Source organism: Streptococcus parasanguinis CC87K, from assembly GCF_000507765.1.
Classification (GTDB): Bacteria; Bacillota; Bacilli; order Lactobacillales; family Streptococcaceae; genus Streptococcus; species Streptococcus parasanguinis_J.
In genome coordinates this window covers 1-57671 of record NZ_KI669405.1, presented here as the reverse complement: position 1 = coordinate 57671, position 57671 = coordinate 1, and the positions used below count along the sequence as shown (strand labels likewise).

Below are 57671 nucleotides of genomic sequence, written 5' to 3'. Positions count from 1 at the left end.
ATGATATCAATTAAGAGGATATCATACAAATGCGCTTGTCGTTGCTTGGCTGTTTTATCTTTCTTCTTAAGGGCACGGTAGCCAATCCAAATACAAGAAGCGATCCCAACTAAAATCGTTGTCGTCACTAAACTTTGTAAATATAAGGACAATAATTTATTTAACATCACGACTCCAAATATTTTTACATTTTCAGAAAACAAACCCAGCTAGCACCGCCAGCTGAGTCTTACCTCTTTTCTATTATATCAAACATAAGTCCGTTTGTAACTAGCAAAGAATTCTTTTGTCCGTTCTTCTTTTGGATGCTGCATGATTTCCTCTGGTGTTCCAGATTCAATAATCCGTCCTTTATCCAAAAACAAGACCTTATCTGCCACTTGTGCTACAAAAGACATATCATGGCTGACCAGTACCATAGTTTGTCCCGTTTTTGCGGCATTGGCAATGGATTTTTCAACTTCTCCAACCAATTCTGGATCCAAGGCTGAAGTCGGTTCATCCAGCAAAAGAACTTCTGGTTTCATGGCCAAGGCACGAGCCAAAGCCACGCGTTGCTTTTGTCCGCCTGAGAGATGACGAGGATAGTGATTTTCACGATCCGATAAGCCAACTTTTGCCAGTTCTTCTCGTGCAATTTTCGTTGCTTCTTGATCGGATAAGCCCTTTACAACAACGAGCCCTTCTTTCACATTTTCAAGAGCTGTTTTCCTTCCAAACAAATTAAACTGTTGGAAAACCATGGCCAACTTTCTCCGCAAAGTTAAGATTTGATCTTGACTAATATGTTCAAAGTCAACCTCGAAATCATCAATCTTAATTCTACCACTGTCTGGAGCTTCCAAATAGTTTAAACTGCGTAAAAAGGTCGATTTACCCGCTCCAGAAGACCCAATCAAGGCTACTACTTCCCCTTTTTGAATTTCCAAACTTAGATTATTTAAAACCTTTTGACCTGAAAATGTCTTTGATAATTCTGAAATATAAATCATTAGATCCGGACCTCCTGATCTGGTAAATCAATTGCTACGGGAGTCTCAATATCCAGTCGTCGTTCAATGTGACGGCCTAGCATTTCTATGAGGATATTCACAATCCAGTAAACAATCGATACCGTGATAAAGCGTTCAAAATACTTCAAATCGCTCCCCCCAATAATCCGTGCTTGGGCAAAAATTTCAACCACACTGGCACTAAAGGCTAGCGATGTCCCCTTAGTTAAACCAATGAGAGAGTTGATTAAGGTTGGAGTTGCAACGACTGCTGCATTGGGAATAATAATCCGGCGATAAACTTGACGGTTGGTCATTCCAAGACTACGTGCTGCCTCTATCTCACCAGGATCCACCGATAAAATCGCTGCCCGGATGGTCTCGCTCGCATACGCCGCCTCATTAAAGGCAAGGGCCACAATCGCAAATAGCTCAGCTGGAATGGCATTAATATTAAAAGCTGTTCCATAAGACTGATTGATCGCTTTTAAAATAAGAGGAATCCCATAATAGGTCAACATCAACTGAACCAACAAAGGAGTCCCACGTAAAAAGCTGACAAAAACAGCTTGAATCGGGTAGAGGATTCGTACACGATTAATTTTGACCAGAGCAAAAATCATGGCAAAAATAATCCCAACAAATGCGCCTCCCAGGGCTAGTAAAATCGTCACAGGCAGTTTCCCTATGACAGCTGGGAATGCATCCAATACAGCTCTCAAACTAAACAGCTTGCTATCTGGAACGTGTTTTAAAAAGTCGGCATACCAGTTGGCTGTTAATAGATTAGTTGTAAACATTCTTGTTACTTCCTTTCTCGAACATAAACATTCTATCACATTCACTATCGGAATTCCAAAAATTGCTACAGAAATAGAAAAATGATAGACTACTCAAATTTAGTCTATCATAATTTTAGACAAGTTCCTAATAGTTTTTCTTTATGGAGTTCATAAAGAAAATTTATGTTTTGTTCTGAACATTTGAAAGAAGGGGTTAGAAAGTTTGGCGTTTGGCCTTTCGTTCCGCCCGGCCACGCGCACGGTTTTCAGCTCGCTTAGCTTTTCTCCGCTTTTCATCAACTGCCCATTTGATTTTTTTCTTGTAGCCTGGTTTGATTTTTTTCTTTTTCTTCTTCACCAGACCAATCATTTCGATGTCGAGTTTCTCTTGCTTTTTCTCACGATTGGCCCGTCTGTCCCGATCATAGGTATCTTCAATAACCCCATTTTTCAACACTTTCGGTACGAAACGAATGCCCATTTTTTCTAGTTCACGGATATCTGAATCATCACTCGGTTGATAAAGAGTAATAGCGACACCTGGTAGACCATTGCGCCCTGTCCGGCCAACACGGTGAACAAAGAAGGAAAGGTCTTGTGGAATAGCATCGTTGATGACATGGCTCACTCCTTCGATATCAATTCCACGAGCCGCTAAATCAGTGGCCACAATATACTCAAAATCAAGATTTTTAACCTGATTCATGATCCGTTTCCGTTCACGTGGTGGGATATCTCCGTGAATCTTCGCCACTTTTAATCCTTGAGCCACTAAATAGGCATGGAGATCATCTGCTCTCGTTTTGGTATTAACGAAAATCATAGCCAAATAAGGTTGCAAGGTCTTGGTCAATTGGTAAATTTGCTCATTTTTATCCCGACCCTTGGTCGAAACCAGCCAATTATCGATGGTATCTGAAATCACCGTCTTGGTCTTAATCTGCTCCATGACTGGGTTTGAGAGATATTTTTTCAAGAAAGGTTGTAATTTCTGCGGAATGGTGGCTGAAAAAACTAAAAATTGCAGTTGTTGCGGAAGTCTTGAAGCAATCTTATCCACGGTTGACAAGAATCCCATGTCCAGTGTCATATCCGCCTCATCTACCACAAAAGTATGGGCCTTATGAATAGCCAGATCACCAGATGCAACTAGATCGTAGATCCGGCCTGGAGTTCCAATCACGATATGTGGTTGTTTGACCTGGAGTTTTTCAATCTGACGGCTTTTATCCGTTCCTCCAACATAATTCACAATCCGAATCTCTTTTTCAGAATGACTAGCGATTTGACGAGCAGCTTGGTAAATTTGCGTCGCCAACTCCCGACTAGGAGCCGTGATGACCGCTTCAACTTGTTGGCTGTCTTCGTTTAACGTTTGAAAAATCGGTAAGAGGAAAGTATGGGTTTTCCCAGAACCAGTCTTTGACTCTCCTACCAAATCATTTCCAGCTAGGACAATCGGAATTAGTTTTTCCTGTACTTCGGTTGCTTCTCTAAAATTGATTTCTTTCAGTGCCTCTTGAATATAGGGCTTAAAATTAAACTCTGTAAATTTCATTTTCTCAGTTCCTTTCATGATCTCTATTATTATATCAGAAAAGCTGTCTTCTTGCTTCTCTTATGAGTCATTTTTCCTAACCAGCGAAGTCTCTCTCAGTCAGCAAAAAACGATGGGCAAGCCCACCGTCGTTTTATAGGTAGAGAAGGACTAGAGTCACGACACTTGTTACAAAGGCGATGGTCCACATAAAGGCATCCACTTTCCATTCTGACCAGTTTTGCCCATTACCAGAAAGGCCGCCCAGTTCTAAATGATGGTGGAAAGGAGTCATTCGGAAAATCCGACGTCCTTCCCCGTACCGTTTCTTGGTCCATTTGAAATAGGTCACTTGTAGCATCACTGAACCTGTTTCAATGACATAGACCAGACCAATCAAGAGCAACGTCCACTCGACATGCAAAGCCATTGACAAGGCTGCAAGCATCCCTCCAAGAGCTAGACTACCGACATCGCCCATAAAGATTTTAGCCGGCTTGTGGTTGAAGACAAAGAATCCAAGCAAGGCCCCAATCATACTCAAAGTCACAAAGAGAATGTCCCATTTTCCTTGCATATAGGCAATAAAGGAATAGGCACTCAGGCTAATGGCAACGGAGATGCTGGCTAATCCATCAATCCCATCTGTCAAATTGACCGCATTTGAAAAACCAACCAACCAAAATAAAGCAAAGAGAATGTAGAAATAGCCCAAGTAAAGTTCATATCCGAAAACATTCAAAAGGCTTCCTGCACCGTGGCGTTCAGAAAAAATATAGAAGATGATTCCACCAACAAGTTGAAGGGCCAATTTTTGTTTTGGGTTAAGACCTTCATTAATCTTACGAAAAACTTTTAAAAAGTCATCCAAAAATCCAACAATTCCATAAAGAATCAAGATAAATAGAATCAGTTGAACAGGGCGCGTGAAATTTCCAGTCAATACGGTAACGACAAAACTAACTAGAACGGCTGTAATGAGAAATACAACTCCACCCATTGTCGGAGTGCCAGCTTTCGCTTTGTGTTGTTTCACATCTTCGTGCATTTGTTGCCCGGAAATATGAGCACGATGGTAAAATCGAATAAAGGCTGGAATAGCAGCCACTGTTAATAGAAACGATACAAGGATCGTAGCAATATACATCTTAGTCTCCTAATGTTAAGGTAATCTTTTTAGTTTTATTGAGTGAGGTGTTCATTTTGACACTTTGTTTGGTTACTTTCTTTCCACTACCTTTATAGGTAATCTCAATTCCAGTCCATTCTCCAAAGATATCAGCATTTTTCTTTGTCCAACCATACATATCTGGAACCGCATCAAAGTCTTCTGTTAATAACAATACTTGCTGATTGGCTTTGACTTTAGAGCCTACATCCACAGACATCTTGCGGATATTTTTCCCGGTTCCTAGGACAATTGGCTGCACCAAATTGCGACGCAATTCCTCTGAATAAGCACCTGGGCTCAGATTTTGTTTCAGATTCAACTCCTTAGAGAGAGTTTCTACTGAAGGGATTTTGTAGGTCGTTTCTTTGGTCACACCATCCAAAGTTGGTGCCTCTGATGTCAAATGCAATTCGTCTTTTAAAGCAACTGCATCTTCCAAAATAGGATTGACCAACTCTTCCCAGCTGGTGGCTGAGAATTTCACTTCTGGTTGTTGGACCGTCACATACATAATGAATTCAGGATCTTCTGCAGGTGTCATGGCTACAACCGAGTTGATATTATCATTTTCGCCTTCCAGGTAGCCATTAGCCGTTGCAATTTGGGCAGTCCCTGATTTCACCGCAACGTTTTGACCGGGTACCTGAATGATGGGTCCATCACTGTACAAGGTTCCATACTCTGGATCTGTTCCGACGGTGATCATATAGTTCCGTGTCTGTTGTGCAGCTGATCCTGAAACTGGTTTTCCAACAACTTCTTTTTTTGATTTGCGGGCTGTGTCTGATTTTTTATCGTAAATAGCACTAATAAACTTCGGCTCCAACATTTGCCCATCATTAGCGATGGCACTAAAGGCCCGTAACATTTGGGTTTGACTGACGGAAATCCCTTGACCGAAGGAAGACATGGCTTGAGTGACATAGTTATCACCTGGTAGGCCTCCAAAACTTTCGTCCCCCATTCCAAAACGTGTAGGAAGTCCGAACTTAAAGAGTGTGAGGTAATTCATCCAGACATTATTGCCCATCTTCTGTTCAAGCTTGGTCATCCCAATGTTACTTGAATAGGCAAAACCTTGGGCAATATTCATATAGCGACCTTCTGACAGTCCCATATTGACATCCCAGTCACGGATCGTCGCATCTTTTACTTGTAGTTCGTTATTGTAGTATCCTTCATTATAGGCTGGGAAGGTTCCATGATCAATCGCCGAAGCTAATAACATGACCTTCATCGTTGAACCCGGTTCATATTGATCTTGATAAAGGATGGTATTCCAGGTTTTCAAGTTTTTCAGATCCAACCCTTGTTTGGTATCCGCATTATAGGATGGACGTTGCGTTGTCGCCAGGATTTCTCCAGTTTTTGCACTCACAAGAGTCGCACTAACATACTTTCCTTTTACTTTTTCTTGGAAAACATCCATTCGCGTCTCAAGGTAGGTTTGTAATTCTGCTGAAATGGTCGTATAGACATCTTTTCCATCTTCTGTTTTGACAGAAACCTTATCTGAACCAGGAACGATATTCCCGTTTCGGTCTTTGTCATAGGTGATAACCCCATTTTGACCAGCGAGAATACGATCGAGGGATTTCTCCATCCCTGATTGCCCCTTCAAGGTTTTATTTCCCTCTTTATCTTCTTGAAGAGAGGCCTGCCCTATAAATTGAGAGGCGAAAACTCCATTTTTATAGCTTCGATTTGGACTAGTTGTAAAGGAAACCCCTTCAATCTTCGCTGCTTCCATGGCCTCACGGATAGCTGTCATATTACTATAAGTAATACCATTTCCGTTCGAGCCAAAAGAAACCTGTTTCAATTTCTTTTGCGACAATTGTTGAATGACGTAATCTTCATCCATTCCTAAGTACTGCTTAAAGATTTCTGCTACTTTTTTAAATTGGCTCTCTTCTACATAGAGGATTTTTCCAGTTGCTGATTTGTACTTTTTATCAATAACGGCATAAACGTTATAGGTCGTAGCATCTTCAGCAATTACTGCTCCATTTCGGTCATAGATCGTCCCACGTTTTGCAGGAACAATAACCGTCTGTTCATGGACTTTTTTTGCCTGATCCGATAAGGTCACACCGAATTTTTTGTCAGTCCCAATAATCATTGCAAAATTAATCAGAAAGAGAAAAAAGAGGAAAATCGCCAGTACACTGAGATTTTTCCCAACTTGTTTTCGATTCTGATCCGGCAAGCGACGTTTCTTTATCGAATACCCGATTAAAAATTTCTTAAATTTATTCATCACTACTTGCACTCACTGTTTTTCGATTTTCTTTTTGCAGCTTCATTCCTTGGGAGCTAGCCAACTTTGATAAACGGTCATAACGTGTTAATTCATTGACCTCTTGACGAACATCTGCCAATTCCGTCTTTTTGGCTTCTAGTTCCGTATTCAAATCAGTCAATTCACTTTGAACTTGTAAAATCCGTGTCTGCATAAAGACGATACTAATGGCTAAAATAACAGCTGTTAGGACAATCGACCCATAAAAAGCCTTTTCTACTCTAGAGAAACGGCGAAAGCGGTCTTGCAGTAGCTGTGTTCTTGTTCTCTCATCTCTTGCTGCCATATCAATTCCTCTTACTTGTGTATTTTTCGAGCAACCCGTAATTTTGCTGAATGGGATCGATTATTGCCCTCAAGCTCCTCTTCACTTGGCAAAATAGGTTTCCGGTTGACTAACTCCATCTTTGGTTTCAAATCATCTGGAATAAAGGGAAGCCCCTTTGGCACCTCAACCGTCGAAGCTTCTTTAAACAATTGTTTGGTCAATCGATCCTCTAACGAATGAAAGGTAATCACAGAAATACGACCATCGAGGGCCAACAAATCCATGGCTTGTTGAATCGATTCATCCGCTGCTCCCAGCTCATCATTGACTTCGATACGAATGGCTTGGAAAATCTGTTTAGCAGGATGGCCCTTTTTCTTGAGCTCCTTAGCTGGTTTAGCAGATTTAATAAGCTCTGCTAATTCAGTCGTTGTTTCAATCGGTTTAATTGCTCGTGCTTGCTCAATTTTCCGCGCAATTTGCTTGGAAAATTTGTCCTCTCCATATTTGAAAAAAATACGGACTAGATCATGGTAATCGTAGCTATTTACGACCTCATAGGCTGTCAAGGAAGCTTCTTGATTCATCCGCATGTCTAACGGCGCATCTTTCTTGTAAGAAAATCCGCGTTCCCGTTCGTCTAACTGAGGACTAGAGACACCTAGGTCATAACAGATTCCATCAATTTCAGTCACACCCAATTCGTTTAGACGTTCCTTCAAATGACGAAAGTTATCCTTAATGAAGGTTACCATGCCTTTCTCAATGAAAGGTGCCAATCGAATCTTAGCATTCTCAATTGCATGCTGATCTTGGTCAAAGGCATAAAGATGGCCCGATTCATTTAATTTTGTTAACAAATATTCGCTGTGGCCTGCCCCACCCAATGTGGCGTCTACATAGATCCCATCTGGCTTAACATCCAGCATATCGATCGTTTCATGAAGCAAAACCGTTACATGATGAAATTCTTTACTCATATCTTTACTATTTTACCACAAATAGGACCAAGATGCACTCCTGAAAGAAAATTCACTAACTAATCCTATCGGACCTTTTCGGATCCTACAAAATACCTAGAAAGGCTTGATTTCACTTGTTTCCTCTAGGATTTATGATACAATATTCTTATGAAAATAAGAAAACAGATTCTCATCCCACTTTTATTGGTCGATGCTATCGCTCTCTACTTTTTTCTAACCACTATTGAGGCTTGGATTTTTTGGCTTGCTGCCCTGATCCTAGCCGGCTCACTTTGGTGGCTCAAAAAAGCCATTCAAGGACAAAAAACAGAGATGGAAGAAAAATAATTTCTTCCATCTCTGTTTTTCTTTTATTCCCTCCAAGTAATTCCTTAAAAGAAAGCAAACTAGCTCTGAAATAATAAAGAGGCTGGGACAAAAGTCCTAGCCTCTCAATTATTTTTGGATTGTCGAGCAAGACGCAGTGGTTGAGTGGGCTCTACTACGCTGATTTCATCAGCTTTTACAGCCCTACTCAACTGTGCGGAGGTGGGACGACGAAATCGAATTCTAACGAATTACCGATTTCTGTCCCACTCTCTTGCGGTTTATTTACTATGTTTCCAATTGCTGTAAATCCCAAAAAGAATGATCCAGATGGTTGCTCCAATCGCTCCAATGTATGTTGATTCTTGCAAGAAGAGACAAACGAATACAAAGAGGAAGAAAACGATGGTCAATGGATTCAACACTTTATAGGCTGGCATGATAAAACCATCTGGCATAAATTCTTTCGATTTACGGTACTTAAGATGGGCAAGCATGGTCAAAATGTAAATAGCAATGTAGACACCAGAAGAAGATGCCGTAATCAAGGCAAAAGCATCTGAGACACCTGGCAAGACATTGATAAAGGCTGAAACAGCAACCACAATCGCAGAAAAAATAATCGCGCGACTTGGAATCCCCATACGAGATAAGCTATTCAGTTTCAAACGATTCATCACTTTACTGTTTGGTGTTTCCTTTGCAATCTGGTACAAGTGACGCCCTGTTGAATAGAGGGTAGAATTCAAGGAAGATGCAGCAGCTGTCAGTACGACAAAATTAATCAATCCTGCTGCCCACTTGATTCCTACCATCTGAAAGACCGTTACAAACGGTGACTTATTGACAGGAAGCTGTTGCCAAGGGAAAATAGCCATAATCGCTAACAAAGCCCCTACATAAAAAATTACAATTCGGATTGGAATTTCTTTAATAGCTTTTGGCAATACTTGGCGAGGATTAGCTGTTTCAGAAGTGGTAATCCCAACAAACTCAATCGCTTGATAAGCAAAGAAGACCATTTGGAAGGCCATGACGAACTTGACCCAACCATTTGGAAACATTTGAAAACCACTAGTAATATTAGTTAAACTAGCGTGTCCAGCTGGTGTTTCAAAGTTCGTCGTCACCATAAAGATCCCTGTTGCGATCAGGGCTAAAATCGTGACAATCTTGATCATTCCAAACCAGAATTCAACCTCTCCAAAAACCTTCACAGCGATCAAGTTTACACAACTTAAAAGCGCTAAAAAGATAATTTGAATCTGCCAGGCTGGCCAATTTGGAAACCAAAGCTGGACATAGTTGGAAACAGCCGTGATCTCTGCCATTCCCAAAAATACCAAGGAGACCCAATAGGACCATCCTGAAAAATAACCCCAACCTTTTCCTAGATACTTGGTGATAAAGTTGATAAAGGTGTGTTGATCAGGGTCCATATAAAGCATCTCTCCGATCGCCCGCATCATCAAGTACATGAAGGCGCCAGTCAGCATATAGACTAAAATAATAGAGGGACCTGTCAAAGAAAGGGAACGACCGGCTCCAAGAAAGAGTCCTGTCCCGATGGTTCCTGCAATAGCGATCAGCTGAACATGCCGATTTTGCAGACCACGAACCATCCCATTTTCGTTTTCTTCACCAGGATGATGTTTTTTTGACATATGATTACTCCAATTCTTTTTCTGTACATTTTCAGAAAAGTATACTTCAAATTTTCACACAATCTACTATACCATGTTTTTAAAAATTGGTCAATCTGGTCCAGAATATTCTGAATTTTAAAGATACAAAAGAGTGCTGGAGTCTATTCCAGCACTCTTTTGATTATGAATTAGGATCATCGAGACTACGGCCATGCAAACCTTTTTCCCGTTGCACTTGGCGTAGTTTTTCAGGTGTCACATCGTTACCTTCTTCGTCAACCACTTTAATTCCTTCGATATGGTGACGAACTGAGCGACGATAGCCCTCAATGTATTCTTCACGAAGTTTTGCTTGCTCCACTTCTTCTTCTGGAGTCAAACCTTCTGTTTTTTTCTTTTTAGCAAGCTCATTGATACGAGCAATTTTTTCAGGTGTCATAATAAAACCTACTTTCTACCTGTTACTAGGTCATTATTTTGTGTTCAATTGGTTGAAAGCTGCAACAGCGTTGGCTTTAGCTACAAGACCTGCAAGAAGGGCCAAACGGTTGTTTTTAACTGCCTCATCTTCTGCCATAACCATAGTATTGTCAAAGAAAGCATCGATGACTGGGCTAAGAGCAAAGAGTTGAGCCAATTTGTCACTAGCTGAACCAGTCAATTCTAGCTCTTCAATCGCTTTAGCAAGAGCTTTTTCTTGATCATTTTCAAAGAGACTAGCATCGACCGCTACTGAAGCATCTGCTTTTTCTGCCAAGTTGAAAGCACGTGAGAGGGATTCAACAGCTGCCTTATAACCATCGGTCTTCGCAGCTTCTGAAAGAGCTTCAGCTGCTTCCAGCATATCAGCCACGACAAAGTTTGAACCAGTAAGAACAGCGTCTTTGATATCTTTTGGTGTGCGTCCCATCATCTTGTCCACACGCGCCTTGATGAAGTTGAGCACTTCTGCTTGATTGTCATAGGAAAGGCTATCAAATGAAAGTCCGTAAAGGCTATCAATCAACTCATCCATCGGAATATGCCAGCCAAAGGCATCCAAGATTCGAACAATCCCTTGTGTTGCACGACGAAGCGCATAAGGGTCATTGGAACCTGATGGAATCAAGCCAACTGAGAAGAAGGAAAGGAGGGTATCCAATTTATCTGCAAGGGCAAGGATAGCACCAACCTTAGTCTCTGGAAGGGCTCCGTCTGCTGAATCAGGAAGGTAGTGCTCACGGATAGCTATCGCTACCGCAGCATCTTCACCAGCGAGGAGGGCGTATTTTTCACCCATGATTCCTTGCAATTCATCGAACTCTCCGACCATACCCGTCAAGAGGTCAAATTTGTAAATTTCAGCTGCACGAGCGACAGCTGCCGTTTCTTCAGCAGTCAAACCAGCTTGCTCAGCCAATGACGCTGCAATAACACCCGCACGGGCCATGTGTTCTGAAAGAGAACCGATTTTTTCATGGAAGGTTACATTCGCCAATTTAGCAACCAGATCTTCAATCTTGAGTTTTTGGTCTTCACGCCAGAAGAATTCACCGTCTTCAAGACGTGCCACCAATACTTTTTCATTTCCTCGAACGACATTTTCCAAGTGCTCAGCGTTCCCATTACGAACTGAGATGAAGTTTGGTTTCAGCTGACCATCAAGGTCACGTACAACAAAGTAACGTTGGTGCGTTTCCATTGAGGTCACCAAAACTTCTTCTGGAACATCCAAATATTTAGTGTCAAAACTTCCCATAAAGGCAGTTGGGTATTCGACCAAGTTCAAGACTTCGTTCAAAAGTCCTTCTTCGATTTGAACTTGAACACCTTGTTCTGCTTCGATGGCCTTGATTTGCTCACGGATCATGTTTTCACGTTCTTTGCTATCCGCAATCACGTAAACCGTGCGAAGGTCTTCTTCATAAGAATCCGCATTGGTAATTTCCACTTCATGTCCAAGGAAACGGTGGCCACGACTAACACGACCTGACTGGATATCCAAGAAATCAAGGACAAGCGCTTCGTCGCCCAAAAGAACGATCAAGGTGTGAACTGGGCGAATGTATTCAAATGTGTTGTTAGCCCAGTGCATGCTAACAGGGAAGGTCAATGAAGCAAGCACTTCTGGAACGCCAGCCAAGACTTCTTTGGCAGGTTTTCCAGCTTCGTGTTTCGTGACATAAACGTACTCTTCACCCTTGACTTCACGAAATTCGATATCATCAACGGTCAAGCCTTTTCCACGAACGAATCCTTGAGCCGCTTTTGAGAAGTTTCCGTCTGCATCCAAGGCGATTTTCTTAGAAGGTCCTTTAAAATCTTCGGTCAAATCCGATTGTTGATCCGCCAAACCAATCACACGTACAGCCAAACGGCGTGGCGTTGAGAAGGTTTGAATGCTTTCGTATGAAAGACGGTTGTCATCCAAGAAGGCTGCCATTTTCTCACCGAGTTGTTTTTCACTTGGTGTGACAACGTAGGCTGGCAACTCTTCAAGTCCAAGTTCTACTAATAAGTTTTTTGTCATGTTTTTTCCTTTACAAAATTCTTCTTTTTGATAGGCACCTTAGGTACTGGGGACGTCGCTAACTAACTTTGTGAGACTGTTGGAAATCTTCTGTCTCCTTGACATCGATTTCCAACAGTCTCATCAAAGTGGATTTAGCCAACTGATTTTTGAACCTAACGTTTCAAAAATCCCCATATAGCAGTACAGCGGTGCCTATCCCTTTAGCAAGTCTCCGACTTGCCTCTGGGTAGCCGTACGGGCTCACTTTGTTTGCCCATTTTCCATTCTTGTAACTCTTTTTATTCTTCCTCTTCTGCTAGGAGTTTTGCGCGTGTGGCTTCGTCGAGAAGTGGGTAACCGAGTTTCTTGCGTTCTGCGACGAAAGTTTTGGCTACGACACGGGCCAAGTTACGGATGCGGGCAATATAGCCGGCACGTTCTGTAACGGATACAGCACCACGAGCGTCAAGCAAGTTGAAGGTATGCGAACATTTCAAAACGTAGTCATAGGCTGGGTGAACAAGGCCCAATTCCAAAGCACGTCCTGCTTCTTTTTCAAATTTTTCGAAGTTTTCAAGAAGCATATCTTGGTCAGAAACTTCAAAGCTGTATTTTGAGTGTTCATATTCTGGTTGAAGGAAGATTTCTCCGTACTTAACGCCGGGAGCCCACTCAATATCATAAACAGAATCTACTTCTTGGATGTAAGAAGCCAAACGTTCCAAACCATAAGTAACCTCAGAAGTTACCGGACCAGTTGTCAAGCCACCAACTTGTTGGAAGTAGGTGAACTGAGTGATTTCCATACCGTCCAACCAAACTTCCCAACCAAGACCAGCTGAACCAGTTGATGGGTTTTCCCAGTTATCTTCAACGAAACGGATATCGTGCTCCAAAGGATTAATCCCCAATTTTTCCAATGACTCAAGGTAGAGTTCTTGGATGTTTGATGGAGAAGGTTTCATAACCACTTGGAATTGGTGGTGTTGGTAAAGACGGTTTGGGTTTTCCCCATAACGACCATCAGCTGGACGACGAGATGGCTCTACATAGGCTGCGTTCCATGGTTCAGGACCAATGGCACGAAGGAAAGTGTAAGGACTCATAGTTCCCGCACCCTTTTCGTTATCATAAGCCTGCATCAGCATACAACCCTGATCATTCCAGTATTGTTGCAAAGTAAGGATGATTTCCTGGAAGGTTAGTTTTTTAGACATTATTTACTCCTTTAATTTATATTATCTTTTTAGGTTTATTTATCAAGCAACCAAGAAAAAGCTGGATCCTGAAAAATATGACGTTTGGGAATAGTTTGTAAATTCTGATCGCATTCATCTATTGTACCTAATTTCAAAGCACAGACTTCTGGTATATTTTCTTGAACAGTGAAAATTTGACTATGACAGTTCTGGCAGTAGTAGCGTTGTTTTCCTGGAGATGAACTATAGGTAACCAACTGTTCTTTTCCATGCAATACTAGGTTTTTACTGCTAACTTTAGCATTAACTGTATAGGCAGACGCAGTTGCTTTCCGACAAAATGAGCAATGACAAAAAACTAATTCCGATAATTCCTCATCTAGAGTGTAAGTCACTGCTTTACATAAACAAGATCCTTTAAGCATTGTACTCCTTTCTACTTAGGCATTAGACGAATTCAAAAAGAACCGAATTTCAACACCCAAGCCTTGCGACTAGGGGCGTCAGAAACGCGGTTCCACCCTAATTTATTACTTCATTTTATCTGTTTGTCTTCAGCTCTTTGCTGAGAGAAAGCGCCACTTGCCTACTTTGCTCTACTTGGCTTTCACTATCCCAAGCTCGCTAGAAAAACGCCATAAGCCCTTCTTTCTTGACTAGTATTATAGCAAATTTTTAGGTACTTGTAAATAAAAATCCATCTGAAACAAATGTTTCAGATGGATTCTAGGCTAACAAACTATTTTATTTTTCTTATGGACGTCTTGCAGCTTTTGGTTTTTTACCATGAAGTTTTTTCTTGGCATTTTTCAAGGCTGTCAAAGCATCTTTTACATCTTGTTGGCTTGCTCCTGGATTTGAAAGGATGGTTTGTGCATCCTTGAAGGCTACTAGGTAAGCTTCTTTTTCTTCATTTCCAGCATAGATGAATTTCGCATTCTTTTCTTGGAACTTCAATTCTTCCTTGATGTATTTTTCAAGACTTGAAAAATCAGTTGCTTTCCCGTTTAATTTTCCTTCTGCACGGCTAAGCTCAGCAAGTGCTTGATTGATTTGTTCTTGTTTCACAGTTGGATCAACTGCAAGCAAGGCTACTGTTTGGAAAGCACGATCGTAGTCGCGACGTACTTTTTCTTTGGCATTGGCATAACGACCAGTTTTTGTCGTAGCATCGTAAGCCTGCATAGCTTCTTTCAAGGCCGCAACGTTTGAATCTTTCCCATCCAAAGCTTGGCTGGCAGCTTCAAGACTAGCTAGAGCTTGGTTGACTTGCTCTTGACTAACCTTGTTGGTCAAGGCTGCTTGGGCCGCTTGCAAGGCTTGATCATAGGCTTCCTTCTTATCCGCACTGGCATTGAAGTATTGCGCTGTCTTTGTAACATCTGCTTGGTTGTTCAAAGCAGCTAAGAGATCCACTTTTGAGATCACTCCAATACGGTAATTGTTGTTGCGCCCTGCGACAACTGAAATCACTGGTGCTTCCTCAGCTAGTTCATAGCCTGTAGGAAGAGTTGCAACCAAGGTATATTGACCAGTTGCTACAGATTTACCAAAGCCATTTTTACCATATTTTTCAGCAGGCAAGACAAAGTTTTCACCATCTGCCCCTTTTAATACGATCGTAGCTGCTTTTGAAACCGGTTGATCAAAGCTGATGCTAACTGGTGCATATTCTAAAGTATTGGCAAGAAAAGCAATCGTTTGGAAACTATTATCTTCTGTTAAATCAAATTCTTGCGTCAAGCTGCTGACAAATTTCACTTCTGTACGATCATAAGTAAAGATTTCTGCAGTGTAATGACCAAAGTTCAAGAGGTTAATATCTTTTGTCTTGTCAACTGATACATATTGACCATTGCTATCTTTGATTCGGTAAACATACATAGTATCCAAAGCTTTGTTCGTTTTAGCGTCACGAACTGCGATTTGAACCCGACCACTATTTTGATCCCGAACTAAATCAGCTAGTGAAACATAATCTACGTTCCCCGCAAAGTCTTCTACATAGTAGTAGATATTCTTCTTATCGATGTTTTCAGGAAGATCGAAGCTACCATCTGCATTGGCTTTGATCACATGGTAATTTTCAAGCGCACGTGTACCATTCTTATCTTCACTGGTTTGGACCATTGTCCCCTGATCATCAAATGGAGTCACGTAAACGAGTTTTTCAGTTAAGATACCACCTTCGCCAACATCTTTGGCTTTGCGTGCAACAAACTGTTGTGCTCCGTCTTTAAAGCGAATATAGCCAGATGTAATCACTGGTTTTTGAGTATCAACCCGAACCTTGAAGGTCGTTGATTGCTCCTCAGCTCCAGGAACCATTGGGGTGTAACGGATGACATAATCATATACACCATCTGCTACCGCATTTCCATTAGCATCGCTACCAGACCAGACAGTATTATCTAATGTGTAGCTGCGTGGGTTCTTTTGGTCACCGTTGAAGAAGTTCTTACGATGGTCAGATGGCGTTCCTTCCCAAATTGGATGTTGATGTTCCGTATCACTTGCTGCGTAGACACTTGCACGAAGGTTTTCAATGTTTCTAAGGGCAACTGTCTTGTATTCGACGAAATCTTTATTTCCATCTTCATTTGGCGAAATGGCAATGCGAACATTTCCGTTTTCATCTAGTTGAAGGGTGTGAGTTCCTTCTGTATTTTCGTCAATACCAAGGACTGTAATCCGACGACCATCTCGTTTTCCTTGAGTGAGAAGGAAGTCATTTTGCTGAGTGACGAGCGCAGAAACATTCGCACTAGAAGAGATATTCAAATCTTTTGGAATATGGTAGTAGAATCCATCTTTTCCTTCGCGAACCAAATCATAGACTGGCTTTTCAACAGCGGGAAGGTTTTGGAATTCTCCCTTGAAGCCCATAAATGGCAAGCTGACCACATCTCCATCATCAGCCGGATCAACAAAGCGAACAAATCCTTCAAGGAAATAGCCGTTTGGCATTTCTTTGCTCAATTCTTCTGTGAATTTACTTGTGTCGACTTTCACTGTAACCGTTTCAGAACTATGGGCTTTCACAGTTACTTCAGGCCAAGCAGTTTCTGTTAATTTACGTGGACGGAGGGTAAATTTACCATCTTTTACTTCATCTGTGTCAGTATTCACCAACATTTTCAAGGTACGATCGGTATCTGAAATATTGTGAACCGTCACATCAAATGTAAAGCTATCTCCAACATTACCAAGAGTGACGCTTGGATAGTTGTTTTCACCGGTCACATACAAGTCTGTTGAAACGGCTGCTGCTGTGTCAACAACCCCTGCTCCTTGTTGGCGTGGAGAAGTATAGACACCCGTTTCTTTGTTAACATGCGGTTTAGCCGTAGACATGATCAAGGCTTTCACTGTTTCAGAAACTTGTTCTGGAGTTAATTCTGGGTGATGCTTCACAAGGTATTCTTTAACCAAGGCTGCAACACCTGCTACGTGAGGTGAGGCCATACTAGTACCACTCATATCCCCATAGGTATTGTCATTTAAAGAAGAGAAGATGTTCCCACCAGGTGCTGTGACATCTGGTTTCAACTGACCATCGGTTGTTACACCCCAGCTTGAGAAATCAGACAATTGGTCTGCTTCTGGAGATGGACGGTTGGCCATGGTATTGTTAAAGACAACTTTGTAAGATCCAGCTTTAAGAGCTTCCCCATAGCGTTTTGAAATGAAGACAGATGGAATTTTCTTAGCATCCCCATCAATTGACATTCCAAGGTTTGATCCTTCCACATTATTGTAGACCATAGCCCCTACTGCACCATGATGGAGGGCATTCGCAATTTTTTCTGTGAATGGGATTTCTCCACGTTGAATAAGCGCTAATTTACCAGTAAGATCTAGACCTTTGAAATCATCTTCTTTCCCAAGACCAACAGATACGTACTCATATTCTTTGCCTTTTTCAAAGTCTGTATCTGTTGCAGATTTACTGTAGTCAAATTTCCCGTTATCTAATTCTGCATTTCCTTCAAGGCCTTTGACTTCAAAAACTTCTGTGGTAATGATTTTATTATTGATAGAAGCAACAGAGATGGAGTCCTCTACTGTTGAAGGATTTCCGACCAAACCATAATCTGGATTTTCAGCAGAAGGTCTTGAGTAACCATTTCCAAAGCTATTGCTATTTCCTGCAGAAATTAAGACAGATACGCCTTTAGCGCGCGCTCGTTTAATGGCATCCACAATATCTGAATCCGCATTGACCGTAGAACCAGTCGTAGAGCCAAGACTCATGTTGATAGTATCTGCACCAAGAGCTACAGCATCATCAATTGCTTTTACATAAAGAGCAGATCCCGTTGTTTTTTGACGATCTGAGAAGACACGCATAAACATAACTTGCGCTTCTGGTGCTACACCATAGATCTTTTCTCCGTTGCCTGCTACTTTATCAGGATTCCCCGTCGCAATCCCTGTAACGTGCATCCCGTGAGAATCTCTTTCAGCCTCTTTGATATTATCTGTACCATCAAAATAGTCATAGGCATAGACAACTTTGTCGTTGTACCATTTACCATAATCAATTCCTGCTGCTTTCTTAGCAGCTTCGATTTCTTCTTGGTTTTTAAACTTAGCTTTTGAAGGATCGGTAATCCGAAGAACCTCGTGGTTCACATCCAAACCAGAGTCGATGACGGCGACCACCATCCCTTCCCCTTTGTAGCCTTGCTTCCAGGTTTGGGGAACAGTAATAATTTCGTCACTTTCGATGCTTTGAGGTTTTTCAGTTGCCTCATGGCGATTCGTTGTTTCCGAACTTGTCGCAGTAGCCACTACTGTTGCTTTTTCAACAGGTTTTTCCGCTACTTCCGGTTTTGTTTCTGGAACAGCGGCTGTCTCTTTAGGAGCTTCTGCTTTTTCAACAACAGTAGCTTCTTTTGTATCAACTGTCTTTGCTGCAACAGCTGCGTCTTTTGTAACTTCAACTTTCTCACTAGCAACTGCTGTACTTGCTTCTGTTGCTTGTGAATGCTCTTCTTCAGCAGGTGCCTGTTGACTGTTTGCTACAAGCTGTGTCCCAGCGCTCGTTTGACCCGCTGTTTGTTCTTCTGCACTCGCTTGTGCAGATCCAAATACCAAAACAGCCCCTAATAAAACTGAGGCTACACCAAATTTGTATTTCCTTAATGAAAAACGCTCTTGTCTATTCATAGAAACTCCCCTTTTATTTTAATAGTAACTATTATAACGCAAAATTATCTGAAGATTCATTCAAAAATGAATTGTAACACAATTGTAATATTTACGTATATTACTAATTATTAACTTATTTTCGTTCGGAAATTTTTGAAGTTGGCCGGGAAAATATTATAGAACATCTGTTTTTGTTAGCCCCTTAAAATTATTTCATATTTGAAAGGTTTTTAAAAACCGAGAACGAAACTGTCCTCGGTTTTCATTAATGAATAGAAATTCTCTTTTAAAAATCTTTGGTGTCCGGATCTGGTGCACCTGCTTCAACCGGAAGATGGCGCAGGAGTTCCACATCATCTGCCGTCAATTCAAAATCAAAGCAATTTAAATTACTCGCAATCCGCTCAGGCGTAACCGATTTTGGCAAAGGAAGGAAGCCTTCTTGTAAACTCCAAGCTAAAGCTAGTTGAGCAACGGTCTTTCCATATTTACTAGCCATTTCTTTTACTTGTTCATTTTGGAACAACTCCCCTTGACCAAAAGGTCCCCAAGCCTCTAGTAAGATACCATGCTTGCGACTTGCAGCGATGGCTTCGCTTTGGTAAACCCCAGGTGCTAGACGAATTTGGTTCACAGCTGGGATGACCCGAGCTGTTTCAAGGAGCGCTTCCAAATGATGAGGAAGAAAATTGCTAATGCCAATAGCCCGAACCTTACCAACAGCTAGCATATCTTCCATGGCTCGCCAAACCTCAGCATTTCGTTTTTTCCAAGCATCACTTTCTCGAAGGGGCTTTGGATTTGGCCAATGAATCAAATATAGATCGACATAATCTAAGCCCAGTTTTTCAAGAGACGCTTCCAAAGCAGCTTGAGCCTCTTCATAAGTATGATTCGTATTCCAAAGTTTGGTAGTAATAAACAAGTCTTCGCGCTTAAGACCACTATCCTTGATCGCCCGACCCACACTCTCTTCATTTTGATAAATCGCAGCTGTATCGATATGGCGATAACCTGCTTTTAAAGCAGCTAACACAGCTTGATAGGCTTCTTCTCCATCCGCTGCTTTCCAAGTTCCAAATCCCAATACAGGAATCTCCACCCCATTATTTAAACGATAATGATTCATTTTTTCTTTCCTTTCTTCAATTTCGGTTTCTTAGGCCCTCGAAGCTTGAGCTCTGGTTTAAAAATATTCTTCTTGGTTGGCTCCATCTTCTTGCTATAAAAACTATAAACTAAGAATGCCCCACCAACGATCACAATAAAAATATTTTTTCTTACAATACCATAGAGCAAGAAAAAAATTCCCATCAATAAAAAACGTATATCAATTGCCTTCATAAGCTACCTCACATTTCAATTCCCATTATAGCATGAAAAGACAGCATTCACAAAATTGCACTACCATGGATAAACAAAAAAAGATCCTACATACTGATCCCCCTATGAATACATCACAAAAACCTCTCCAGGTATGACCTAGAGAGGTTTGTTCTATCTTCGATTCTTGAATCTAGTTCATAGCTTGGTAACGTTTGACCCCATCGAGATAGGTCGCCACCAGATCCAAATTTTGATCAAGCACAATGAAGTCCGCATCATAACCTTCTCGAATTTGACCACAAACATCATCAATATGGACTGATTTTGCAGGATTGAGGCTGGCCATCATCACTGCTTCGTGAGGGTTAGCAATTCCCCACTCTACAACATTTTTTAATCCATCTTTCAATTTCAAGATTGAGCCAGCTAGATTACCAGTTGATTTCAAGCGAGCAGTCCCTTCAGCAACCACGACTGGGAATTCCCCAAGCATATAATCCCCGTCTTCTAATCCCCCAGCTGTCATACAGTCAGTAATCAAGGCAACATTTTCTTTTCCTTTTTGTTTCATCAGGATATCACATGCTAGCGGATCAACGTGATGGCCATCACAGATCAACTCTGCTGTGGTATGAGGCAACTCATACATGGCACCAACCATACCGAGTTCACGGTGCGTCAAACCACGCATACCATTGTAGGCATGCACCCAGACACTCGCACCTGCATCAACCGCTTTTTTAGCTTCTTCAAAAGTAGCATTGGAGTGTCCCAAAGCGACTGTCACCCCTTCTCCTGTAATAGTCCGAACAAATTCTTCCACCCCTTCACGCTCGGGAGCAAGGGCAATCTTATTCAACAGACCATTGGCAGCTTTTTGCCAAGCACGGAATTCTTCCATACTTGGATCCTTCATATAAGACGGGTTTTGAGCTCCCTTGTATTTTTCTGTGAAATAAGGTCCTTCAAAATAAATCCCGCGAATCTTAGCTCCTGTTGCTTCTTTGTATCGTGCACCGATATTTTCCGTTACTGCCAAAAGTTGTTCGTAAGAGGAAGTCAAGGTCGTAGGCAAAAAGCTCGTAACCCCTGTACTCAAGAGCCCTTCACTCATGGTATGGAGAGTACCTTCGATATTATTATCCATCACATCTACCCCACCAAATCCGTGAATATGGGTATCTACGAGGCCAGGCGCAATGCTGTAACCAGAATAATCCAGCACATCCGCACCTTCTGGTAAGCTTTCCACATGTTTCCCAAACTTGCCATCAACAAGCTCCAAATAGCCTCCGCGGCGAACCCCATGTGGGTAATAAAATTGATCTGCTTTAATATATGTAGACATAAAATCGTCCTTTCCATTGTAGGAACTGTGTTCCATTTATATTCATACATATTATAACGCTTTCACTTCTATTTGTAAATGGTCTAGACCTATTTTTGAATAGAATCCAACAAAAAAACAGAGTAAGCTTCCTACTTACTCTGTTTGACGTTCCTTAAATTTGCTCGATTTGTACTTTTTCAGCCAGATTCATGGCATGGTCTGCAACTCGTGTATAGTGAGAAATAATATCAATAAAGTTCACTCCGGCTTGAGGTGTACATTCACCTTGGTTCAAACGACGAATATGGGTTTTCCGAAGTCTTTTCTCCAACTTTTCAATTGCCTCGTGACGTGCTACCAATTGGTTTGCAAGACTCACATCATTGTTCTCAACAGCTTTTAAGGCATCCTCTACAAATTGATGGGTTTGGTTGTAAATATCTTCCAATTCAGCCAAGGCCGCTTCTGAAAAGACCACTTTCTTACGAATTAAATAATCGGTCAGATTGATCAAGGCTTCCGCGTGATCTCCAATCCGCTCCAAATCCCGTGAAGAATCCAAGATATTGGTGAGAACTTCACTTTCTCTCGGACTCAAGGCTTCACTTGACAAACGAATCAGGTAGCGAGTCAAATCATCATCAATGGTATTGATGGCTTCTTCTGTCTTATGACCCTTTTCAGCTGTTTTCTCATTTTGATGAACAATATAATCATAAGAAAGATTAAAAGCTTTGTCTGCATATCCACCTAAATGAAGCAACTCTTTTTTCGCATTTCCAAGAGCAATCGAAGGCGCTTGAGTGATCAAGTTTTCATCCAAGTAGAGTGGCTCATATTTGACAACCTCATCCTCACCAGGAATCAGTTTGGTTACAAAGTATGCCAAAGCTCCAATGAATGGGAATTGAATGATAGTGTTGGTCACGTTGAAAGCTCCGTGAGAAAAAGCAATGGTCATTTCTGGTGACAAGTGCAAGAGCCCTTGGAAGTATTCAATCATGGCTGTAAAAGGTGTTAACAAGATCAAACAAAGGATTGTACCGATCAAGTTAAAGAGTACGTGAGTTGCTGCAACACGCTTAGCAGAAACATTGGCCCCCATCGCTGCAATAATAACTGTCAAGGTTGTTCCGATGTTGTCCCCAAAAAGAATAGGTAAAGAACCGCGAAGATCTAGGAAACCACCTGAATACAAACCTTGTAGAATCCCAATGGTAGCTGACGAAGCTTGAATCAAAACGGTGATGATGGCTCCTGCTAAAACACCCAGAATTGGATTTTTCCCAAGGGTGATCATGTACTGACTAAATTCTGGCAATTCTTTCAAAGGACTCATTCCCGCACTAATCAGGTTTAAAGCGTAGAAAATTCCTCCAACCCCAAAGAGAATCCGACCAATATTGTTGGCCATTCGATTCTTTGTAAAGAAAAGTAAGACCGTTCCAAGAAACATAATTGGAAGGGCATAAGTTCCCAGTTTAAACCCAATAATGAACGAGGTGACCGTAGTCCCGATATTAGCCCCCATGATGATCCCAATGGCTTGACGTAGGGTCAAGAGACCCGCACTGACCAGACCAACGGTAATCACCGTTACCCCAGTACTAGACTGAATAAGGGCTGTCACAACAATCCCTACTAAGACTCCAAGAAAGGGATTGCTGGTATATTTATCAATATAGTAGCGAAGACGGTCCCCTGCAGCTTGTTGCAGTCCTTCTCCCATGGTTTTAATACTATAGAGAAAGAGACCCAACCCTCCCAAAAAGTTAAACAAAATTTCCTGCCAGTTAATGGACATGATCATTCCTCCAAATATGAGATCAGAAATAAAACTCCTCTCCTATTGTAAAGGATAATTTCCAATCACACAAGAGATTTCTGTAAATTTCTATTATTTTTTGAAACCGTTTTTTTCTTTCTGTTTTATTTTCCTCATTTTAAGAGTCAAAAAAGAGGTTGGACACTATTGGTCCCAACCTCTCTAGTCTTTGTTCAAATTGCGCAACATCTCATCGATCTTATTCCCGTATTCGATGGATTCGTCTTTCACAAAAGTAAGATCTGGAATCTTGTACAATTTCAGATTCCGACCTAATTCACGCTTGATGGTTCCTGTTGCTTTTTCAAGGCCTGTCTGAGCCTTTTGATTGTCTGAAGCCAAATCACTCATAATTGAATAATACACTTTGGCCATAGACAAATCACCTAGCATTTGAACATCCGTAATGGTGACGCCTTGAACACGCGGGTCACGGACTTTCTTTTGTAAAATCTCATTGACTTCCCGCTTGATTTCCATCCCTACTCGGTCTGTCCGAAAATGACTTGCCATAGGAACTCCTTTCTGCTCTGTGTTTAAAAACTAGGAAATCAGAGGATCCCCCTTTTTTTCCTAGTCAGCTTGCTTATTTTTTAATTTCTTCCATGATGTAGGCTTCGATGGTATCATCTGTCTTGATATCATTGTAACCTTCAATCATCAATCCACCTTCACGACCATTTGTGATCTCTTTGACATCATCTTTGAAGTGTTTCAAGCTTGCAAGAGCTCCGTCATAGATCACGACACCGTCACGAATGACACGAACTTTGGAATCACGTGTAACCTTACCACTGAGGACCATAAATCCACCGATGGTACCCACTTTAGAGACTTTAAAGGTTTCACGAATAACTGCTTCCCCGATGACTTTCTCTTCAAACTCAGGATCCAACATACCCTTCATGGCATCTTCCATTTCTTCAATCACTTTGTAGATGATTGAGTGAAGACGGATTTCCACCTCGTCAGCTTCAGCTTGTTGACGTGCTTGTGGAGTAGGACGGACGTTAAATCCGATGATGAAGGCATTTGAAGCTTCTGCAAGGGTCACGTCTGATTCGTTGATCGCACCAACTGCTGAGTGAACGATGGTCACTTTCACACCTTCTACTTCAATCTTTTGAAGGGAAGCAGCAAGAGCTTCAACCGAACCTTGTACATCGGCTTTAATGATGACATTAACGGATTTCACTTCCCCAGCCTTCAAGGTATCAAAGAGATTTTCAAGGCTGACGCGGTTGGTTGCTTGTCGTTGTTTCATCAGAGCACGTTTGGCACGTTCTTCACCCGCTGCACGCGCTGATTTTTCATCTTCATAAACCGCAAAGTGGTCACCCGCCATTGGCGCTTCGTTCAAACCAGTGATAGAAACCGGAGTAGATGGTCCTGCCACCTTCACACGACGTCCAAGGTCATTGGTCATGGCACGGACACGTCCAAAGGTATTTCCGACAACAATTGGGTCTTGAACATTCAAAGTACCTTGTTGAACAAGGAGGGTTGCCACCGCACCTTTTCCTTTATCCAAGCGCGCTTCGATAACAGTACCGATGGCACGAACAGTTGGATCTGCTTTGAGTTCTTGGATTTCAGCCACAAGAAGGACCGTTTCCAAGAGTTCATCGATATTTTGGTTGAACTTAGCTGAGATTTCTACAAACTCAGAATCGCCACCCCAGGCAGTTGACATAACTCCATGCTCTGCCAATTCACCGATGACACGCTCTGGATTAGCGCCTGGTTTATCGATCTTGTTAATAGCCACAATGATTGGAACATTGGCAGCTTTTGAGTGGTTGATGGCTTCGATGGTCTGTGGCATCACCCCGTCATCTGCTGCTACAACCAAGATGGTAATATCCGTAACAGATGCACCACGCGCCCGCATAGAAGTAAAGGCCGCGTGTCCAGGTGTATCCAAGAAGGTAATCTTCTTGCCATTTTCCACGATTTGATAAGCCCCGATGTGCTGAGTGATTCCTCCCGCTTCACCTGTTGCTACACGTGAATTACGAAGGGTATCCAAAAGGGTAGTTTTACCGTGGTCAACGTGTCCCATGATGGTGACAACTGGTGGACGCTCTACCAACTCATCTGGATTCAAATAACCATCTTCAACGAAGAAGCGTTCGATATCGGCATTGTCCACTTCAACCTTTTTCTTGGCTTCAATTCCATAATCCACCATCAAGAGTTCAATCGTATCTCCATCCAGCGATTGATTTTGAGTCGCCATGACTCCCATCATAAAGAGTTTCTTGACGATTTCAGCCGGTTCACGCTTGATGCGTTTTGCGATTTCGGCAACCGTCATTCCATCCGTATACTCAAATTCACTTGGTAATTCATGGAATTTACGCTCTGTTACTGGTTTTGGAGCATCATTACGGTTGTTCTTTCCTTTTTTATTTTTCTTATTGTTATTCCAGTTACTATTTCTCTGATTTCTCACTTGATTTTGACTATTTCGATTCCTTTGTTGTTTTCTTGGACCATCTTCTTCACGATCAAAATCATCGCGTTTCTTATCTGGTCGCGCTTGTTTCTTCCGACGTGTATCGACTTGAGCTGGAGCAGCAGCAACAGCTGGTTTTGTATGGTTCTCAAGAGCTGGCTCCTGTACAGGTGCTTTCACTTCTGGTGCTTCTACCCGTTTCCGGCGCTGTTGACGTTCTTGTTCTGCTTTTGCAGCTTGTTGTTTGTAGCGATCTTCACTTCCACGTGCGTATTCAGCATTTTGTTCAGCTTTCAGTGCCGCTGCACGCGCTTTGAAATCAACTTTTGGTGCCACTTGGGGTTGTGCACTACGTCTTTGATCTGGTCGGTTATTGCGACGCTCAGAACCTTGATTTCGTTGTTCATTTCGCTCTTGTGGTCGTTGATTTCGGTTGTCACCATGACGCTGATTGTCCTTGCGATCGCGTTTTGGACGATTATCTTGTTGTTTCCTACGTTCAGCCTGCTCTTTTGCACGCGCTTCTCGTTCCGCTTTAAAGTTACGACTCTTTGGTTTAGCAGCTGGCGTTACTGATTTTGTCTCAGTTGCTCCTTCTTTTTTGACGGGCGCTGCTTCTTTTTTCTCTGCGACAGCCGTTGTCTTGGCAGCCACTTCTGCTACTTTCTTTTCGACTGTTTCTTTTTTCGCTGAAAAGCTCTTGATCAACTTTTCAGCAACATCAGTATCGACACTAGATGCATGACTCTTGACGTCAAAACCTAATTCTTTCGCACGAGTGACGACTTCTTTACTTTCCTTGCCCAATTCTTTGGCAATTTCGTATAATCTTTTCTTAGACAATTGCTGTCCTCCTCTTCTATTCCATAAGAGACCTCATTTTCTTTGAAAATCCAGCATCTACAACAGCGACGACCTTACGGGCACGTCCAATTGCAGTGCTTAATTCTAGTGTTGAAAACACGGTAGATACTTGAACCTCATAATAGTGACCCTTATCTGTCACCTTTTTTGTCAGGTTACTAGCTGCATCATTTGCCAGAAAAACTAATTGTGCTTTTTCTTCCTGGATGGCTTTGATCACGAGTTCTTCTCCAGAAATGAGTTTTCCTGCTCTTTGCGCCAAGCCCAACAAATTACTTATCTTTTGCTTATTCAAGGCCTAACTCTCTTCTCTTCACCTTATGATCTACATAAGCGATCAATTCATCATAGAAAGCTTCTTCCACTTCCATATTAAAGCTACGATTAAAAACTTTCTTTTTCTTAGCAAGTGCCGCTTCTTCATTGTCTAGCTTGATGTAAGCACCTCGACCATTGGCTTTGCCAGTTGGATCGATAAAGACTTGTCCTTCTTTATTTTTGACAATGCGGAGCAAATCGCGCTTATCAATAATTTCATTTGAAACGACAGATTTTCTTAAAGGGATTTTTCTTGTTTTTACCATTTTCCCTCCCTCTCTTAATCGACTTGCTCTTCGCCACTTTCTACTTGGTCTTCAAAAGTTTCTTGAGCTGCTTCCATTTCTTCGAACTCACTAGCAGATTTGATATCGATGCGGTAACCAGTCAAATGAGCTGCCAAACGAACGTTTTGACCACGACGACCGATGGCAAGAGATAGTTTATTATCTGGAACCACAACGAGAGCATGTTTGCTATCTTCATCATCAAAAATAACTTGGTCCACTTCTGCAGGAGCGATCGCATTGTAGATGAATTCAGCTGGATCTGGAACCCATTCAATGACATCGATGTTTTCTTCTGTCGGAACCATACGGTCTAATTTTTGATCGTATCGAGCTGGGTGGAACTTGCTGGTAATCTTTTTAATATTCGATCCACCACGACCAACGATAGTCCCAATCGCATCTACGTTTGGATTATGGCTACGAACCGCAACTTTTGTACGATCTCCAGCTTCACGCGCTACACTCATAATCTCAACAGTTCCATCATAGACTTCAGGAATTTCTTGTTCCATCAAACGTTTGATCATTTCAGGGTGGCTTCGGCTAACAAAGACATTGACACCACGTGGATTATCTTCTACCTTGTAGACAAATACTTCAATTCGATCATGAGATTGGAACACTTCTCCTGGAATCTGGTCTTGCTTAGACAATTGTGCTTCGATTGAGCCAAGATTGACATAGATAAAACGATTGTCAAAGCGCTCCACCGTTCCACTCATGATTTCATTTTCATGTTCTTTATAAGTGTTATAGGTGATGGTGCGCGTTTGCTTACGCATTTTTTCCATGATCGTTTGTTTGGCAGATTGAGCTGCTACACGACCAAATTCAGCTGGTGCTTCTTCAAACTTGATCTTATCCCCCAACTCATAAGCAGAGCTAATGGCCAAGGCATCCTTCAAGCTGATTTCTAAACGGCTATCAAAGACTTCATCCACCACTTCACGAACCGTATAAACACGGAAATCTCCAGTTTTTTCATTGAATTCAATCGCTGCACTTTCTGATTGTCCATAACGACGGCGATAAGCTGAACGCAATGATTCTGTGACGGCTTCGATGATATCTTCTTTTTTGATCCCTTTGTCTTCTTCCAAAATGCGGAAGGCTTCTAGCATTTCTTTACTCATGTTTTTCTTGCCTTTACTATAAAGGCATCCTTTCTTTCATTCTGTTACAATTTTACAGCCAACCTTGCTTTGGACACAAGGTTATAAGGAATTTCTACAGTTTTCTTTCGTGTTTTATCCATATACTCAATGGTCAAAACATCCTCTTCAAAACCTACCAAGTTCCCCTCAAAGACCTTTTGCTTTTCAACAGCCTTATACAAGCTGATATTGACATACTTGCCAACAGCTCCCTCGAGTGCTTCCTTGGTTTTCAAAGGTCTCTCCAAACCAGGACTGGTAACTTCTAAAAAGTACTGTTCTGGAAATGGGTCTGGTTTAATTTGATCCAATAGCGGGCTAATGATTTCTGTCAAATCCGCTGTATCATTCAGTGTGATCCCTTCTGGTTTGTCTACGAAAATGCTTAAGACGTAGTCACCACCCATTTTGCCATATTCAACATCGACCAATTCAAATGGTTCCTGGATGGCAGGCTGAATCACTTCTGTTACTAAGTCAACAATCGTTGCGATGGTTGCCACCTCCTCATAGATAAGAGGCGAAGATATTTCCCCGCCTCTCCTTTTCTATTCATTTAATGTATTATAACACGATTCCCCAATGATTGCAAGGAATATGCTAAAACTGTGCTTCTACACGGTAAATGACCTGTCCTTTACTTGAGAACTTCTTCTCATATTCCGTCATGACATTTCCCTCAAAATCACTAGCATGAAGGTCTAGCCAGACTCCCTTCAAAGTCATACCATACTGTGAAAAGCTCACCAAACTGTATTCAAACAGACCTCGATTATCTGTTTTAAAGTGAATCTCCCCATGTTCTGGAAGAATTTGCTTGAAGGTATCCAAGAAAGTCTTGTAAGTCAAGCGACGCTTCTCATGACGTTTCTTTGGCCATGGATCTGAAAAATTCAGATAAAGCTGATCAATTTCCCCATCTTCAAAATAGTTAGTCAAGCTATCTCCGTCTACCCAAAGCAATTTAATGTTAGGAACATCTGCTTCTAAGACCTTATCTAAAGCATAGCTCAAGACCGATTTTTGAATATCAATTCCGATGTAGTTGATCTCTGGATTGGCCTTAGCCATCCCAGTAATAAAGGCCCCTTTTCCGCTACCCACTTCGATATGAATAGGATGGTCATTTCCGAAAATCCCATGCCATTTTCCCTTAGCATCTTCTGGATTTAGGACCACATATTGTGGATTGGCTTCTAGTAATTCTGTCGCTCCTTTACGATTTCTAACTCTCATATTTCCTTTCCATATTTCAACCGGAAATTGCGCAGAGCATAGATCTCGCGATTGACATTTTCTAAATCATTATTTTCATAGTATTTAGCAATTTGCCACAAGAAGGAGTATTGACCAAACCAATAGAGTTTATCAAACACCTTTTGGTTGTACTTGTAACCATAATAACCTAACCAATCGCGCCAATTGGAATCTGGAATATAGTGACTCAAGATATGCGCCACATCCAACATCCTGTCAGTTAAACGAACGGAATCCCAATCGACTAGATAAATCAAGCCGCTCTCTGTCTCAATCCAGTTACTATGACGGACATCCCCATGGACGATCGTCGCATAATCCTCCCGAAAGGCTGGCACTGTCTTCCGTAAATTCTTTACGACTGATTGGATGTAGTGGTTCTGACGTAGGGCAATTGGCAACCGGTTACTCCAAGAATTGAGTAACTCTAAAGGAGATTCCACAGGATACCCAAGTTTCTTTAATTGGGTCATCAAAGGTCTAGAACGGTGCAATCTCGTTAAAATATTGACCACTTGTTTTTTTGACATTCCATTTGGCGTGAGAATCTCCCCATTCAACCATTCTTGGGCACTCATCACATTTCCATCTGGCAAACGTCGACTCCATAACAATTGAGGAGCAATCTGTTCTTTTGCTAGACCCGCAAGGATTGGGGTCGTATTCATTTTTACAAAAACGCGCCCACCATCTGGGTAGGTCCCCATGTAGGCCTTCCCACTCTTCCCAGGAATTGGGGTGAGGCTTAGCTCTTTTTCATTCGAGTCCATCTTTTCCTCCGTAAAAAGTTTCCAATCTATTTTACTAATTTTAACGACTTTCGTCAACCAAGCGCGCCATTTTAAATGGAAGATAGAGCAGGGTTAAAGCAACTGTATAAGCTAATAAGCCTAGTAACAGGACTTTATCTGATATAAAGACCAGGCCAATTCCCCCTTCTATCACCGTTATCATCCCCATGACCAGCTGAATCGTTTTATTTAACCCTGCCTTTTTACTGCCCCTTTTCATCGGGAAAAGAAGGGTCAACGGTTGGTAATCAAAAGCACTATAAAGCCCCAGTAATTGAAAAATAATTAAGTAATTGAGCAAGGCTACAAGGGCAATCACTACGAGAGGTTGAGGAATAAAGATCATGGCAAGAATGGAAAGAGCCAAGAGCCGTAGGGTCATAGAGAAAATATCTCCATTCCGTAGGAAGGAGCGCATATACAAGTGAAGCCAAGTATTCCCATGTGTTTTGGGAAGAAGCCCCAAGAAATCATCTAAATAAGCTCTTCTTTTGACACTGTTGGTAATGCCTTTCACCGTTGTAAACAAGGCAAAAAAGCGAAGAATCAATTGTTTCCTTGCATTCTCACGAGCAATGGCCAAGGTCCAATTCAAATTTCCATCTTGGTAGAAACGGGCTTCCTTCCAGCTAAAGACAAGCCCTTTAGCTATCCCTAAAATAAAGACGTAAGCCACTATTCCAAGTGCATTCACCCCCGTTGCAAGAAGGAGGGGAACAAATAATAGAAGGATAACACTTTGAATCAAAAGCCAAAATACAAAAGACTTCCTGACCTGCCCTTTGATATAGTTTTTCACTTCCTCTTCCTTTACTAAAAGGAATAAGGCATCGGGCTTCTCTAAGTAGGTCGCAATGGAGCCAATCGGAACCAAGAGGAGCAAACCAATCATGAGACTCCAGCGGATCAGGCTTGTATCTTTGGGTAAATCTTGCAAGAATTGGCTGTATTGAACCGCCAAAAATCCTATAAAAATCAGCATAAAGAGGACAAAATGATCATTGAGAACATAGCGACTATATTTTACACATTGAGTTCGAAACGTTTCTTGCCGTTTTTTCATCAACTCTTTCATGCTTTTTCCTCTTCTGTCAAGGTCATGTAGATATCATTTAGACTTGCTTTCTCATCCCCAAAAGTTGAACGCAGCTCGTCCAAGGTCCCTTTTGCTCGGATCTGACCCTTATGGAGGATCACAAAACCATCACACATCTTTTCAGCCGAATCCAGAACGTGGGTACTCATCAAAATCGATTTTCCTTTTGCTTTCTCATCTGCCAATAACTGAATCAAATCTGCAATCGCAACAGGATCCAATCCCAAAAAGGGTTCATCGACAATATAAAGACTTGGATCCACTGCATAGGCGCAAATAATCATGACCTTTTGCTTCATCCCTTTTGAAAACTGGGTCGGGAACCAATCTAATTTTTCAGCCAAACGGAAGCGTTCCAACAAAGGCTGGACGCGTACCATGACCTGATCCATGTCTAAATCATAGGCCATAGCTACGGTCTCGATATGCTCTCTCAGGGTTAATTCTTCATATAGGCTAGGGGTTTCTGGAATATAGCCGATTTTTTTACGATAGTCAGTTGGAGCTTCTGGAAGACTCAAGCCGTCAATCCGTACTTCTCCAGCATAAGGATGCAGGAGACCAATAATTTCATTAATCGTGGTTGACTTCCCAGCTCCATTAAGTCCAATCAAACCAATCAGTTGGCCATCCGGAACTGAAAAACTCACCTCTTTCAGGACAGGGATGTTGACATAGCCCCCTGTCAACTTGTTGATTTCTAACATATTTTCTCCGATTTCTGGTATAATGTTCTTATATTATAACAAAATTTAGTCTAAATGAGGTGTATTTATGGTTGACGATTGTATTTTTTGTAAGATTATAGCTGGCGACATTCCTTCCTCCAAAGTCTATGAGGACGAGGAAGTCCTCGCATTTTTGGACATCTCTCAGGTTACACCAGGTCATACGTTAGTGGTTCCAAAAAAACACGCTCGCAACCTCTTAGAGATGGACGAAACCGCCACAGCTCAACTATTTGCACGTGTTTCTAAAGTTGCTAAAAAAGTAGAAGCTGCTACCCAAGCTAAGGGAATGAATATCATCAGCAACATGGAAGAAGTTTCTGGACAAACCGTTTTTCACACACATGTCCACATTATCCCTCGCTATTCTGATCAAGATGAGCTTGCCATTTCATTTACTGAACACGAGCCTAATTTTGAACAACTAGCAGTTCTCGCAGAAACCATCAAAAACAGTTAAAAAGGAGGCCATATGAAACTCAAAAATCTCTTTTGGTTTGCAACAGGAGCTAGCATTAGCTACCACCTAGTAAAAAACCGCAAAGAAATCAAAACAGAGGTGACTGAATCCAGCCAATTGATCAAGGGAATTCAAGATAACCTAGCAAAAATCCAACGCAATCTGGATATTATCCAATACCAAAAGACCAATCTTCAAGAATTGGTAACGGATTTCCAATACAAGACCAAACTATTTAGTCAACAAGCAACAGCCTCTCTAAAAGAAATTCAAGACATCTGGCAACCAAGTAAAAACGATTGAGAAAACTCAATCGTTTTTTTCTTATTCTGAAGGTACCGTAGGTGTCACACTGCTCGACTCTGTAGCTGCAGGTGCAACTGGTGTCACTGGTGCAACAGAACTTTGAGGCGTCACCACTCCCGTATCCTGGGTCGATGGTACAACTGGTAGTTGGTTAAACTCTTGGTAAACAGGTGCTTCCTCAGATGATGCCGCTGGCGTATCATTTTGAGAAGAAGTATTCTTCAACTCTTCATCTCCATCTAATAGGTAAGCATTGGTTTTCAATGTTTTAATTTCTTTCATCCCCAAAGCTTTGCGGATGATATTTTGAATTTTCAAGAGATGTTTTGAAGTGACAATCTGATAACTTCCGCCATCTGCTAAGGTGGCATCTTCTCCTTTCAGCTGGTACTGATGAATCGTTGAAAGAGCATCTTTATATCCTAGCAATTGAAGAAGACTATTACTGTCAAGCGCTATGTTGGTTTGCATATTGTCACTAACAGACTCAATGATTCCTTTGTAGTGACTCAAACTATTGAGGCTTAAAACTTTCTCAACAATCTTTTTGATCACTTCACGTTGGCGTTTTTGACGTCCGTAGTCTCCTTCTGGGTCTTGGTAGCGCATGCGTGAATAAACGAGAGCTTGGTCCCCATTAATCTCCTGACGTCCTGGTGCAATCTTAGCCGTATATTCTGGCTCATTTTCCTCGATCGAGATATCGAAGTCAAATGGATTGTTAACCGTGATACCACCAACCTTATCCACTAATTGAACCAATCCCTTCATATTGATCATGACATAGCGGTCAATATGGATATTCAAAAGATCTTGAATGGTCTTAATGGCTAACTTGGCACCGCCTTGAGCATAAGCCGAATTCAATTTTGCTTGGACCGTTTCGCCATCTGAAGTAATATTGGTTAGGATATCTCTTTCCAAACTCGTCATGGTTGTTTCTTTTGTTTGAGGATTAACAGTCACCAAAATCATGGTATCACTATTTCCGGCCCAAGGATCTTCCCGAGAACCGCTACCTGTATCAACCCCCATCAAAAGGATAGTCATCGGCTTGTTTTCTGCAATGACATTGGTCTCATTTCCAAAGCCCTTATAAGTCTTACTGAGAGTCCCAGTCGTTTGATTGAGGATAGTGAGGCCATAGGCCCCGATCCCAATCACTGTTACCGTCAATAAGCTCAAAAACATCAAAATAATTTTTTTTACCATGTAGACTCTCTCTCTAATCTATCAGTTTCCCCATAAGGTAAACATCTAAGAATTCTCCTTCAGCTGAACAAGCTCCACGAGCTTGACAACCTTCGATCTCAAAACCTAATTTTTTATACAGGTGAACCGCCCGTTCATTGCGTACTTGGACATTCAAGACTAGTTTGCGAAGAACACCGGTCGAGTGCGCCCACTCGATCCCTTCTTCCAACAAGATCTGTCCAAGTCCTTGATTCCAATAAGCTTTTTGAACCACAATAAAGACATCACCAATATGCTGAATGGACCGTTGAGGGGCTGCAGTGATATTTAACAAAGCTGCCAGTTCCTGATCTAGAAATAGCAAGAGGCAAATCCGGTTTTCCGCCATCTCTTGCACCATCAGAAATTGCTCCATGTCTGCTGGAGACATGCCAATCCCAGCTTCATCTAGCGTCATGTAATCTGACTCTTTCCCAACTTGATTTAAGAAATCAACGACAAGAGCCGCGTCTGCACTGTCAGCTTGCCGAATTTCTAATGTTACTTCCTTTTCCTTAGTCATCGATTTTTTCCACCTGCTCAAAGGATGCCAGCAAAGCTTCTGCACGCGCTCCATGAGCTTCAAAAGCTAACTCTCGCCCATCTTCTAATTTTCGGATAAAAATTTTTAGATAAGCATCCGAGAGACTCGGCTCAATCAGCTCTCCCCATTCAATAATGGTCGCCCCATCTCCAAATAGAAAATCATCTAAATCAATAGAATCTGGATCATTCCCAATCCGGTAAACATCCAAATGGTATAAAGGCAAGCGACCTTCGTATTCACGAACAATGGTATAGGTCGGGCTTTTAATCATCTGATCAATCCCTAACCCCTTTGCAATTCCTTTGGTAAAGGTCGTTTTTCCTGCTCCTAGATCACCTGATAAGATAATCACGTCTTGCTTTTCTAAGAGTTTTCCTAGCTGTTTTCCTAGAGCGATCAGCTCCGTTTCATTATGACTAATCATTTCTCTATTATACCAAACTTTTTAAAAATCTGCTCTTTCTTTTAGAAATTGTTCGACTCCGGTTTGTTTTTGAGAAAAAGGAATCAAAGAAAACAGGAAACTCTCAAATTTATTCCCTCGATCCACCTAAAAAGGAATGGGAGACAATTCCCATTCCTTTTTGGCACTTTCCTGATGCTTAATTCAAGGCCATGCTAACGTAGTTTAAAATAAAGAGAACATCTAAAATCCAAATCATACTGTGCACTTCTTTGGCTTGTCCTTTAACCACTTTCACCAAGCTATAGGTGATAAATCCAGCAGCGATCCCTTGTGTAATCGAGTAGCTGAAGCCCATAAAGATAGAGGTGAAGAAAGCAGGAACTGCTTCTGACATATCTTCCCAATGGATATTTTTCAAGCCACTCAACATCATGATCCCAACAACAATCAAAATTGGAGCTGTAGCAGCGGTCGGTACAATCGCCAACAAAGGACTAAAGAGACTTGAAATAGCAAAACAGATCGCTACAACCAAGGCTGTCAGACCAGTGCGTCCACCAGCTCCAATACCAGCTGCAGATTCAACATAAGTCGTTACGTTTGAAGTTCCTGCAATAGCACCGACTGAAGTCGCTACAAGGTCTGAATAGAGGGCCTTATCTAATTTCGCTGATTGATGGTTTTCCCCATTTGTCGCAACAATCCCAACTTTTTCACCCGTACCGATTAAAGTTCCAATTGTATCAAAAATATCGGTCAAGGAGAAGGCTAAGATGGCCATTAAGGTCTCAGGCAAACGAGACGTATTGGAAATCAAAGAACCCAATCCTTTTGATCCCAAAGCTTGACCAAAGATCGTGCCTAAATCATTAAAGGCAGCTCCTAGATGATTACTTGCAAAGTCAATTTTAGTGATATCAACAACATGGATGATAATTCCAAGCACAGTCGTTGCTAAGATAGAAAGGATAATCCCTCCCTTAATCCCTTTGACAACAAAGAAAATAGTAATCGCAAGACCAACAAGAGCCAAGAGGACAGCCGGATTGTTAAAATCAACCAATCCAGGAACAGCAGATGCATTGGCTGAGATCGTTGCATTCCCCTTATCTGCTCCTTCTCCGACCACTGTATAGGTATGAGGGTCAATCGTGAATTTCAAAAATCCTGCATTCTTAATCCCAACATAGGCCAAGAAAATCCCGATCCCCGCTGAAATAGCAGATCGAAGAGCGGTCGGAATCGATTCGATGATCATCTTCCGAACCTTTGTCAATGTGATAATCAATGAAATCACACCACAAATGAAGACCATTCCCAAAGCTTCCTGCCATGTGTAGCCCATACCAAATACAACAGTAAAGGTAAAGAAGGCATTCAAGCCCATCCCAGGTGCTTGTGCATAAGGTAAATTGGCATAAAAAGCCATCATCAAGGTCCCCACAACAGATCCAATAATCGTTGCAAGGAAGACCCCTTGAGCTGGCATACCTGTTTGTGACAACATTTGAGGGTTTACGAAGAGGATATAACTCATCGCAAAAAAGGTTGTCAAACCAGCAAGAACCTCTGTTCGAACAGTGGTTCCATGTTCTGAAAGTTTAAAAAACTTATCCATTTCAGAATAAACTCCTTTTTCATCATTCTCGCTCCCAATCAATTTGCGAACGTTATATCTATTCTACCAAAAGATCTTTCGTCTTTCAAGAAATCCCGCTTCTCTTCTCGATTTTTGAGCGCTTTTCCGATTTTTCTGATATAATGGTCTCATTCTTCTCGAAAGGAACCGAAATATGCATAAAAAGATGATCGCTCTAGATCTAGACGGCACTCTCTTGAATTCCGATAGCAAATTGAGCGACTTTACCATTGATACGATTAAAAAAATTAGTGCTCTTGGCCATAAAGTCATTATTACAACAGGCCGCCCCTACCGTATGGCACATACCTACTACAAACAACTAGAGCTCAATACTCCGATGATCAATTTTAACGGCTCCCTTACGCATCTCCCAGAGAAAAAATGGGTGGATGAACAATGTTTGACTTTAGATAAAAAATACCTGCTAGATATGGTCGCTAACCGAGACACCATCCAAGCGGACTTTATAGCAGGTGAATACCGCAATAAATTCTTTATTACCGATCCAAATGAGCACGTTGCGGACCCTAAATTATTCGGTATTGAGGCTTTCCAACCAGAAAATCAATTCAATCCAGAGCGGGTAACGAGCGACCCAAACTGTATCCTCTTTCAAACGAAAGCGGAAGACAAATATGCTCTGGCAGATGAAATGAATCGGCATTATGACTACAATCTGTCTATCAATACTTGGGGTGGTCCCTTAAATATTCTGGAATGCAATCCAAAAAATGTGACCAAAGCATCTGCTCTGACCTACCTTCTAGATAAACTCAATATGGATCAGAAGGATTTGATTGCCTTTGGAGACGAGCACAACGATACCGACATGCTAGCTCTTGCTGGTCATGGATACGCCATGAAAAACGCGAGCTCTGTCCTACTTCCTTACGCGGATTCCGTCACAGATTTTACCAATAATGAGGACGGTGTCGCGCGCCAACTCATTCAATTATTCTTATAATAGGAACAGACATGAGCTATCCCTTATGTCTTTTTCTATCCTAAATACTTAATCGGTTAATCAATACCCTCCTATTTTTACATTTTTTTCATTGCCTTGCCATCTCGTTTGTGATATTATTAACATAGTTATTAAAGAAGCGCTTTCAAAAAACTAAATCGCTTCTCGTTCACTTAAGGAGGAACAAAATGAAAGCTGTTGTTGTAAATCCAGAAGGTACTGGTGTTGAAATCGTTGCAAACAAAGACATGCGTCCACTTGAAACAGGGGAAGCACTTGTTCAAATCGAATACTGTGGTGTCTGCCACACTGACTTGCACGTTGCTCACGGGGACTTCGGTAAAGTTCCAGGCCGTGTTCTTGGACACGAAGGAATCGGTATTGTTAAAGAAGTTGCTCCAGATGTCAAGAGCCTAAAAGTTGGGGATCGTGTCAGTGTCGCATGGTTCTTCGAAGGATGTGGAACTTGTGAATACTGTACAACTGGTCGCGAAACTCTTTGCCGTACTGTAAAAAATGCTGGTTACTCTGTTGATGGAGGAATGGCTGAACAATGTATCGTTACTGCAGATTACGCAGTGAAAGTACCTGAAGGATTAGATCCAGCCCAAGCTTCTTCTATTACGTGTGCAGGTGTTACAACTTACAAAGCCATCAAAGAAGCCAAAGCTGAACCAGGACAATGGATCGTTATCTATGGAGCTGGTGGACTAGGAAACTTGGCTGTTCAATATGCTAAGAAAGTCTTCAACGCACATGTCATCGCTGTCGATATCAACAATGATAAACTAGAATTGGCAAAAGAAGTTGGTGCAGACTTTGTCATCAACGGTCGCGAAGTTGAAGATGTCCCAGGATTGATCAAAGAAAAAACAAATGGTGGAGCTCACTCTGCTGTCGTAACAGCTGTTTCTAAAGTAGCTTTCAACCAAGCAGTAGATTCTGTTCGTGCAGGTGGCCGCGTGATCGCAGTTGGTCTTCCTTCTGAAATGATGGACCTCAGCATTGTGAAAACGGTATTAGATGGTATCCAAGTCATTGGTTCTCTTGTAGGAACTCGTAAAGACTTGGAAGAAGCCTTCCAATTTGGTGCAGAAGGCTTGGTAGTCCCTGTCGTTCAAAAACGTCCAGTAGAAGATGCAGTCAAAGTCTTTGACGAAATGGAAGCTGGAACCATTCAAGGACGTATGGTACTTGACTTTACCAACTAACTAACTAACTGAACCTACCAGACTAGCTCAACTGGGCTAGTCTTTTTTGAGTGCTCTCAATCACTCTATTTTACAATTTATTATAGATTTATTTTTTATTTTTGGGGATATAGATCGATTGTTGGAATATTTTTATTGAGAACAAAATCCTATAAAACATATTATTATTGATTTTTTAAGCATCAACAAGTAATAAACAAAATTCATTCAAGAGCATTCTTTTTCTATCTAACGATAATTTAATATAATAAATTAATGTTTTTACATCGAGATTTTGATAGAAAAATTGACTTAAGTGTGGAAACGATTTATAATAAAGTAGCTTAAAGTTTTCTTAAACTGAAAGTCAAACAAATTTTATAAGGAGGAATGTCAATAATGAGTATTGGTATCATTATTGCTAGCCACGGTGAATTTGCAGCTGGAATCCACCAATCCGGCTCGATGATCTTTGGGGATCAAGAGAAAGTTCAAGTGGTTACGTTCATGCCAAGTGAAGGCCCGGATGATCTCTATGCTAAATTCAATGCAGCTGTTGCCGCATTTGATGCAGAAGATGAAGTCTTGGTTTTGGCTGACCTTTGGAGTGGTTCTCCATTTAACCAAGCAAGTCGCGTCATGGGAGAAAATCCAGATCGTAAATTTGCGATCATTACAGGATTAAACCTTCCGATGTTGATTCAAGCTTATACAGAACGTTTGATGGATGCAAATGCCGGCGTTGATCAAGTCGCTGCAAACATCATCAAGGAAGCAAAAGACGGTGTCAAAGCCCTTCCAGAAGAATTAAACCCTGTTGAAGAAGCTAGTACAGCCGCTGCTGCTCCTGTAGCCCAAGCTGCTATTCCAGAAGGAACAGTTATCGGAGATGGAAAACTCAAGATTAACCTTGCCCGCTTAGATACACGTCTTCTTCATGGACAAGTCGCAACTGCTTGGACACCCGATTCAAAAGCTGATCGGATCATTGTTGCTTCAGATTCTGTTGCTAAAGATGAACTCCGTAAGGAATTGATCAAACAAGCGGCACCAAATGGTGTGAAAGCAAACGTTGTCCCAATTCAAAAATTGATCGACGTTGCAAAAGATCCACGTTTCGGAAATACCCATGCTTTGATCTTATTTGAAACACCTCAAGATGCTCTTCGCGCCATCGAAGGTGGTGTTCCGATTAAAACCTTGAACGTTGGTTCAATGGCCCACTCAACTGGTAAAACCATGGTTAACAATGTGTTGTCAATGGATAAAGATGACGTGGCTACATTTGAAAAAATGCGTGATCTTGGAGTAGAATTTGACGTCCGTAAAGTGCCAAATGACTCTAAGAAAGATTTGTTTGACTTAATTAACAAAGCCAACGTTCAATAATCGATTACTTACGAAAGGATTTTAAACATGTCTATTATTTCTATGGTATTAGTGGTCGTTGTTGCCTTCTTAGCAGGTCTTGAAGGTATCCTTGACCAATTCCAATTCCACCAACCACTTGTTGCTTGTACCTTAATCGGTTTGGTAACAGGTAACCTGACTGCTGGCGTTATGCTTGGTGGTTCACTTCAATTTATTGCACTTGGCTGGGCAAACATTGGTGCCGCAGTTGCACCCGATGCTGCTCTTGCATCTGTCGCTGCTGCCATCATCATGGTACTTGGGGGAGACTTCAGTGCAAAAGGAATCGCTGTCGCTCAAAGTGTCGCTATTCCGCTTGCAGTTGCTGGTCTTTTCTTGACCATGATCGTCCGTACCCTTTCCGTTGGTTTGGTCCACACTGCCGACGCTGCTGCTAGAAAAGGGGATATCAAAGGTGTAGAACGCGCTCACTTTGTGGCCCTTCTTCTTCAAGGTCTTCGTATCGCCATTCCTGCAGCCCTCTTGTTGATGATTCCTGCTGAAACTGTTAAAACTGCTCTTGAACAAATGCCAAAATGGCTCTCTGATGGAATGCAAATCGGTGGTGGTATGGTTGTAGCCGTTGGTTATGCCATGGTTATCAACATGATGGCGAGCCGTGAAGTATGGCCATTCTTTGCCATCGGTTTTGCTCTTGCAGCCGTTAGCCAATTAACTTTGATCGCTCTTGGAGCAATTGGTGTTGCCCTTGCCTTGATCTACCTTACTCTTTCTAAGAAAGGTGGCAATGGAGGTGGCGGTGCCGCTACTTCTAACGATCCAATTGGCGACATTCTCGAAGACTATTAAGAAAGGTGTGACACTATCATGACTGAAAAATTACAATTATCTAAATCAGATCGTCAAAAAGTTTGGTGGCGTTCAACCTTCTTGCAAGGTTCTTGGAACTATGAACGGATGCAAAACTTGGGTTGGGCATACTCATTGATCCCAGCTATCAAAAAACTCTACACAAAGAAAGAAGACCAAGCGGCTGCTCTTGAGCGTCACATGGAATTCTTTAACACTCACCCATACGTTGCCGCTCCTATCATCGGGGTAACGCTTGCTCTTGAAGAAGAAAGAGCAAACGGTGCTGCTATTGACGATGCTGCTATCCAAGGGGTTAAAATTGGTATGATGGGTCCTTTGGCGGGTATCGGAGATCCAGTATTCTGGTTTACAGTACGTCCTATCCTTGGTGCTCTTGGTGCATCACTTGCTGCGTCTGGTAACATCCTTGGCCCACTCATCTTCTTTATCGCATGGAATGCGATTCGTATGGCCTTCTTGTGGTACACGCAAGAACTTGGCTACAAAGCAGGTTCTGAAATTACCAAAGATATGTCTGGTGGGATCTTGCAAGACATCACTAAAGGGGCTTCTATCCTTGGGATGTTCATCCTCGCTGTCTTGGTAGAACGTTGGGTATCTATTAAATTCATCTTTAATGTTTCTTCTGTCAAATTAGGCGACAAAGCTTATATCCACTGGGATAAACTTCCTGAAGGATACAAGGGTATCCAAGAAGCCTTCGCTCAAGTTGGCTCAGGTCTCTCTCAAACACCTGAAAAAGTTACGACTTTCCAACAAAACTTGGATTCATTGATTCCTGGTTTGATGGGATTACTTCTTACTTTTGCTTGTATGTGGTTGTTGAAGAAAAAAGTATCTCCAATCACTATCATCATCGCCCTCTTTGTAATCGGTGTATTAGCACACGTTGCTGGCTTGATGTAAGCAAAGATCAACTAAAAAGAAGGTTTCGGCCTTCTTTTTATTATGATATAATGGAGTGAACAGCAATACAGGAGGATCTCATGGCTCAATCATTGAATAAAACCGTTGAATTCCATACTACAGGGGTTTCTTACCTTGGAGTGGGGGGAAAGGTTGGAAAAATCCTAGTAGGGAATGCCGCTTTTGAATTTTATGCGGATGCAAATGTAGAAGACTACATCCAAATTCCCTGGCAAGAAATCGAGCGAATCGGAGCCAATGTATCCGGACGTAAAATTAGCCGCCATTTTGAAATCTATACCAGAGAATCAAAATTTCTCTTTGCTTCAAAAGACTCTGGAAAAATTTTAAAGATTGCTCGGGAACATCTAGGGAATGATAAAATTGTCAAACTTCCTACGTTGATCCAAATCATCACGGCTAAAATTAAAAATCTATTTGCAAAATAGGATCTTTTCTTGTATAATAGACGCAAACGGATAAGTAAGTTAAGAGTCTCTTTCAGAAAGTCTGCGGTTACTGCGAGCAGATAGAAATCTTAATTGAAATTCTACCGTTTCTTTAAAATACAATATCGAATCAAGTGCACACCTGTGAAGTTGGATGGAACCGTGGCTCTGCCACTCCAACACTCTAACAGGTGTGTTTTTTGTTAAAGGAGAAGCTATGTTAGATATTAAACGGATTCGTACAGACTTTGATGCGGTTGCTAAAAAATTGGCAACACGTGGCGTAGATGCAGCTATTTTGAATGAAATGAAAGAAATCGATGCCAAACGTCGAGATATCTTAGTCAAAGTAGAAAATCTCAAAGCAGAGCGTAACACTGTATCTGCTGAAATCGCACAAGCTAAACGCAACAAAGAAAATGCAGATGATAAGATTGCTGCCATGCAAACCCTCTCTGCAGAAGTCAAAGCATTGGATACAGAATTGGCTGAAATCGATGCCAAATTAACTGAATTCACTACTACCCTTCCAAACATCCCTGCTGATAGTGTCCCTGTTGGAGCAGATGAGGATGACAACGTTGAGGTTCGTCGTTGGGGAACACCGCGCGAATTTGGCTTCGAACCAAAAGCTCACTGGGATTTAGGAGAAGGCCTTGATATCCTTGACTGGGAACGCGGGGCTAAAGTTACTGGTGCTCGTTTCCTCTTCTACAAAGGTCTTGGAGCTCGCTTAGAACGCGCTATCTACAACTTCATGTTGGACGAACATGGCAAGGAAGGCTACACTGAAGTCATCACACCCTACATGGTCAACCATGATTCTATGTTTGGTACTGGACAATATCCAAAATTCAAGGAAGATACTTTTGAACTTAGCGATACTAATTATGTCCTCATTCCAACTGCTGAAGTTCCTTTGACGAACTACTACCGCGAAGAAATTCTTGATGGAAAAGACCTTCCAATCTACTTCACCGCTATGAGTCCATCATTCCGTTCAGAAGCTGGTTCAGCCGGTCGTGATACCCGTGGATTGATCCGTTTGCACCAATTCCATAAGGTTGAAATGGTGAAATTTGCCAAGCCAGAAGAATCATATGATGAATTGGAAAAAATGGTTATCAATGCTGAAAATATCCTTCAAAAACTGAACCTTCCATACCGTGTGGTAGCTCTCTCCACTGGAGACATGGGCTTCTCAGCTGCCAAGACTTACGACTTAGAAGTATGGATTCCAGCGCAAAACACCTACCGTGAAATCTCAAGCTGTTCCAATACAGAAGATTTCCAAGCTCGCCGTGCGCAAATCCGCTACCGTGATGAAGCAGATGGCAAGGTAAAACTCCTTCACACTTTGAACGGTTCTGGGTTGGCTGTCGGACGTACCGTTGCTGCTATTCTTGAAAACTATCAAAACGAAGACGGTTCTGTGACCATTCCAGAAGTCCTTCGCCCATACATGGGTGGCGCAGAAGTCATCGCACCAAAATAAAGTTTAAAAAAACTGAGTCTTGCAAATTGCAAGCTCAGTTTTTTAATATTTACGAAAACGTTGGTAGCGTTGCTCCAAAAGATCTTCGAGAGGCAAGGCTTGTAAAACCTTTAACTCTTCCTGTAATTCCTTCTTCACTTGAGCCAGTAGTTCTCCATTTGAAAATCCATGCTCGGGAATCACCTTATCGACAATTTCCATATTTAACAATTCGTGAGAAGTAATCTTCATCAACTCTGCTGCTTCCATGGCACGACTTCCATCTTTCCAAAGAATAGAGGCAAAACCTTCTGGACTCAAGACCGCATAGATGGAGTTCTCAAGCATCCAGACCTTATCTGCCACAGCAAGAGCCAAGGCACCACCAGAGCCACCTTCTCCGATGATAATCGCGATAATTGGAACTTTTAGATCACTCATTTCCATGAGGTTGCGGGCAATGGCTTCCCCTTGTCCTCGTTCTTCAGCACCAACACCGGGATAAGCACCCGCTGTATTGATAAAGGTCACAACTGGACGGCCAAATTTCTCCGCTTGCTTCATGAGACGCAAAGCTTTTCGATAGCCTTCTGGATGTGGTTGCCCAAAATTACGTTTTAGATTATCCTGAAGATTTTTTCCTTTTTGGATTCCAACGACTGTAACCGTTTGATCGCCTAAGCGTCCAATCCCACCAATCACCGCACCATCATCACGGAAGTTTCGATCTCCATGCAATTCGATAAAATCATCAAAAATTCCTTGAGCAAAATCAAGCGCAGTCAATCTTCCTTGGTCACGTGCTTCTTTAATAATCTGTGTTATTTTACTCATGTTTACCTCCATGAAGGGCTAATAATTGTCCAACTGTCGCTCGGATTTGACTTCTCTCCACGATCAAGTCTACAAATCCATGTTCTTGTAGAAATTCTGCTTTTTGGAAATCATCAGGCAATTTTTCACGCACAGTTGATTCGATCACGCGTCGACCAGCAAACCCGACCAAGGCTTGACTCTCTGCCATGATAATATCACCTTCCATAGCAAATGAGGCTGTCACCCCACCAGTTGTCGGATCTGTCAATACCGTCAAATAGAATAATTTTTCTTTGGAATGGCGTTGAACAGCCGCAGAAATTTTTGCCATTTGCATCAAACTCACGATTCCTTCTTGCATCCGAGCACCACCGGAAGCGGTAAAAAGAACAACTGGCAATTTTTCTTTTGTCGCAAATTCAAATAAACGAGTAATTTTTTCGCCTACTACAGAACCCATTGAAGCCATGATAAAGTTGGAATCCATGATCCCAAGCGCAACTTTTTGACCTTTAATCAAGGCAGTTCCAGTCAGGACAGCTTCATCCAGTCCTGTCATTTCCCGCACTGCTGCTAGTTTCTTCTTATAATTTGGGAAATTCAAAGGATCTGTCGTTTCGATTCCTGTAAACATTTCTTCAAAGCTAGCTGGATCCACTGTCAGCGCCAAGCGTTCTTTAGCAGAAATACGGAAGGTATAGCCACAATTCGGGCAGACACGCTCACTACCTAAATCCTTTTGGTAAATGGTATGTTTACAACCTGGGCATTGTGAAAATAGTTCATCAGGAACTTCAGGTTTTGGCTGAGGCTCCTTCCAGGCTGACCTATTCGGATTGATCCGAATATATTTATCTTTTTTAGAAAATAATGCCATTACTTACTCCTTATAATATGCTACAGTATCTGCAGCATTACTATAAAAGCCTGAAACTGTGAAGATGATGTTCATACTTCCCTCACAACTCCAGGCTTTTTCATCATTCCTTATTATAATTTGGAAGGAATTGTTCCATCAAAAATGCAGTGTCGTAATCACCAGCGATCACATGCGAATCTGAGATCAAATCCAACTGGAAATTACTATTGGTGGTGACACCATCGATTTCCAACTCATAAAGAGCACGCTGCATTTTCATCAGTGCATCAAAGCGATTTTCCCCATGGACAATGATCTTGGCAATCATACTATCATAGTATGGCGGAATCGTATAACCAGGATACACAGCAGAATCCACACGCAAGCCAACCCCACCACTTGGAAGATAGAGATTAGTGATCTTACCTGGGCTTGGTGCAAAGTTGAAGGAAGGATTTTCCGCATTGATCCGGCATTCAATCGCATGGCCTTTAATGACAATATCCTCTTGAGTAACGGATAATTCTTGGCCAGCTGCGATTTTAATCTGTTCCTTAACGATATCAACTCCTGTTACAAATTCTGTAACAGGATGCTCTACTTGCACACGGGTATTCATTTCCATGAAGTAGAACTCACCCTTGCCTTCATCATACAAGAATTCAATCGTTCCAGCATTCTCATATCCAACTGACTCAGCTGCCCGAACAGCAGCAGAACCAATGCGATTGCGAAGCGTTTTTCCGATGGCAATCGAAGGGGATTCTTCTAGAACTTTTTGATTGTTCCGTTGAAGAGAGCAATCACGTTCACCTAAGTGAACGACATGTCCATGCTGATCCGCTAAAATTTGTACTTCAATGTGGCGTGCAGGATAAATCACCCGCTCCATATACATGGCACCATTCCCAAAAGCAGCTTGAGCTTCTGAGGAAGCTGATTCAAAAGCAGCAACCAGATCCTCTGGTTTTTCAACCTTCCGAATTCCTTTACCACCGCCTCCCGCAGATGCTTTCAACATCACAGGATAACCGATGCGTTCGGCAATCTCGAGGGCTTCTTCAGCAGTATACACTTCACCATCTGATCCAGGAATAACAGGTACTCCTGCTTTGATCATCTGTTTACGAGCATTAATCTTATCCCCCATCATATCCATGACTTTAGCAGATGGACCGATAAATTTAATGCCTACTTCCTCACACATGGTTGCAAATTTTGAGTTTTCACTTAAAAACCCAAAACCAGGATGAATGGCTTCTGCACCTGTTAAAACAGCAGCAGACAAGACAGCACTCATATTTAAATAAGATTCTGTTGATTTAGCAGGTCCAATACAGACTGCTTCATCCGCTAGTAAGGTATGCAAGGCTTCTTTATCAGCAGTAGAATACACCGCAACCGTCTCGATGCCAAGTTCACGAGCTGCACGAATAATGCGAACTGCAATCTCACCACGATTGGCGATTAAGATCTTACGAAACATAGATAGGCCTTTCTTAATTTCCAATTGCAAAAGTAAGTGTTCCTGAAGCTGCAAGCTTACCATCTACCTCTGCTTTCGCTTCAACAACAGCAATTGTTCCACGACGTTTGACAAAAGTAGCTGTCATCACCAGTTGATCTCCTGGAACGACTTGTTTTTTAAACTTCACCTTGTCCATCCCTGCATAAAAGACTAATTTCCCTTTATTTTCAGGTTTTGACAACTCTAGTACACCTGCTGTTTGTGCCAAAGCTTCCATGATGAGAACACCTGGCATAACAGGATACTGTGGAAAATGTCCATTAAAAAATGGTTCATTAATTGTCACGTTTTTAATGGCAACAATCGTATCTTCGCTTGTTTCTAAAACGCGATCCACCAAAAGCATTGGGTAACGATGCGGCAAAGCCTCACGAATAGCATTTATATCAATTGTCATTTAATTCGAACCAATCCTTTTCCAAATTCAACCATTTCTTCATTCGTTACCAAAATTTCAGTGACCACCCCATCTTTAGGTGCTGGGACTTCATTCATCACTTTCATGGCTTCGATAATTAAGAGTGTTTGACCCTTAGTGACCTTGTCTCCTACAGATACGAAGGCTGGTTTATCCGGAGCTGGTGACAAGTAAGCCACACCAACCAATGGACTTTCAACGACATCACCTTCAGCCTCTTGAGCTGGAGCAGCAACTGTTTCAGCCGCTACAGCTGGAGTTGCTGGTGCTTCAACAACAGGGGCTACTGCAGGAGTTTGAGGGGCCGCTACCACTTCAACCGCAGGGGCTACCGGTGTAGCCGCAACTGAACTAGTTTGGTTTTTACTCAAATTCAATTCTTCGCCGTTATTTTTATATGAGAATTCACGCAAAGTTGACGCATCAAATTGAGCCAACAAATCTTTGATTTCAGAAATATTCATGAATTAACCCTCCCAACGTTTAAAGGCCAGAACAGCATTGTGTCCTCCAAAACCAAAGGTGTTTGAGATAGCGTACTGAATATCAGCTTCTTGGCCTTCACCATAAACAACATTGGCTTCAATGTAGTCAGACAATTCTTTGGTCCCAGCCGTTTTTGGTACAAAGCTATGACGAATAGCTTCGATGGTAGCAATCGCCTCAACTGCACCAGCAGCACCAAGCAAGTGACCAGTAAATGATTTAGTAGATGATACAGGAACTTCTTTACCAAGTACAGAAACGATAGCTCCACTTTCACCTTTTTCATTGGCAGGTGTAGATGTACCATGTGCATTGACATAATCGACATCTTCAGGCTTGATACCAGCTTCATTGATCGCCAATTTAATCGCTTTTGCAGCACCTGAACCGTCTGGTGTTGGCGTTGTCATATGGTAGGCATCACAGTTTGATCCGTAACCAACAATCTCAGCCAAGATGTTAGCACCACGTTTTTGGGCATGTTCCAAGCTTTCGATAACGAGAACCCCTGCACCTTCACCCATAACAAAACCATTACGGTCTTTATCAAATGGAATTGATGAACGTTCTGGATCCTCTGTTGTTGAAAGTGCTGTAAGAGCATTGAAACCACCAATACCAATCTTAGTGATTGAAGCTTCAGCACCACCAGCCAAGACAACATCATGCAAACCGAATTTAATTTCACGGAAGGCTTCACCGATTGCATCATTGGCAGAGGCACAAGCAGTCGTCACTGATTTACATACCCCTTGAGCACCAATTTTAAGAGCAATGTTACCAGCACCCATGTTTGAAAGTGCTTTAGGGATAAACATTGGTTTGATACGTTTCATCCCACGTTCGTGCATACGAATGATTTGATCTTCAAGTTCTTGAAGACCACCGATACCAGATGACACGATGACACCAACACGATCACGATCTTCTTCTTCCATGTTCAAGCCTGAATTTTCAAGAGCTTCCATAGCAGCATAAATCGCATAAAGTGAGTAAGTGTCCATACGGTTAGTATCTTTTTTCACAAAGTACTTATCGAACGGGAAATCTTGGATTTCACCAGCGTTAAAGACTGGAATTTCAGAAGCATCGAACTTCGTAATTGGTTTGATACCAATTTTACCGTCATGAAGACTGTTCCAAAATTCTTCTGGTGTATTACCGATTGGTGAGGTTACGCCGTAACCTGTAACAACAACACGATTTGTAGACATATATATTCTCCTTTTGTCGGATGGATATTCTAATAAATGATTTTTTTGATATTGATATTCAATTATTGCATGGTCATACCACCATCAATAGCGATGGTTTGACCTGTGAGATATTCTTGACTAGCCAAGAATGCTGCAACTTCAGCCACTTCTTCTGCTTGACCAATACGTTTCATTGGCACTTGAGCAATCATAGCATCTTTCATTTTCTCTGGAATAGCGTCAGTCATATCTGATTCAATGAAACCAGGAGCAATAGCATTGACACGGACACCACGAGCCGCAACTTCACGCGCAACTGATTTTGTAAAACCAATCAAACCAGCTTTTGAAGCCGCATAGTTAGCTTGACCAATATTCCCCATGAGACCTACAACAGATGACATATTGATGATGGCACCTTGACGAGCCTTAGACATTGGTTTTAAGACAGCTTGTGTCATATTAAAGGCACCGGTCAAGTTGATTTTCAAGACCCGTTCAAAATCTTCTTCAGTCATTTTCAACATCAACTTGTCGTTTGTGATGCCAGCGTTATTGACCAAAACATCAACACTTCCAAGCTTTTCAATTGCTTCAGCCACCATACGTTGCGCATCTTCGCCATTAGAAATATCCCCAGAAATACCAACAACAGTCACACCATAGTCAGCAAACTGTGCAAGCAAGTCCTCAGAAATTTCAGAACGTCCATTTAGGACAACATTGGCACCGAGACTCGCAAATTTATGAGCCACAGCTAATCCAATTCCGCGTGTTGAACCTGTTACAAAAACATTTTTATTTTTAAGTTCCATCTTTACCTCGTTTTAAGCATTCAGAAGTGCATCTAGACTAGCCTGATCTTCGACGTTATGAGTTGGAAGAGTTTTATCAATTTTCTTCAAGAATCCTGACAAGACTTTTCCAGGTCCGATCTCGATGACCTCATCTACACCAAAGTCTTGAATCGTAGCAATTGAATCATAGAAACGAACCGGTTCTTTTACTTGACGGGCCAAAAGTGCTTTCACATCTTCTGACTTCATGATAGTAGCTTCTGTATTCCCAACTAAAGGAAGATCAAAATCATTAAATGATACTTTTTCTAGTTCAGCCGCCAATTTTTGACTAGCAGATTCCAGTAAGGCTGTGTGGAATGGACCTGACACATTCAAAGGGATCAAGCGTTTGGCACCTGCTTCCTTCAATAGTTCCACAGCATAATCCACAGCCGTAACCTCACCACCAATCACAATTTGTGCGGGTGTATTGTAGTTAGCCGGTGTCACTACACCCTTTTCAGATGCTTGTTGACAAATCTCTTCGATCAAACTTGGATCTGTATTCATAACAGCAACCATTTTCCCACTTCCAGCAGGAGCTGCTGTTTCCATGAATTCACCACGTTTCGCAACCAAAGCTACTGCATCTTCAAACGAAAGAGCTCCAGCCGCAACTAAGGCAGAATATTCCCCCAAAGAGAGACCGGCAACAATATCAGGAGTGATACCATTTTCTACTAAAAGACGATAAATGGCTACTGACGTTGTCAAAATAGCTGGTTGAGTATAACGTGTCTGATTCAATTTTTCTTCGTTAGAATCAATCAATTCACGTAAATCATAACCGAGAATACGATTAGCCGTATCAAATGTCTCTTTGACAACGGGATAAGCCGCATACAAATCGCTCGCCATGCCCAATTTCTGAGCCCCTTGACCAGCAAATAAGAACGCACGTTTTGTCACTATCCTAATCCTTTCGATGTTACTAGACTTTTACATTTGCCCAACGAGCAGCTTCTCTTTGGATCACTTTAGCCGCCCCATAATAGATATCTTCTAGAATTTCAGCACAAGTTTCTTCCTTGCTTACAAGACCTGCAATTTGGCCTGCCATTACAGATCCATTGTCAACATCTCCATCAACAACAGCATTGCGAAGGGCTCCTGCTCCTAATTCTTCAATTTCTTCTTGAGTCTTCTTACCTGCCAAGAAATCTTTTTCAGCTTGGTTATAGGCAGAAGCCAATTTATTTTTGATCGCACGAACAGGGTGTCCAACAACAGATGCAGAAACTACAGTATCGATATCTTTTGCTTTCAAGATTTTATTCTTAAAGTTTTGGTGAGCATTGGATTCTTTTGCAACCACGAAACGAGTTCCCACCTGAACAGCTGCAGCACCTAACATAAAGACAGCTGCAGCACCGGCACCATCAGCGACTCCTCCAGCACCAATTACTGGAATAGAAACAGCTTCAACCACTTGGCGAACCAAGGTCATGGTCGTCAATTTACCAATGTGACCTCCAGCTTCCATTCCTTCTGCAATCACTGCATCAGCGCCCAATTTTTCCATCCGTTTTGCAAGTGCAACAGACGGAACCACTGGAATGACAGTGATCCCTGCTTCATGGAAACGATCCATGTATTTCCCTGGATTTCCAGCACCAGTTGTAACAACTTTTACACCTTCTTCAATCACCAGGTCAACAATGTCATCCGCAAATGGGGACAAGAGCATGATATTCACACCAAAAGGTTTATCTGTAATAGACTTCACCTTATCAATGTTAGCCTTAACAACTTCCTTTGGAGCGTTTCCGCCACCAATGATTCCAAGACCACCGGCATTTGATACCGCTCCGGCCAAGTCACCATCAGCGACCCAAGCCATCCCACCTTGGAAGATTGGATACTTAATGTTCAATAGTTCAGTAATTCGTGTTTGCATAGTACCTACCTCATTTTTCGCTTAAGTAATAGTTTGAGTTTGTATGACTGTTTCTTTGAGCCTCAAACTATTACCTAAACAAGAGAGAATATCTTTCGATACTCTCATCTATCATTATTTTGTTTTTTCTTCTACGTAAGCGACAAGATCACCAACTGTAGACAATCCTTCTTCAGTTTCGATTTGGATATCAAAAGCATCTTCGATTTCAGAGATCACTTGGAACAAATCCAATGAATCAGCTTCTAAATCTTCGAATGTAGATTCAAGAGTTACTTCTGATGGTTCTTTACCAAGTTCTTCAACGATAATTTCTTGTACTTTTTCAAATACTGCCATGACAGGCCTCCTTAAAAAATAATATATAAATTTTTAAAATGTGTTTCCACATGTTTAACTAGATTGTAACAAGAAGTGTGCCCCATGTCAAACCTCCACCGAATCCTGTAAGAAGAATTTTTTGACTTCCATCCATCTTGATTCGATGATTCTCGACACACTCCGATAATAGAATGGGGATACTAGCAGCACTAGTGTTCCCATATTCCATCATATTTGCTGGGATCTTCTCTCTAGAGACACCCAGTTTTTTTGACATCTTATCTAACATTCGGTCATTCGCCTGATGTAAAAGAAAATAGTCAATCTCTTCTGCTTCCATAGAGGCGTCTGCTATAATCTTTTGAATGCTTTTCGTGACATCACGAATAGCAAAATCAAAAACCGCCCGTCCATCCATCGTCAGATATCTTCGATCGGTAATTTCCTCTGAATAAGGAGAAGACAGACCCAAATAGCAAGATTCAAGACTAGAACCTCGGCTACCATCCGTAAAGAGATTTTCAGACAAAAACGATTTTTGATCGCTCGCTTCAAGCAAAACACCGCCAGCTCCATCTCCAAAAAGTACTGAAGTAGAGCGATCTGACCAGTCTAATACTTTTGAAAGCGTCTCACTACCGATCACAATCCCTCGCCGGTACATCCCTGAAGAAATGTATTTTTCAGCAGTGGCTAATGCAAATACAAATCCGCTACATGCTGCAGTCAGATCAAATGCAAAAGCTCGAGAAGCTCCAATATTAGCTTGTACCCGGGCTGCAGTTGATGGCATTAAGCTATCTGGTGTAATCGAAGCAACAACGATGAAATCAATTTCCTCAGCATCTAAGTTTGCTTTTGCTAATAATCTTTGTGCAACAACTGTTGCTAGGTCACTTGTTGTCTCATCTTTTGAAATGTGACGCCGAAGGATACCTGTCCGACTACTGATCCATTCATCACTTGTATCCATGATCTCAGCCAAATCATCATTTGATACGACTTGGTCAGGTGCATAATGAGCAACTTGACTAATTTTAGCAAAGACCATTATTTAATTTCCTCCAAGAAACGATACAGATTTTGCAATCCTTTTTGCATCACTTTCTTCTCTTCGGGACTCATATCTCCAATAATCTGGTTGACCATCCGTTTATGGAATTGCTGATGAAGACGATAAAGTAGACGACCGTTCTTCGTTAAACTCAAGTGTACAACCCGGCGATCAACTTCCGATCTTCTTCTTTCGATATACCCTTTGCGCTCAAGATTATTCAAACTTGTCGTGACAGTCCCCAAAGTCACCATCAACTCCCGTGAAATATCACTCGGGGTTGCATTCGGTGTCGAACCAATCACATCGATCGTATGCATTTCTTTAATAGAAACATCTTTGAATCGACTTGCTCTTAGGCTCGACTCCTCAATAACCAAAACATTATTAAAGATGGATGTTAAATAGTCGTTAACTAATTGGTAATTCAAAACTCCACCTCCTAATTTTACTTTGATAGTCAAATTTTATCAAAAATGAAAATAATTTGCAAGCATTTTTTCACAAAACATAGAAAAATTACAAATTTATTTTCCTTTAAATTGTGGCCGACGTTTCTCAGAGTAGGCAATAACCCCCTCCTTGAAATCTTCTGTAAATGCTAGTTTCTTTTGCAAATCCAATTCAAGACCCGCATATTGGTCCCATTCTTTCAAGAATGCTTCCCAAACCATTTCTTTCATGGCAGCATAAGAATTTGAAGATCCTCTTCTTAATTTTTTAAGCAATTGCTCAACGGTTTTATCGAGTTTTTCAGATTCACAAACACGATAAGCTAGACCATAATCAAATGCCTTTTCAGCAGTCAAGGCTTCACCCGTCATTACTAAATGAGTAGCCCGAGACATGCCAATGGCTTTTCCTAACAAGAATAACCCACCCGCATCCGGTGCTAAACCAACCCCAACAAAGGCTTGGATAAATTTAGTACGATCACTAATAATACAAAAATCAACAGCTACTGCAATGTTAGCAGCTGCTCCAGCAACCGCTCCATCTGCTACCATAATAACCGGTTTTGGTAATTGCTTAATTTTCTTTGAAATTGTATTAACTAATTCGGCAATTAAAACAAGAGACTCGATATCATCCGCATCGACTGCGCGTTTCATTTCGCTCAAATCTCCACCAACTGAAAAGATTTTCCCTTCTGCTGATAGAATAATGAATTTAACTTCCTCATTTTTTTCTGCATCTTCCAAGGCAGCTAAAATTTCCTGACACATTGGAATGTTAAAACCATTGGATACTTCAGGACGATTTAAAGAGATTATCGCGAGGTCGTTTTCGACAGAATACAAAATTGTTTCAAACATCACAGACTCCTTTTATTTAAATATAAAATATTTTGATATTAAAACTTTTGAATTATAACATATCTTACCACAAAAAACAAAAATAGTAAAATATATCTATAAGATGTAACAAAATTGTAAAATTTGAATAATTACAATTTCTCTCTTCTACAGAATCAATTATTTTATGCCCTATCTGTAAATACATTGTATCAATAACTGAACTTTGGTATAATGTATTAATGAAACTATTAAGGAGAAAATATGAAAGTAACTAAATTCGGTGGAAGTTCTCTAGCATCAGCTCCACAATTAAAAAAAGTACTTAATATCATTAAAGATGATCCAGAAAGAAGATTTGTAGTTGTATCAGCTCCTGGTAAGCGAAATGCAGAAGATACAAAAGTAACAGATGCACTGATCCGTTATTATAAAGAATTCACTTCAGATAAAGATGTTACGCAAACACAACAGTGGATTATTGAGCGTTATCGTGCCATTACAGAAGAATTGGGACTCAAAGATTCTATCATTCAAGAAATTGCTGAAAATATCTATGATCTGACAAATTTGCCTAAAAAAGGAAATCCATTTACATACGATGCATTTTTGGCAGCCGGTGAAAATAACAACGCTAAACTCATAGCTGCCTATTTTAATCAAAATGGATTAGAAGCAAAATATATCCATCCAAAAGAAGCAGGAATTACAGTCACCGCAGAACCTTCCAACGCTCGTATTTTACCTTCTAGTTACGATAAAATTGAAGAACTAAAAGATGCAAGTGAAGTAATTGTCATTCCAGGGTTCTTTGGTGTTACCCAAGATGGGGACATTTGTACATTTTCTCGTGGTGGATCTGACATTACAGGATCTATCATTGCAGCTGGCGTAAAAGCAGACTTATACGAAAACTTTACAGATGTAAATGGTATCTTTGCAGCACATCCAGGTATTATTAAACACCCACATTCAATTCCTGAATTAACTTACAAGGAAATGCGTGAATTAGCCTATGCAGGTTTTTCAGTCTTACATGATGAAGCACTCGTTCCAGCATACAGAGGTAAAATTCCATTAGTCATTAAAAATACAAATAATCCAGACCACCCAGGAACCCGAATTGTTTTGGAACATTCAAATGATCATGTGACTGTTGTAGGAATTGCAGGTGATTCAGGATTCGTTAGTATCAACACTACCAAATACCTCATGAACCGCGAAGTCGGTTTTGGTCGAAAAGTCCTTCAAATTTTAGAAGATCTCAATATTAGTTGGGAACATATGCCAACTGGAATCGATGACTTGTCTATCATTTTGCGTTCACGTGAACTGACTCCGATCAAAGAACAAGAAATTTTGAAACAATTGACACAAAAACTCGAAGTTGACACAGCTGAAATTGAACATGATCTTTCAATCATTATGATTGTTGGTGAAAAAATGAAGAGCCAAGTAGGGGTTACCGCAACCGCAGCTAAGGCACTGTCAGAAAATGAAATTAATATTCAAATGATCTCACAAGGGTCTAGTGAGGTTTCTATTATGTTCGTTGTAAGTAAAGATCAAGAAGAAAAAGCCATTAAAGCCTTATATAATGCATTTTTTCCAAATAACTAAAAGTATAAAAGCTCCGTTTTTATAACGGAGCTTTTATATTTCCCAATTTGTAAAATTAAGCTAGACAGAAAAAGCCATTGATATTAGGAACAGATAAACACAACATTTGTCTGAAAGGAACTTACATAAATGACTCATACTCATCTTACCACAAACGAGCTTGTAATGATAGAGCATACTATCAAGAAAACATAAAAGTTTCAGATATCGTGACTTCACATGGCAGATCAAAACAAACAATCTAGGTTTTGAAAAAAATAAAAATAAAAAAGACCAGCCCACTGGTCTAATTCCTATACTCCGCCAGTAGGACTCGAACCTACGACATCATGATTAACAGTCATGCGCTACTACCAACTGAGCTATGGCGGAAAAAAGCTAAGCGACTACCTTATCTCACAGGGGGCAACCCCCAACTACTTCCGGCGTTCTAGGGCTTAACTGCTGTGTTCGGCATGGGTACAGGTGTATCTCCTAGGCTATCGTCACTTAACTCTGAATGATTAAACATTCAAAATTGAACATCTATATTCTAACAAGTTAACCTTTCGTTGTCAATATCTTCTGACTCTTTGGATAAGTCCTCGAGCTATTAGTATTAGTCCGCTCCATTGCTCACACAACTTCCACTCCTAACCTATCTACCTGATCTTCTCTCAGGGCTCTTACTGATATAAAATCATGGGAAATCTCATCTTGAGGTGGGTTTCACACTTAGATGCTTTCAGCGTTTATCCCTTCCCTACATAGCTACCCAGCGATGCCTCTGGCGAGACAACTGGTACACCAGCGGTAAGTCCACTCTGGTCCTCTCGTACTAGGAGCAGATCCTCTCAAATTTCCTACGCCCGCGACGGATAGGGACCGAACTGTCTCACGACGTTCTGAACCCAGCTCGCGTGCCGCTTTAATGGGCGAACAGCCCAACCCTTGGGACCGACTACAGCCCCAGGATGCGACGAGCCGACATCGAGGTGCCAAACCTCCCCGTCGATGTGAACTCTTGGGGGAGATAAGCCTGTTATCCCCAGGGTAGCTTTTATCCGTTGAGCGATGGCCCTTCCATACGGAACCACCGGATCACTAAGCCCGACTTTCGTCCCTGCTCGAGTTGTAGCTCTCGCAGTCAAGCTCCCTTATACCTTTACACTCTGCGAATGATTTCCAACCATTCTGAGGGAACCTTTGGGCGCCTCCGTTACCTTTTAGGAGGCGACCGCCCCAGTCAAACTGCCCGTCAGACACTGTCTCCG

55 protein-coding genes, 1 tRNA gene, 2 rRNA genes and 3 pseudogenes (1 of these 61 running past the window's edge) are annotated in these 57671 nt (G+C 41.5%); 12 read left to right on the top strand and 49 right to left on the bottom strand.

Annotation, left to right across the window (positions count from 1 at the left end; all coding sequences use genetic code 11):
- From HMPREF1195_RS10290 to rsmH, 8 genes are all read right to left on the bottom strand, one after another.
- Window positions 1-167: the 5' portion of a DUF4059 family protein gene (locus HMPREF1195_RS10290; RefSeq protein WP_003003995.1), read on the bottom strand. 61 nt of this gene lie to the left of the window's left edge; only the first 167 of its 228 coding nucleotides appear in the window; the start codon lies at window positions 165-167; the stop codon falls past the left edge of the window.
- Window positions 168-248: 81 nt separating this feature from the next.
- Complete coding sequence (locus HMPREF1195_RS10285; protein ID WP_023920284.1) at window positions 249-992, bottom strand: amino acid ABC transporter ATP-binding protein; 744 nt, start codon at window positions 990-992, stop codon at window positions 249-251.
- Window positions 992-1792: an amino acid ABC transporter permease gene (locus tag HMPREF1195_RS10280; protein ID WP_023920283.1), complete on the bottom strand. Its 801-nt coding sequence runs from the start codon at window positions 1790-1792 to the stop codon at window positions 992-994. Before HMPREF1195_RS10280 ends, HMPREF1195_RS10285 begins: the two co-directional genes overlap by 1 nt.
- 196 nt (window positions 1793-1988) lie before the next feature.
- Entirely contained in the window at window positions 1989-3332 is a 1344-nt protein-coding gene (locus tag HMPREF1195_RS10275) for a DEAD/DEAH box helicase (RefSeq protein WP_023920282.1), read from the bottom strand.
- 133 nt (window positions 3333-3465) lie between these two features.
- Window positions 3466-4458, bottom strand: a complete 993-nt coding sequence (mraY, locus tag HMPREF1195_RS10270) for a phospho-N-acetylmuramoyl-pentapeptide-transferase (RefSeq protein WP_023920281.1) — start codon at window positions 4456-4458, stop codon at window positions 3466-3468.
- A gap of 1 nt (window position 4459) precedes the next feature.
- Complete coding sequence (gene pbp2x, locus HMPREF1195_RS10265) at window positions 4460-6742, bottom strand: penicillin-binding protein PBP2X (RefSeq protein WP_023920280.1); 2283 nt, start codon at window positions 6740-6742, stop codon at window positions 4460-4462.
- On the bottom strand, window positions 6735-7070 hold the full coding sequence (gene ftsL / locus HMPREF1195_RS10260) for a cell division protein FtsL (RefSeq protein WP_023920279.1): 336 nt from the start codon (window positions 7068-7070) through the stop codon (window positions 6735-6737). The genes pbp2x and ftsL overlap by 8 nt, the downstream gene beginning before the upstream one ends.
- A gap of 11 nt (window positions 7071-7081) precedes the next feature.
- Window positions 7082-8032 (bottom strand): 16S rRNA (cytosine(1402)-N(4))-methyltransferase RsmH, encoded by a 951-nt coding sequence (rsmH, locus tag HMPREF1195_RS10255; RefSeq protein WP_023920278.1) that lies wholly within the window; start codon window positions 8030-8032, stop codon window positions 7082-7084.
- 150 nt (window positions 8033-8182) lie between these two features.
- Between rsmH and HMPREF1195_RS10250 the strand changes: the two genes are divergently transcribed.
- Complete coding sequence (locus HMPREF1195_RS10250; protein WP_037599920.1) at window positions 8183-8362, top strand: hypothetical protein; 180 nt, start codon at window positions 8183-8185, stop codon at window positions 8360-8362.
- A 260-nt stretch (window positions 8363-8622) separates the two neighbouring features.
- Here the strand turns inward: HMPREF1195_RS10250 and HMPREF1195_RS10245 are convergent, their stop codons facing one another.
- The 21 genes and pseudogenes from HMPREF1195_RS10245 to HMPREF1195_RS10150 form a co-directional block, all read right to left on the bottom strand.
- A complete protein-coding gene (locus HMPREF1195_RS10245; RefSeq protein WP_023920276.1) occupies window positions 8623-10005 on the bottom strand; it encodes an amino acid permease in 1383 nt (460 codons plus the stop codon).
- A gap of 163 nt (window positions 10006-10168) precedes the next feature.
- Window positions 10169-10426 carry a DUF896 family protein gene (locus tag HMPREF1195_RS10240; protein ID WP_023920274.1) on the bottom strand — a complete coding sequence of 86 codons (258 nt, stop codon included), beginning with the start codon at window positions 10424-10426 and terminating at the stop codon, window positions 10169-10171.
- A 33-nt stretch (window positions 10427-10459) separates the two neighbouring features.
- A complete protein-coding gene (gene glyS, locus HMPREF1195_RS10235; RefSeq protein WP_023920272.1) occupies window positions 10460-12496 on the bottom strand; it encodes a glycine--tRNA ligase subunit beta in 2037 nt (678 codons plus the stop codon).
- Window positions 12497-12777: 281 nt separating this feature from the next.
- A complete protein-coding gene (gene glyQ, locus HMPREF1195_RS10230; RefSeq protein ID WP_023920271.1) occupies window positions 12778-13695 on the bottom strand; it encodes a glycine--tRNA ligase subunit alpha in 918 nt (305 codons plus the stop codon).
- A gap of 35 nt (window positions 13696-13730) precedes the next feature.
- On the bottom strand, window positions 13731-14102 hold the full coding sequence (locus tag HMPREF1195_RS10225; RefSeq protein WP_023920269.1) for a GFA family protein: 372 nt from the start codon (window positions 14100-14102) through the stop codon (window positions 13731-13733).
- A 328-nt stretch (window positions 14103-14430) separates the two neighbouring features.
- The gene (locus HMPREF1195_RS10220) at window positions 14431-18849 is read right to left on the bottom strand and encodes a S8 family serine peptidase (RefSeq protein ID WP_023920268.1); all 4419 of its coding nucleotides are present in this window, start codon (window positions 18847-18849) and stop codon (window positions 14431-14433) included.
- 268 nt (window positions 18850-19117) lie between these two features.
- On the bottom strand, window positions 19118-19960 hold the full coding sequence (locus HMPREF1195_RS10215; RefSeq protein ID WP_023920266.1) for an aldo/keto reductase: 843 nt from the start codon (window positions 19958-19960) through the stop codon (window positions 19118-19120).
- Window positions 19957-20175 carry a hypothetical protein gene (locus HMPREF1195_RS10210; RefSeq protein WP_023920264.1) on the bottom strand — a complete coding sequence of 73 codons (219 nt, stop codon included), beginning with the start codon at window positions 20173-20175 and terminating at the stop codon, window positions 19957-19959. Before HMPREF1195_RS10210 ends, HMPREF1195_RS10215 begins: the two co-directional genes overlap by 4 nt.
- 172 nt (window positions 20176-20347) lie before the next feature.
- Window positions 20348-21505, bottom strand: a complete 1158-nt coding sequence (gene nagA, locus HMPREF1195_RS10205; protein WP_023920262.1) for an N-acetylglucosamine-6-phosphate deacetylase — start codon at window positions 21503-21505, stop codon at window positions 20348-20350.
- 154 nt (window positions 21506-21659) lie between these two features.
- Complete coding sequence (locus tag HMPREF1195_RS10200; protein WP_023920260.1) at window positions 21660-23291, bottom strand: Na/Pi cotransporter family protein; 1632 nt, start codon at window positions 23289-23291, stop codon at window positions 21660-21662.
- A 183-nt stretch (window positions 23292-23474) separates the two neighbouring features.
- Window positions 23475-23825, bottom strand: coding sequence for a 30S ribosome-binding factor RbfA (gene rbfA, locus HMPREF1195_RS10195; protein ID WP_003003976.1), 351 nt, complete (start codon window positions 23823-23825; stop codon window positions 23475-23477).
- A 73-nt stretch (window positions 23826-23898) separates the two neighbouring features.
- A pseudogene (infB, locus tag HMPREF1195_RS10190) lies at window positions 23899-26391 on the bottom strand (translation initiation factor IF-2); the annotation flags it as partial.
- 98 nt (window positions 26392-26489) lie between these two features.
- Window positions 26490-26613 (bottom strand): annotated as a pseudogene (locus tag HMPREF1195_RS11445) (translation initiation factor IF-2 N-terminal domain-containing protein); the annotation flags it as partial.
- Between the two features lie 16 nt (window positions 26614-26629).
- Window positions 26630-26929, bottom strand: coding sequence for a YlxQ-related RNA-binding protein (locus tag HMPREF1195_RS10185; protein ID WP_023920256.1), 300 nt, complete (start codon window positions 26927-26929; stop codon window positions 26630-26632).
- Window positions 26922-27218 (bottom strand): RNase P modulator RnpM, encoded by a 297-nt coding sequence (gene rnpM, locus HMPREF1195_RS10180; protein WP_003010401.1) that lies wholly within the window; start codon window positions 27216-27218, stop codon window positions 26922-26924. The genes HMPREF1195_RS10185 and rnpM overlap by 8 nt, the downstream gene beginning before the upstream one ends.
- Before the next feature lie 14 nt (window positions 27219-27232).
- On the bottom strand, window positions 27233-28375 hold the full coding sequence (gene nusA / locus HMPREF1195_RS10175) for a transcription termination factor NusA (RefSeq protein WP_003010402.1): 1143 nt from the start codon (window positions 28373-28375) through the stop codon (window positions 27233-27235).
- 44 nt (window positions 28376-28419) lie between these two features.
- Entirely contained in the window at window positions 28420-28899 is a 480-nt protein-coding gene (gene rimP / locus HMPREF1195_RS10170; protein WP_023920253.1) for a ribosome maturation factor RimP, read from the bottom strand.
- A 97-nt stretch (window positions 28900-28996) separates the two neighbouring features.
- A complete protein-coding gene (gene trmB, locus HMPREF1195_RS10165) occupies window positions 28997-29632 on the bottom strand; it encodes a tRNA (guanosine(46)-N7)-methyltransferase TrmB (protein ID WP_023920251.1) in 636 nt (211 codons plus the stop codon).
- Window positions 29629-30423 carry a cell cycle regulator CcrZ gene (gene ccrZ, locus HMPREF1195_RS10160; RefSeq protein ID WP_023920250.1) on the bottom strand — a complete coding sequence of 265 codons (795 nt, stop codon included), beginning with the start codon at window positions 30421-30423 and terminating at the stop codon, window positions 29629-29631. Before ccrZ ends, trmB begins: the two co-directional genes overlap by 4 nt.
- Window positions 30424-30463: 40 nt before the next feature.
- The gene (locus HMPREF1195_RS10155) at window positions 30464-31519 is read right to left on the bottom strand and encodes an ABC transporter permease (protein WP_023920248.1); all 1056 of its coding nucleotides are present in this window, start codon (window positions 31517-31519) and stop codon (window positions 30464-30466) included.
- Window positions 31516-32247 (bottom strand): ABC transporter ATP-binding protein, encoded by a 732-nt coding sequence (locus HMPREF1195_RS10150; RefSeq protein ID WP_023920244.1) that lies wholly within the window; start codon window positions 32245-32247, stop codon window positions 31516-31518. The genes HMPREF1195_RS10155 and HMPREF1195_RS10150 overlap by 4 nt, the downstream gene beginning before the upstream one ends.
- A 67-nt stretch (window positions 32248-32314) precedes the next feature.
- Here HMPREF1195_RS10150 and HMPREF1195_RS10145 point away from each other — a divergent pair, with 67 nt between their 5' ends.
- Window positions 32315-32728 (top strand): HIT family protein, encoded by a 414-nt coding sequence (locus tag HMPREF1195_RS10145; RefSeq protein ID WP_003012582.1) that lies wholly within the window; start codon window positions 32315-32317, stop codon window positions 32726-32728.
- 12 nt (window positions 32729-32740) lie between these two features.
- Window positions 32741-33031 carry a hypothetical protein gene (locus HMPREF1195_RS10140; RefSeq protein ID WP_023920243.1) on the top strand — a complete coding sequence of 97 codons (291 nt, stop codon included), beginning with the start codon at window positions 32741-32743 and terminating at the stop codon, window positions 33029-33031.
- Between the two features lie 21 nt (window positions 33032-33052).
- On the opposite strand, the gene lytR is transcribed toward HMPREF1195_RS10140, so the two are convergent.
- The 4 genes from lytR to HMPREF1195_RS10120 form a co-directional block, all read right to left on the bottom strand.
- The gene (gene lytR, locus HMPREF1195_RS10135) at window positions 33053-34246 is read right to left on the bottom strand and encodes a glycopolymer--peptidoglycan transferase LytR (RefSeq protein WP_023920240.1); all 1194 of its coding nucleotides are present in this window, start codon (window positions 34244-34246) and stop codon (window positions 33053-33055) included.
- Window positions 34247-34259: 13 nt separating this feature from the next.
- Window positions 34260-34790: a GNAT family N-acetyltransferase gene (locus tag HMPREF1195_RS10130; RefSeq protein WP_023920238.1), complete on the bottom strand. Its 531-nt coding sequence runs from the start codon at window positions 34788-34790 to the stop codon at window positions 34260-34262.
- Complete coding sequence (gene tsaE / locus HMPREF1195_RS10125; RefSeq protein WP_023920236.1) at window positions 34783-35238, bottom strand: tRNA (adenosine(37)-N6)-threonylcarbamoyltransferase complex ATPase subunit type 1 TsaE; 456 nt, start codon at window positions 35236-35238, stop codon at window positions 34783-34785. The genes HMPREF1195_RS10130 and tsaE overlap by 8 nt, the downstream gene beginning before the upstream one ends.
- Window positions 35239-35416: 178 nt before the next feature.
- The gene (locus HMPREF1195_RS10120; protein WP_023920234.1) at window positions 35417-36838 is read right to left on the bottom strand and encodes an NCS2 family permease; all 1422 of its coding nucleotides are present in this window, start codon (window positions 36836-36838) and stop codon (window positions 35417-35419) included.
- A 175-nt stretch (window positions 36839-37013) separates the two neighbouring features.
- Here HMPREF1195_RS10120 and HMPREF1195_RS10115 point away from each other — a divergent pair, with 175 nt between their 5' ends.
- The 7 genes from HMPREF1195_RS10115 to serS all read left to right on the top strand — a co-directional run bounded on the left by HMPREF1195_RS10115 (window position 37014) and on the right by serS (window position 44110).
- Window positions 37014-37826: a Cof-type HAD-IIB family hydrolase gene (locus tag HMPREF1195_RS10115; protein ID WP_023920232.1), complete on the top strand. Its 813-nt coding sequence runs from the start codon at window positions 37014-37016 to the stop codon at window positions 37824-37826.
- A gap of 188 nt (window positions 37827-38014) precedes the next feature.
- Window positions 38015-39037, top strand: coding sequence for an alcohol dehydrogenase AdhP (adhP, locus tag HMPREF1195_RS10110; protein ID WP_023920230.1), 1023 nt, complete (start codon window positions 38015-38017; stop codon window positions 39035-39037).
- A gap of 378 nt (window positions 39038-39415) precedes the next feature.
- Complete coding sequence (locus HMPREF1195_RS10105) at window positions 39416-40405, top strand: PTS sugar transporter subunit IIB (RefSeq protein WP_003010431.1); 990 nt, start codon at window positions 39416-39418, stop codon at window positions 40403-40405.
- Between the two features lie 27 nt (window positions 40406-40432).
- Entirely contained in the window at window positions 40433-41236 is an 804-nt protein-coding gene (locus HMPREF1195_RS10100) for a PTS mannose/fructose/sorbose transporter subunit IIC (protein WP_003010434.1), read from the top strand.
- Between the two features lie 18 nt (window positions 41237-41254).
- Entirely contained in the window at window positions 41255-42166 is a 912-nt protein-coding gene (locus HMPREF1195_RS10095; RefSeq protein WP_023920228.1) for a PTS system mannose/fructose/sorbose family transporter subunit IID, read from the top strand.
- A gap of 80 nt (window positions 42167-42246) precedes the next feature.
- On the top strand, window positions 42247-42615 hold the full coding sequence (locus tag HMPREF1195_RS10090) for a DUF956 family protein (RefSeq protein WP_023920226.1): 369 nt from the start codon (window positions 42247-42249) through the stop codon (window positions 42613-42615).
- 217 nt (window positions 42616-42832) lie between these two features.
- Window positions 42833-44110, top strand: coding sequence for a serine--tRNA ligase (gene serS / locus HMPREF1195_RS10085; RefSeq protein ID WP_023920224.1), 1278 nt, complete (start codon window positions 42833-42835; stop codon window positions 44108-44110).
- 42 nt (window positions 44111-44152) lie between these two features.
- Here serS and HMPREF1195_RS10080 read toward each other — a convergent pair whose 3' ends face one another.
- The 13 genes from HMPREF1195_RS10080 to HMPREF1195_RS10020 form a co-directional block, all read right to left on the bottom strand.
- On the bottom strand, window positions 44153-44923 hold the full coding sequence (locus HMPREF1195_RS10080; protein ID WP_023920222.1) for an acetyl-CoA carboxylase carboxyl transferase subunit alpha: 771 nt from the start codon (window positions 44921-44923) through the stop codon (window positions 44153-44155).
- Window positions 44916-45782: an acetyl-CoA carboxylase, carboxyltransferase subunit beta gene (accD, locus tag HMPREF1195_RS10075; RefSeq protein ID WP_003003810.1), complete on the bottom strand. Its 867-nt coding sequence runs from the start codon at window positions 45780-45782 to the stop codon at window positions 44916-44918. Before accD ends, HMPREF1195_RS10080 begins: the two co-directional genes overlap by 8 nt.
- A 103-nt stretch (window positions 45783-45885) precedes the next feature.
- A complete protein-coding gene (locus HMPREF1195_RS10070; RefSeq protein WP_037599933.1) occupies window positions 45886-47250 on the bottom strand; it encodes an acetyl-CoA carboxylase biotin carboxylase subunit in 1365 nt (454 codons plus the stop codon).
- A gap of 13 nt (window positions 47251-47263) precedes the next feature.
- A complete protein-coding gene (gene fabZ / locus HMPREF1195_RS10065) occupies window positions 47264-47689 on the bottom strand; it encodes a 3-hydroxyacyl-ACP dehydratase FabZ (protein WP_003004019.1) in 426 nt (141 codons plus the stop codon).
- Complete coding sequence (gene accB / locus HMPREF1195_RS10060; protein WP_023920218.1) at window positions 47686-48174, bottom strand: acetyl-CoA carboxylase biotin carboxyl carrier protein; 489 nt, start codon at window positions 48172-48174, stop codon at window positions 47686-47688. The genes fabZ and accB overlap by 4 nt, the downstream gene beginning before the upstream one ends.
- Before the next feature lie 3 nt (window positions 48175-48177).
- On the bottom strand, window positions 48178-49410 hold the full coding sequence (gene fabF / locus HMPREF1195_RS10055) for a beta-ketoacyl-ACP synthase II (protein WP_023920216.1): 1233 nt from the start codon (window positions 49408-49410) through the stop codon (window positions 48178-48180).
- A 62-nt stretch (window positions 49411-49472) separates the two neighbouring features.
- A complete protein-coding gene (gene fabG / locus HMPREF1195_RS10050; RefSeq protein WP_023920214.1) occupies window positions 49473-50207 on the bottom strand; it encodes a 3-oxoacyl-[acyl-carrier-protein] reductase in 735 nt (244 codons plus the stop codon).
- Between the two features lie 12 nt (window positions 50208-50219).
- Window positions 50220-51140 (bottom strand): ACP S-malonyltransferase, encoded by a 921-nt coding sequence (gene fabD, locus HMPREF1195_RS10045; RefSeq protein ID WP_023920212.1) that lies wholly within the window; start codon window positions 51138-51140, stop codon window positions 50220-50222.
- Window positions 51141-51162: 22 nt separating this feature from the next.
- A complete protein-coding gene (fabK, locus tag HMPREF1195_RS10040; protein WP_023920210.1) occupies window positions 51163-52128 on the bottom strand; it encodes an enoyl-[acyl-carrier-protein] reductase FabK in 966 nt (321 codons plus the stop codon).
- Window positions 52129-52242: 114 nt separating this feature from the next.
- Window positions 52243-52467: an acyl carrier protein gene (locus HMPREF1195_RS10035; protein ID WP_003003892.1), complete on the bottom strand. Its 225-nt coding sequence runs from the start codon at window positions 52465-52467 to the stop codon at window positions 52243-52245.
- Window positions 52468-52525: 58 nt separating this feature from the next.
- Complete coding sequence (locus HMPREF1195_RS10030) at window positions 52526-53500, bottom strand: beta-ketoacyl-ACP synthase III (RefSeq protein WP_023920208.1); 975 nt, start codon at window positions 53498-53500, stop codon at window positions 52526-52528.
- The gene (fabT, locus tag HMPREF1195_RS10025) at window positions 53500-53934 is read right to left on the bottom strand and encodes a fatty acid biosynthesis transcriptional regulator FabT (RefSeq protein ID WP_003003993.1); all 435 of its coding nucleotides are present in this window, start codon (window positions 53932-53934) and stop codon (window positions 53500-53502) included. The genes HMPREF1195_RS10030 and fabT overlap by 1 nt, the downstream gene beginning before the upstream one ends.
- 96 nt (window positions 53935-54030) lie before the next feature.
- Window positions 54031-54822 carry an enoyl-CoA hydratase gene (locus HMPREF1195_RS10020; RefSeq protein WP_037599913.1) on the bottom strand — a complete coding sequence of 264 codons (792 nt, stop codon included), beginning with the start codon at window positions 54820-54822 and terminating at the stop codon, window positions 54031-54033.
- Between the two features lie 240 nt (window positions 54823-55062).
- On the opposite strand from HMPREF1195_RS10020, the gene HMPREF1195_RS10015 reads away from it, so the two are divergent.
- Window positions 55063-56418: an aspartate kinase gene (locus HMPREF1195_RS10015; RefSeq protein WP_023920204.1), complete on the top strand. Its 1356-nt coding sequence runs from the start codon at window positions 55063-55065 to the stop codon at window positions 56416-56418.
- Window positions 56419-56547: 129 nt separating this feature from the next.
- Window positions 56548-56660: pseudogene (locus tag HMPREF1195_RS11470) on the top strand (IS30 family transposase); the annotation flags it as partial.
- Window positions 56661-56716: 56 nt separating this feature from the next.
- Here HMPREF1195_RS11470 and HMPREF1195_RS10010 read toward each other — a convergent pair.
- The 3 genes from HMPREF1195_RS10010 to HMPREF1195_RS10000 all read right to left on the bottom strand — a co-directional run.
- Window positions 56717-56790: transfer RNA gene (locus tag HMPREF1195_RS10010), tRNA-Asn, on the bottom strand.
- A 5-nt stretch (window positions 56791-56795) separates the two neighbouring features.
- Window positions 56796-56911, bottom strand: a 5S ribosomal RNA gene (gene rrf / locus HMPREF1195_RS10005).
- A gap of 79 nt (window positions 56912-56990) precedes the next feature.
- Window positions 56991-57671 (bottom strand): 23S ribosomal RNA (locus HMPREF1195_RS10000); the annotation flags it as partial.

What these genes read in the sequence shown, in the direction of transcription:
- HMPREF1195_RS10285 (WP_023920284.1), bottom strand. Translation starts at nt 992, where the DNA reads ATGATTTATATTTCAGAATTATCAAAGACATTTTCAGGTCAAAAGGTT.
- HMPREF1195_RS10280 (WP_023920283.1), bottom strand. Translation starts at nt 1,792, where the DNA reads ATGTTTACAACTAATCTATTAACAGCCAACTGGTATGCCGACTTTTTA.
- HMPREF1195_RS10275 (WP_023920282.1), bottom strand. Translation starts at nt 3,332, where the DNA reads ATGAAATTTACAGAGTTTAATTTTAAGCCCTATATTCAAGAGGCACTG.
- mraY (WP_023920281.1), bottom strand. Translation starts at nt 4,458, where the DNA reads ATGTATATTGCTACGATCCTTGTATCGTTTCTATTAACAGTGGCTGCT.
- pbp2x (WP_023920280.1), bottom strand. Translation starts at nt 6,742, where the DNA reads ATGAATAAATTTAAGAAATTTTTAATCGGGTATTCGATAAAGAAACGT.
- ftsL (WP_023920279.1), bottom strand. Translation starts at nt 7,070, where the DNA reads ATGGCAGCAAGAGATGAGAGAACAAGAACACAGCTACTGCAAGACCGC.
- rsmH (WP_023920278.1), bottom strand. Translation starts at nt 8,032, where the DNA reads ATGAGTAAAGAATTTCATCATGTAACGGTTTTGCTTCATGAAACGATC.
- HMPREF1195_RS10250 (WP_037599920.1), top strand. Translation starts at nt 8,183, where the DNA reads ATGAAAATAAGAAAACAGATTCTCATCCCACTTTTATTGGTCGATGCT.
- HMPREF1195_RS10245 (WP_023920276.1), bottom strand. Translation starts at nt 10,005, where the DNA reads ATGTCAAAAAAACATCATCCTGGTGAAGAAAACGAAAATGGGATGGTT.
- HMPREF1195_RS10240 (WP_023920274.1), bottom strand. Translation starts at nt 10,426, where the DNA reads ATGACACCTGAAAAAATTGCTCGTATCAATGAGCTTGCTAAAAAGAAA.
- glyS (WP_023920272.1), bottom strand. Translation starts at nt 12,496, where the DNA reads ATGACAAAAAACTTATTAGTAGAACTTGGACTTGAAGAGTTGCCAGCC.
- glyQ (WP_023920271.1), bottom strand. Translation starts at nt 13,695, where the DNA reads ATGTCTAAAAAACTAACCTTCCAGGAAATCATCCTTACTTTGCAACAA.
- HMPREF1195_RS10225 (WP_023920269.1), bottom strand. Translation starts at nt 14,102, where the DNA reads ATGCTTAAAGGATCTTGTTTATGTAAAGCAGTGACTTACACTCTAGAT.
- HMPREF1195_RS10220 (WP_023920268.1), bottom strand. Translation starts at nt 18,849, where the DNA reads ATGAATAGACAAGAGCGTTTTTCATTAAGGAAATACAAATTTGGTGTA.
- HMPREF1195_RS10215 (WP_023920266.1), bottom strand. Translation starts at nt 19,960, where the DNA reads ATGAATCATTATCGTTTAAATAATGGGGTGGAGATTCCTGTATTGGGA.
- HMPREF1195_RS10210 (WP_023920264.1), bottom strand. Translation starts at nt 20,175, where the DNA reads ATGAAGGCAATTGATATACGTTTTTTATTGATGGGAATTTTTTTCTTG.
- nagA (WP_023920262.1), bottom strand. Translation starts at nt 21,505, where the DNA reads ATGTCTACATATATTAAAGCAGATCAATTTTATTACCCACATGGGGTT.
- HMPREF1195_RS10200 (WP_023920260.1), bottom strand. Translation starts at nt 23,291, where the DNA reads ATGTCCATTAACTGGCAGGAAATTTTGTTTAACTTTTTGGGAGGGTTG.
- rbfA (WP_003003976.1), bottom strand. Translation starts at nt 23,825, where the DNA reads ATGGCAAGTCATTTTCGGACAGACCGAGTAGGGATGGAAATCAAGCGG.
- rnpM (WP_003010401.1), bottom strand. Translation starts at nt 27,218, where the DNA reads ATGGTAAAAACAAGAAAAATCCCTTTAAGAAAATCTGTCGTTTCAAAT.
- nusA (WP_003010402.1), bottom strand. Translation starts at nt 28,375, where the DNA reads ATGAGTAAAGAAATGCTAGAAGCCTTCCGCATTTTGGAAGAAGACAAA.
- trmB (WP_023920251.1), bottom strand. Translation starts at nt 29,632, where the DNA reads ATGAGAGTTAGAAATCGTAAAGGAGCGACAGAATTACTAGAAGCCAAT.
- ccrZ (WP_023920250.1), bottom strand. Translation starts at nt 30,423, where the DNA reads ATGGACTCGAATGAAAAAGAGCTAAGCCTCACCCCAATTCCTGGGAAG.
- HMPREF1195_RS10155 (WP_023920248.1), bottom strand. Translation starts at nt 31,519, where the DNA reads ATGAAAGAGTTGATGAAAAAACGGCAAGAAACGTTTCGAACTCAATGT.
- HMPREF1195_RS10150 (WP_023920244.1), bottom strand. Translation starts at nt 32,247, where the DNA reads ATGTTAGAAATCAACAAGTTGACAGGGGGCTATGTCAACATCCCTGTC.
- HMPREF1195_RS10145 (WP_003012582.1), top strand. Translation starts at nt 32,315, where the DNA reads ATGGTTGACGATTGTATTTTTTGTAAGATTATAGCTGGCGACATTCCT.
- HMPREF1195_RS10140 (WP_023920243.1), top strand. Translation starts at nt 32,741, where the DNA reads ATGAAACTCAAAAATCTCTTTTGGTTTGCAACAGGAGCTAGCATTAGC.
- lytR (WP_023920240.1), bottom strand. Translation starts at nt 34,246, where the DNA reads ATGGTAAAAAAAATTATTTTGATGTTTTTGAGCTTATTGACGGTAACA.
- HMPREF1195_RS10130 (WP_023920238.1), bottom strand. Translation starts at nt 34,790, where the DNA reads ATGACTAAGGAAAAGGAAGTAACATTAGAAATTCGGCAAGCTGACAGT.
- tsaE (WP_023920236.1), bottom strand. Translation starts at nt 35,238, where the DNA reads ATGATTAGTCATAATGAAACGGAGCTGATCGCTCTAGGAAAACAGCTA.
- HMPREF1195_RS10120 (WP_023920234.1), bottom strand. Translation starts at nt 36,838, where the DNA reads ATGGATAAGTTTTTTAAACTTTCAGAACATGGAACCACTGTTCGAACA.
- HMPREF1195_RS10115 (WP_023920232.1), top strand. Translation starts at nt 37,014, where the DNA reads ATGCATAAAAAGATGATCGCTCTAGATCTAGACGGCACTCTCTTGAAT.
- adhP (WP_023920230.1), top strand. Translation starts at nt 38,015, where the DNA reads ATGAAAGCTGTTGTTGTAAATCCAGAAGGTACTGGTGTTGAAATCGTT.
- HMPREF1195_RS10105 (WP_003010431.1), top strand. Translation starts at nt 39,416, where the DNA reads ATGAGTATTGGTATCATTATTGCTAGCCACGGTGAATTTGCAGCTGGA.
- HMPREF1195_RS10100 (WP_003010434.1), top strand. Translation starts at nt 40,433, where the DNA reads ATGTCTATTATTTCTATGGTATTAGTGGTCGTTGTTGCCTTCTTAGCA.
- HMPREF1195_RS10095 (WP_023920228.1), top strand. Translation starts at nt 41,255, where the DNA reads ATGACTGAAAAATTACAATTATCTAAATCAGATCGTCAAAAAGTTTGG.
- HMPREF1195_RS10090 (WP_023920226.1), top strand. Translation starts at nt 42,247, where the DNA reads ATGGCTCAATCATTGAATAAAACCGTTGAATTCCATACTACAGGGGTT.
- serS (WP_023920224.1), top strand. Translation starts at nt 42,833, where the DNA reads ATGTTAGATATTAAACGGATTCGTACAGACTTTGATGCGGTTGCTAAA.
- HMPREF1195_RS10080 (WP_023920222.1), bottom strand. Translation starts at nt 44,923, where the DNA reads ATGAGTAAAATAACACAGATTATTAAAGAAGCACGTGACCAAGGAAGA.
- accD (WP_003003810.1), bottom strand. Translation starts at nt 45,782, where the DNA reads ATGGCATTATTTTCTAAAAAAGATAAATATATTCGGATCAATCCGAAT.
- HMPREF1195_RS10070 (WP_037599933.1), bottom strand. Translation starts at nt 47,250, where the DNA reads ATGTTTCGTAAGATCTTAATCGCCAATCGTGGTGAGATTGCAGTTCGC.
- fabZ (WP_003004019.1), bottom strand. Translation starts at nt 47,689, where the DNA reads ATGACAATTGATATAAATGCTATTCGTGAGGCTTTGCCGCATCGTTAC.
- accB (WP_023920218.1), bottom strand. Translation starts at nt 48,174, where the DNA reads ATGAATATTTCTGAAATCAAAGATTTGTTGGCTCAATTTGATGCGTCA.
- fabF (WP_023920216.1), bottom strand. Translation starts at nt 49,410, where the DNA reads ATGTCTACAAATCGTGTTGTTGTTACAGGTTACGGCGTAACCTCACCA.
- fabG (WP_023920214.1), bottom strand. Translation starts at nt 50,207, where the DNA reads ATGGAACTTAAAAATAAAAATGTTTTTGTAACAGGTTCAACACGCGGA.
- fabK (WP_023920210.1), bottom strand. Translation starts at nt 52,128, where the DNA reads ATGCAAACACGAATTACTGAACTATTGAACATTAAGTATCCAATCTTC.
- HMPREF1195_RS10035 (WP_003003892.1), bottom strand. Translation starts at nt 52,467, where the DNA reads ATGGCAGTATTTGAAAAAGTACAAGAAATTATCGTTGAAGAACTTGGT.
- HMPREF1195_RS10030 (WP_023920208.1), bottom strand. Translation starts at nt 53,500, where the DNA reads ATGGTCTTTGCTAAAATTAGTCAAGTTGCTCATTATGCACCTGACCAA.
- HMPREF1195_RS10015 (WP_023920204.1), top strand. Translation starts at nt 55,063, where the DNA reads ATGAAAGTAACTAAATTCGGTGGAAGTTCTCTAGCATCAGCTCCACAA.